General features: G+C 55.6%; 49 protein-coding genes and 1 rRNA gene (1 of these 50 cut by a window edge). 16 read left to right on the top strand and 34 right to left on the bottom strand.

What is annotated here, in order from left to right:
- Positions 1-80: ribosomal RNA gene (locus tag C3406_RS17105) — 16S ribosomal RNA — on the bottom strand; the annotation flags it as partial.
- 365 nt (positions 81-445) lie between these two features.
- The gene (gene gmhB / locus C3406_RS17095; protein WP_103823311.1) at positions 446-1,012 is read right to left on the bottom strand and encodes a D-glycero-beta-D-manno-heptose 1,7-bisphosphate 7-phosphatase; all 567 of its coding nucleotides are present in this window, start codon (positions 1,010-1,012) and stop codon (positions 446-448) included.
- Positions 1,013-1,199: 187 nt separating this feature from the next.
- Between gmhB and metN the strand changes: the two genes are divergently transcribed.
- The 6 genes from metN to proS all read left to right on the top strand — a co-directional run bounded on the left by metN (position 1,200) and on the right by proS (position 6,778).
- Positions 1,200-2,231 carry a methionine ABC transporter ATP-binding protein MetN gene (metN, locus tag C3406_RS17090; protein ID WP_103178359.1) on the top strand — a complete coding sequence of 344 codons (1,032 nt, stop codon included), beginning with the start codon at positions 1,200-1,202 and terminating at the stop codon, positions 2,229-2,231.
- Positions 2,224-2,877 (top strand): methionine ABC transporter permease MetI, encoded by a 654-nt coding sequence (locus tag C3406_RS17085; RefSeq protein ID WP_039030285.1) that lies wholly within the window; start codon positions 2,224-2,226, stop codon positions 2,875-2,877. Before metN ends, C3406_RS17085 begins: the two co-directional genes overlap by 8 nt.
- A 39-nt stretch (positions 2,878-2,916) precedes the next feature.
- Positions 2,917-3,732 carry a methionine ABC transporter substrate-binding lipoprotein MetQ gene (metQ, locus tag C3406_RS17080; RefSeq protein ID WP_039030286.1) on the top strand — a complete coding sequence of 272 codons (816 nt, stop codon included), beginning with the start codon at positions 2,917-2,919 and terminating at the stop codon, positions 3,730-3,732.
- Between the two features lie 107 nt (positions 3,733-3,839).
- Complete coding sequence (gene rcsF / locus C3406_RS17075; RefSeq protein ID WP_103178358.1) at positions 3,840-4,244, top strand: Rcs stress response system protein RcsF; 405 nt, start codon at positions 3,840-3,842, stop codon at positions 4,242-4,244.
- Positions 4,241-4,948: a tRNA (N6-threonylcarbamoyladenosine(37)-N6)-methyltransferase TrmO gene (gene tsaA / locus C3406_RS17070; RefSeq protein WP_103823310.1), complete on the top strand. Its 708-nt coding sequence runs from the start codon at positions 4,241-4,243 to the stop codon at positions 4,946-4,948. The genes rcsF and tsaA overlap by 4 nt, the downstream gene beginning before the upstream one ends.
- A gap of 111 nt (positions 4,949-5,059) precedes the next feature.
- Positions 5,060-6,778, top strand: a complete 1,719-nt coding sequence (proS, locus tag C3406_RS17065) for a proline--tRNA ligase (protein WP_103823309.1) — start codon at positions 5,060-5,062, stop codon at positions 6,776-6,778.
- A 41-nt stretch (positions 6,779-6,819) separates the two neighbouring features.
- Here proS and nlpE read toward each other — a convergent pair whose 3' ends face one another.
- Genes nlpE through C3406_RS17050 form a run of 3 tightly spaced genes read right to left on the bottom strand, consistent with a single transcriptional unit; the run spans position 6,820 to position 8,517 of the window.
- Positions 6,820-7,518, bottom strand: coding sequence for an envelope stress response activation lipoprotein NlpE (nlpE, locus tag C3406_RS17060; RefSeq protein ID WP_103823308.1), 699 nt, complete (start codon positions 7,516-7,518; stop codon positions 6,820-6,822).
- Between the two features lie 34 nt (positions 7,519-7,552).
- Positions 7,553-7,975 (bottom strand): alternative ribosome rescue aminoacyl-tRNA hydrolase ArfB, encoded by a 423-nt coding sequence (gene arfB / locus C3406_RS17055; RefSeq protein ID WP_103178353.1) that lies wholly within the window; start codon positions 7,973-7,975, stop codon positions 7,553-7,555.
- Positions 7,972-8,517 (bottom strand): YaeQ family protein, encoded by a 546-nt coding sequence (locus C3406_RS17050; protein WP_103178352.1) that lies wholly within the window; start codon positions 8,515-8,517, stop codon positions 7,972-7,974. The genes arfB and C3406_RS17050 overlap by 4 nt, the downstream gene beginning before the upstream one ends.
- A 198-nt stretch (positions 8,518-8,715) precedes the next feature.
- Here C3406_RS17050 and C3406_RS17045 point away from each other — a divergent pair, with 198 nt between their 5' ends.
- On the top strand, positions 8,716-8,916 hold the full coding sequence (locus C3406_RS17045) for a YaeP family protein (RefSeq protein ID WP_103823307.1): 201 nt from the start codon (positions 8,716-8,718) through the stop codon (positions 8,914-8,916).
- Positions 8,903-9,163: a Rho-binding antiterminator gene (gene rof / locus C3406_RS17040; RefSeq protein ID WP_039030294.1), complete on the top strand. Its 261-nt coding sequence runs from the start codon at positions 8,903-8,905 to the stop codon at positions 9,161-9,163. Before C3406_RS17045 ends, rof begins: the two co-directional genes overlap by 14 nt.
- 28 nt (positions 9,164-9,191) lie before the next feature.
- On the opposite strand, the gene tilS is transcribed toward rof, so the two are convergent.
- From tilS to rpsB, 20 genes are all read right to left on the bottom strand, one after another.
- A complete protein-coding gene (gene tilS / locus C3406_RS17035) occupies positions 9,192-10,484 on the bottom strand; it encodes a tRNA lysidine(34) synthetase TilS (RefSeq protein WP_103823306.1) in 1,293 nt (430 codons plus the stop codon).
- A 62-nt stretch (positions 10,485-10,546) separates the two neighbouring features.
- A complete protein-coding gene (locus C3406_RS17030) occupies positions 10,547-10,936 on the bottom strand; it encodes a VOC family protein (protein ID WP_103178348.1) in 390 nt (129 codons plus the stop codon).
- Positions 10,937-10,995: 59 nt separating this feature from the next.
- The gene (locus tag C3406_RS17025; RefSeq protein ID WP_103823305.1) at positions 10,996-13,134 is read right to left on the bottom strand and encodes a lysine decarboxylase LdcC; all 2,139 of its coding nucleotides are present in this window, start codon (positions 13,132-13,134) and stop codon (positions 10,996-10,998) included.
- Positions 13,135-13,234: 100 nt separating this feature from the next.
- Positions 13,235-14,194, bottom strand: coding sequence for an acetyl-CoA carboxylase carboxyl transferase subunit alpha (accA, locus tag C3406_RS17020; protein WP_103178346.1), 960 nt, complete (start codon positions 14,192-14,194; stop codon positions 13,235-13,237).
- Between the two features lie 12 nt (positions 14,195-14,206).
- Complete coding sequence (dnaE, locus tag C3406_RS17015; protein WP_103178345.1) at positions 14,207-17,689, bottom strand: DNA polymerase III subunit alpha; 3,483 nt, start codon at positions 17,687-17,689, stop codon at positions 14,207-14,209.
- Between the two features lie 34 nt (positions 17,690-17,723).
- Entirely contained in the window at positions 17,724-18,320 is a 597-nt protein-coding gene (rnhB, locus tag C3406_RS17010; protein ID WP_103823304.1) for a ribonuclease HII, read from the bottom strand.
- Positions 18,317-19,465, bottom strand: a complete 1,149-nt coding sequence (gene lpxB / locus C3406_RS17005; RefSeq protein ID WP_103823303.1) for a lipid-A-disaccharide synthase — start codon at positions 19,463-19,465, stop codon at positions 18,317-18,319. Before lpxB ends, rnhB begins: the two co-directional genes overlap by 4 nt.
- On the bottom strand, positions 19,465-20,253 hold the full coding sequence (gene lpxA, locus C3406_RS17000) for an acyl-ACP--UDP-N-acetylglucosamine O-acyltransferase (RefSeq protein ID WP_103823302.1): 789 nt from the start codon (positions 20,251-20,253) through the stop codon (positions 19,465-19,467). Before lpxA ends, lpxB begins: the two co-directional genes overlap by 1 nt.
- Positions 20,254-20,256: 3 nt before the next feature.
- Positions 20,257-20,712 carry a 3-hydroxyacyl-ACP dehydratase FabZ gene (fabZ, locus tag C3406_RS16995; protein ID WP_007373234.1) on the bottom strand — a complete coding sequence of 152 codons (456 nt, stop codon included), beginning with the start codon at positions 20,710-20,712 and terminating at the stop codon, positions 20,257-20,259.
- Positions 20,713-20,814: 102 nt separating this feature from the next.
- Positions 20,815-21,840 carry a UDP-3-O-(3-hydroxymyristoyl)glucosamine N-acyltransferase gene (lpxD, locus tag C3406_RS16990; protein ID WP_103823301.1) on the bottom strand — a complete coding sequence of 342 codons (1,026 nt, stop codon included), beginning with the start codon at positions 21,838-21,840 and terminating at the stop codon, positions 20,815-20,817.
- 3 nt (positions 21,841-21,843) lie between these two features.
- Positions 21,844-22,338, bottom strand: coding sequence for a molecular chaperone Skp (gene skp, locus C3406_RS16985; RefSeq protein WP_103178340.1), 495 nt, complete (start codon positions 22,336-22,338; stop codon positions 21,844-21,846).
- A gap of 118 nt (positions 22,339-22,456) precedes the next feature.
- Positions 22,457-24,874, bottom strand: a complete 2,418-nt coding sequence (gene bamA / locus C3406_RS16980; protein ID WP_103823300.1) for an outer membrane protein assembly factor BamA — start codon at positions 24,872-24,874, stop codon at positions 22,457-22,459.
- A gap of 29 nt (positions 24,875-24,903) precedes the next feature.
- On the bottom strand, positions 24,904-26,256 hold the full coding sequence (gene rseP / locus C3406_RS16975; protein WP_103178338.1) for a sigma E protease regulator RseP: 1,353 nt from the start codon (positions 26,254-26,256) through the stop codon (positions 24,904-24,906).
- Between the two features lie 11 nt (positions 26,257-26,267).
- On the bottom strand, positions 26,268-27,125 hold the full coding sequence (gene cdsA / locus C3406_RS16970; protein ID WP_103823299.1) for a phosphatidate cytidylyltransferase: 858 nt from the start codon (positions 27,123-27,125) through the stop codon (positions 26,268-26,270).
- A 12-nt stretch (positions 27,126-27,137) separates the two neighbouring features.
- Positions 27,138-27,896 carry a (2E,6E)-farnesyl-diphosphate-specific ditrans,polycis-undecaprenyl-diphosphate synthase gene (gene ispU, locus C3406_RS16965; RefSeq protein WP_103178336.1) on the bottom strand — a complete coding sequence of 253 codons (759 nt, stop codon included), beginning with the start codon at positions 27,894-27,896 and terminating at the stop codon, positions 27,138-27,140.
- 185 nt (positions 27,897-28,081) lie between these two features.
- Positions 28,082-29,281 (bottom strand): 1-deoxy-D-xylulose-5-phosphate reductoisomerase, encoded by a 1,200-nt coding sequence (gene ispC, locus C3406_RS16960; protein ID WP_103178335.1) that lies wholly within the window; start codon positions 29,279-29,281, stop codon positions 28,082-28,084.
- A 92-nt stretch (positions 29,282-29,373) separates the two neighbouring features.
- Entirely contained in the window at positions 29,374-29,931 is a 558-nt protein-coding gene (frr, locus tag C3406_RS16955) for a ribosome recycling factor (RefSeq protein WP_103178334.1), read from the bottom strand.
- A gap of 168 nt (positions 29,932-30,099) precedes the next feature.
- The gene (pyrH, locus tag C3406_RS16950; RefSeq protein WP_032616613.1) at positions 30,100-30,825 is read right to left on the bottom strand and encodes a UMP kinase; all 726 of its coding nucleotides are present in this window, start codon (positions 30,823-30,825) and stop codon (positions 30,100-30,102) included.
- A gap of 149 nt (positions 30,826-30,974) precedes the next feature.
- The gene (tsf, locus tag C3406_RS16945; RefSeq protein ID WP_103823298.1) at positions 30,975-31,826 is read right to left on the bottom strand and encodes a translation elongation factor Ts; all 852 of its coding nucleotides are present in this window, start codon (positions 31,824-31,826) and stop codon (positions 30,975-30,977) included.
- Between the two features lie 117 nt (positions 31,827-31,943).
- Positions 31,944-32,669 carry a 30S ribosomal protein S2 gene (gene rpsB, locus C3406_RS16940; RefSeq protein WP_103178332.1) on the bottom strand — a complete coding sequence of 242 codons (726 nt, stop codon included), beginning with the start codon at positions 32,667-32,669 and terminating at the stop codon, positions 31,944-31,946.
- 321 nt (positions 32,670-32,990) lie between these two features.
- On the opposite strand from rpsB, the gene map reads away from it, so the two are divergent.
- The 4 genes from map (at position 32,991) to C3406_RS16920 (ending at position 37,879) form a co-directional block, all read left to right on the top strand.
- Positions 32,991-33,785 carry a type I methionyl aminopeptidase gene (gene map / locus C3406_RS16935; RefSeq protein ID WP_103178331.1) on the top strand — a complete coding sequence of 265 codons (795 nt, stop codon included), beginning with the start codon at positions 32,991-32,993 and terminating at the stop codon, positions 33,783-33,785.
- A 62-nt stretch (positions 33,786-33,847) separates the two neighbouring features.
- Positions 33,848-36,523, top strand: a complete 2,676-nt coding sequence (gene glnD, locus C3406_RS16930; RefSeq protein ID WP_103823325.1) for a bifunctional uridylyltransferase/uridylyl-removing protein GlnD — start codon at positions 33,848-33,850, stop codon at positions 36,521-36,523.
- A 30-nt stretch (positions 36,524-36,553) separates the two neighbouring features.
- Positions 36,554-37,378 (top strand): 2,3,4,5-tetrahydropyridine-2,6-dicarboxylate N-succinyltransferase, encoded by an 825-nt coding sequence (gene dapD / locus C3406_RS16925; RefSeq protein WP_103823297.1) that lies wholly within the window; start codon positions 36,554-36,556, stop codon positions 37,376-37,378.
- A gap of 111 nt (positions 37,379-37,489) precedes the next feature.
- The gene (locus tag C3406_RS16920) at positions 37,490-37,879 is read left to right on the top strand and encodes a DUF3461 family protein (RefSeq protein WP_032616607.1); all 390 of its coding nucleotides are present in this window, start codon (positions 37,490-37,492) and stop codon (positions 37,877-37,879) included.
- Between the two features lie 91 nt (positions 37,880-37,970).
- Here C3406_RS16920 and cdaR read toward each other — a convergent pair whose 3' ends face one another.
- The 3 genes from cdaR to dgt all read right to left on the bottom strand — a co-directional run bounded on the left by cdaR (position 37,971) and on the right by dgt (position 42,360).
- A complete protein-coding gene (gene cdaR, locus C3406_RS16915) occupies positions 37,971-39,128 on the bottom strand; it encodes a DNA-binding transcriptional regulator CdaR (RefSeq protein ID WP_103178330.1) in 1,158 nt (385 codons plus the stop codon).
- A 159-nt stretch (positions 39,129-39,287) separates the two neighbouring features.
- Positions 39,288-40,715 carry a serine endoprotease DegP gene (degP, locus tag C3406_RS16910; protein WP_103178329.1) on the bottom strand — a complete coding sequence of 476 codons (1,428 nt, stop codon included), beginning with the start codon at positions 40,713-40,715 and terminating at the stop codon, positions 39,288-39,290.
- Positions 40,716-40,845: 130 nt separating this feature from the next.
- Positions 40,846-42,360, bottom strand: coding sequence for a dGTPase (gene dgt, locus C3406_RS16905; RefSeq protein ID WP_103823296.1), 1,515 nt, complete (start codon positions 42,358-42,360; stop codon positions 40,846-40,848).
- 82 nt (positions 42,361-42,442) lie between these two features.
- Between dgt and mtnN the strand changes: the two genes are divergently transcribed.
- The 3 genes from mtnN to C3406_RS16890 are packed head-to-tail and all read left to right on the top strand — an operon-like array spanning position 42,443 to position 44,574.
- Entirely contained in the window at positions 42,443-43,141 is a 699-nt protein-coding gene (gene mtnN, locus C3406_RS16900) for a 5'-methylthioadenosine/S-adenosylhomocysteine nucleosidase (protein WP_103823295.1), read from the top strand.
- Positions 43,134-43,934 (top strand): vitamin B12 ABC transporter substrate-binding protein BtuF, encoded by an 801-nt coding sequence (gene btuF / locus C3406_RS16895; RefSeq protein WP_103823294.1) that lies wholly within the window; start codon positions 43,134-43,136, stop codon positions 43,932-43,934. Before mtnN ends, btuF begins: the two co-directional genes overlap by 8 nt.
- A gap of 16 nt (positions 43,935-43,950) precedes the next feature.
- Positions 43,951-44,574 carry a TRIC cation channel family protein gene (locus C3406_RS16890; RefSeq protein WP_103823293.1) on the top strand — a complete coding sequence of 208 codons (624 nt, stop codon included), beginning with the start codon at positions 43,951-43,953 and terminating at the stop codon, positions 44,572-44,574.
- Between the two features lie 40 nt (positions 44,575-44,614).
- Here the strand turns inward: C3406_RS16890 and erpA are convergent, their stop codons facing one another.
- Positions 44,615-44,959, bottom strand: a complete 345-nt coding sequence (gene erpA / locus C3406_RS16885; protein ID WP_039030319.1) for an iron-sulfur cluster insertion protein ErpA — start codon at positions 44,957-44,959, stop codon at positions 44,615-44,617.
- Between the two features lie 79 nt (positions 44,960-45,038).
- A complete protein-coding gene (gene clcA, locus C3406_RS16880; RefSeq protein ID WP_103823292.1) occupies positions 45,039-46,415 on the bottom strand; it encodes a H(+)/Cl(-) exchange transporter ClcA in 1,377 nt (458 codons plus the stop codon).
- 177 nt (positions 46,416-46,592) lie between these two features.
- Between clcA and hemL the strand changes: the two genes are divergently transcribed.
- Entirely contained in the window at positions 46,593-47,873 is a 1,281-nt protein-coding gene (gene hemL / locus C3406_RS16875; RefSeq protein WP_103823291.1) for a glutamate-1-semialdehyde 2,1-aminomutase, read from the top strand.
- A gap of 94 nt (positions 47,874-47,967) precedes the next feature.
- On the opposite strand, the gene fhuB is transcribed toward hemL, so the two are convergent.
- The 4 genes in view from fhuB to fhuA are tightly spaced (at most 54 nt apart) and all read right to left on the bottom strand, a layout consistent with a single transcriptional unit that may run on beyond the window.
- Entirely contained in the window at positions 47,968-49,950 is a 1,983-nt protein-coding gene (gene fhuB / locus C3406_RS16870) for a Fe(3+)-hydroxamate ABC transporter permease FhuB (protein ID WP_103823290.1), read from the bottom strand.
- Positions 49,947-50,822 (bottom strand): Fe(3+)-hydroxamate ABC transporter substrate-binding protein FhuD, encoded by an 876-nt coding sequence (gene fhuD / locus C3406_RS16865; RefSeq protein ID WP_476629940.1) that lies wholly within the window; start codon positions 50,820-50,822, stop codon positions 49,947-49,949. The genes fhuB and fhuD overlap by 4 nt, the downstream gene beginning before the upstream one ends.
- Before the next feature lie 11 nt (positions 50,823-50,833).
- Positions 50,834-51,631: a Fe3+-hydroxamate ABC transporter ATP-binding protein FhuC gene (gene fhuC, locus C3406_RS16860; RefSeq protein ID WP_103823288.1), complete on the bottom strand. Its 798-nt coding sequence runs from the start codon at positions 51,629-51,631 to the stop codon at positions 50,834-50,836.
- A 54-nt stretch (positions 51,632-51,685) separates the two neighbouring features.
- Positions 51,686-53,606 carry the 3' portion of a ferrichrome porin FhuA gene (gene fhuA, locus C3406_RS16855; protein WP_103823287.1) on the bottom strand. The gene runs 329 nt beyond the window's last position, so 1,921 of the gene's 2,250 nt are visible here — the last part of the coding sequence; its start codon lies beyond the right edge, outside the window — the gene reads right to left on this strand; its stop codon occupies positions 51,686-51,688.

Here is a 53,606-nt window from a genome sequence, read left to right as displayed (position 1 = left end):
TGCATGTGCTACCGTTCGACTTGCATGTGTTAGGCCTGCCGCCAGCGTTCAATCTGAGCCATGATCAAACTCTTCAATTTAAGTTTGATGCTCGTGAATTAAACTTCGTAATGAATTACGTGTTCACTCAGAGACTTGGTATTCATTTATTGTCCGAGGACGTTAAGAATCCATGTCACTTTGAGTGCCCACACAGATTGTCTGATAAATTGTTAAAGAGCAGTGCAACGCGGCTTTCGCTCACCGTTGCGAGGTGGCGTATATTACGCTTTCCTCTTTCAGAGTCAAGCGATTATTTTCGCTTTTCTCCTCAACCGGCCCGGCTGTTAGTGTGAAGTGATTCACATCCGCCGTGTCGATGGAGGCGCATTATAGGGAGTTCTCCGGCGCTGACAAGCGGAAAACGACAATTTTATTTCAACCGCTCACCTTTTCGCCACAATGCCTATTTTTGCTGCTTTTTGATGGTTTCCGGCAGCGCTGCCAGACTATCAATCACCCAATCCGCTGCATTTTCCGCTTCAGGCGTGACAGGCTTGCCAGTACGCACCAGAATTTTATGCCCCACGCCTGCCGCGGCAGCTGCCTGCATATCTTCCAGTTTATCGCCCACCATATATGAAGCGCTCATATCTATATGAAGGAACTCTTGTGCGGAAGTGAGCATACCCGGGTGTGGTTTTCGGCAATCACAGGTCTGGCGATACTCATCTACGGTTCCCTGTGGGTGATGCGGACAATAATAGATACCGTCCAGATCAACGCCGCGATCCGCCAGTGACCAGTCCATCCATTCCGTTAAGGTCTCAAACTGTGCTTCGGTGAATTTACCGCGCGCGATACCTGACTGGTTGGTGACCACCACCAGCGCAAATCCCATCTCTTTTAATTCACGCATGGCTTCAATAACGCCATCGATGAATTCAAATTCGTCTATCTCATGCACATAACCATGATCGACATTAATTGTGCCGTCACGATCGAGAAAAATTGCGGGTACTGATTTTGCCACCGGTTTGCTCCTGAATAGGGATGTCTGCGTAGTATCTCATGTTTCACTGCGCAAGAAAGTGCTCATCGTGCAGAGTTGGATTGATTTAGACGTCTGGATGCCTTAACATCCGTTTTGTTGACGGTCATCGCCCGTATCAGGCAGCAGAAAATGCCACGGCTAACTTACATACGATAAAAATAATCTAATGATTAAACTTTCGAATATCACCAAAGTGTTCCAGCAAGGGAACCGTACCATTCAGGCGTTGAACAACGTTAGCCTGCATGTTCCGGCTGGACAGATTTATGGCGTCATTGGCGCCTCAGGTGCAGGTAAAAGTACGCTCATTCGTTGCGTTAACTTGCTTGAACGCCCGACCGAAGGTCACGTTCAGGTTGATGGTACGGAACTGACCACGCTTTCAGAAGCAGAACTGACTAAAGCCCGCCGCCAGATTGGCATGATCTTCCAGCACTTTAACCTGCTCTCTTCGCGCACCGTGTTTGGCAACGTTGCCCTGCCGCTGGAGCTGGATAACACGCCCAAAGACGAAATTAAACGTCGCGTTACCGAACTGCTGGATCTGGTCGGTCTGAGCGAGAAGCACGACACCTTCCCGGCCAACTTGTCCGGCGGACAAAAACAGCGCGTGGCGATTGCGCGTGCGCTGGCCAGCAACCCAAAAGTATTGCTCTGTGACGAAGCCACCAGCGCCCTGGATCCGGCAACAACCCGCTCGATTCTGGAGCTGTTAAAGGACATTAACCGTCGACTGGGGCTGACCATTCTCCTTATTACGCACGAGATGGATGTGGTTAAGCGCATCTGCGACTGTGTGGCGGTGATAAGCCAGGGTGAACTGATTGAACAAGACACCGTCAGCGAAGTGTTCTCGCATCCGAAAACCCCACTGGCGCAGCAGTTTATTCAGGCCACGCTGCATCTGGATATTCCGGAAGACTATCTGGCACGTTTAAAGGCGCAACCAGAAGCAAACAGCGTTCCGATGCTGCGGATGGAGTTTACCGGCAAGTCAGTTGATGCCCCGCTGCTGTCTGAAACCGCCCGCCGCTTCAATGTGAATAACAACATTATTAGCGCGCAGATGGATTACGCCGGTGGCGTGAAGTTCGGCATCATGCTGACTGAAATGCACGGTACGCAAGAAGATACGCAGGCGGCGATCGCCTGGCTGCAAGAGCATCATGTAAAAGTTGAGGTACTGGGTTATGTCTGAGGCAATGATGTGGTTGCTGGCACGTGGCGTTTGGGAAACGCTGGCGATGACCTTCGTATCCGGCTTCTTCGGTTTTGTTATTGGCCTGCCGGTGGGCGTGCTGCTGTACGTCACCCGTCCGGGTCAGATTATTGAGAACGCAAAACTTTACCGCACGCTCTCCGCGCTGGTGAACATCTTCCGTTCCATTCCCTTCATCATTCTGTTGGTATGGATGATCCCCTTCACCCGCGTTATTGTGGGCACATCCATCGGCCTGCAGGCTGCCATCGTCCCCCTGACCGTGGGTGCTGCGCCGTTTATCGCCCGCATGGTTGAGAACGCGCTGTTAGAGATCCCGTCGGGGCTGATTGAAGCGTCCCGCGCGATGGGTGCGACGCCGATGCAGATTGTACGCAAAGTCTTACTGCCAGAAGCCCTGCCAGGTCTGGTCAACGCGGCCACCATCACGCTGATTACTCTGGTGGGTTACTCAGCGATGGGTGGTGCGGTAGGCGCCGGTGGTCTGGGACAGATCGGCTATCAGTATGGTTACATTGGCTACAATGCTACCGTTATGAATACCGTGCTGGTTCTGCTGGTTGTACTGGTTTATCTCATTCAATTCTCTGGCGATCGCATCGTCCGGGCTGTTACGCACAAATAACGTTACACAACACAAACTCGACGAGTTAAGGATAAAAACATGGCGTTTAAATTTAAGACCTTTGCTGCGGTAGGCGCGCTGATCGGCTCTCTGGCACTGGTAGGTTGTGGCCAGGACGAAAAAGATCCAAACCACATCAAAGTGGGCGTTATCGTGGGTGCGGAGCAGCAGGTTGCAGAGACGGCAGCGAAAGTGGCGAAAGAGAAGTATGGCCTGGACGTGGAGCTGGTGACTTTCAACGATTATGTTCTGCCTAACGAAGCGCTGAGCAAAGGCGATATCGATGCTAACGCCTTCCAGCACAAACCGTACCTGGATCAGCAGATCAAAGATCGTGGCTACAAGCTGGTTGCGGTAGGCAATACTTTCGTTTACCCAATCGCGGGCTACTCCAAAAAAATCAAATCATTAGAAGAACTGCAGGACGGTTCTCAGGTAGCAGTACCTAACGATCCAACCAACCTTGGTCGTTCCCTGCTGCTGCTGCAGAAAGTGGGTCTGATTAAACTGAAAGATGGTGTTGGCCTGCTGCCGACCGTTCTGGACGTGACCGAGAACCCAAAAAACCTGAAAATTGTTGAACTGGAAGCGCCACAGCTGCCACGTTCTCTGGATGATGCGCAGATCGCCCTGGCGGTTATCAACACCACTTACGCCAGCCAGATTAATCTGACGCCAGCGAAAGACGGTATCTTCGTGGAAGACAAAGACTCTCCGTACGTTAACCTGATCGTTACCCGCGAAGATAACAAAGATGCGGAAAACGTGAAGAAGTTCGTGCAGGCTTACCAGTCTGATGAAGTTTACCAGGAAGCAAACAAAGTCTTTAACGGTGGTGCAGTTAAAGGCTGGTAATCTTACCTTTGTGTAATATCATTCAGGACGGGCGTAAGCCCGTCTTGTCATTTATGCAGGCAACTGATTCAATATCTGACGATTTGATTATTCATTGAGGAAATAATATGCGTGCTTTACCGATCTGTCTTTTAGCACTGATGCTGAGCGGTTGTTCTATGCTAAGCAGATCTCCTGTTGAACCTGTTAAAAGCACAGCAACCCCGCCGAAAGTGGAGCCTGAAAAGCCAAAAGCACCACGTCCTGCGCCGGTCAGAATCTATACCAAGGCTGAAGATTTAGTGGGTAAACCGTTCCGCGATCTGGGTGAAGTCTCCGGCGAATCTTGCCAGGCTACCAACCAGGATTCTCCTCCAAATATTCCTACTGCGCGTAAACGCATGCAGATCAATGCCTCTAAAATGAAGGCCAATGCGGTTCTGCTGCACAGCTGCGAGGTCACCAGCGGCACACCTGGCTGCTATCGTCAGGCCGTTTGCGTAGGTTCAGCCCTTAACGTCTCGGCGAAATGAGTGCATTCCAGTTCGAGCAGATAGGCGTTATTCGCTCACCCTATAAAGAGAAGTTTGCCGTGCCACGCCAGCCCGGTCTGGTGAAAAGCTGTAGCGGCGAACTTCACTTGCTCGCGCCGTATAATCAGGCCGATGCCGTGCGCGGACTGGAAGCGTTCAGCCACCTGTGGGTGCTGTTTATCTTTCATCAGACCATGGCTGGCGGCTGGCGCCCCACCGTGCGCCCACCTCGTCTCGGCGGTAACGCCCGGATGGGAGTGTTTGCCACGCGCTCGACCTTTCGTCCAAACCCTGTCGGTATGTCGCTCATCGAACTGAAAGGCATTCGCTGCCAGAAGGATCAGGTGATTCTGGAGCTTGGCAGCCTGGATCTGGTGGACGGTACACCCGTAGTGGATATCAAACCTTATCTGCCCTTTGCCGAAGCCTTACCGGATGCGCGTGCCAGCTACGCCCAGCAGGCCCCCCAGGCAGATACGCCGGTCTGGTTTACCGATGCGCTCACCCCCCAGTTGATTCAGCTGGAGAAGCGCTATCCTCGCCTGCGGGAATTTATCATCGAGGTGCTGGCCCAGGATCCCCGTCCGGCCTATCGCAAAGAGGAAGAGGCCGGGAAAACCTACGCCGTCCTGCTGCTGGATTTTAACGTTCGCTGGCGCGTTACCGCGGCCGGCTTTGAAGTGTTTGCCCTCGAGCCTCAGTAATTTTATCCTCTTCTCTTTTGGCATCTTTGCCACACTGGTAAACTAAACCACTTTTTTTGTGTCAGGCTGCCGGTCAGCCTGTTCCACTCTTCGAAATGGAACCGTAACAACATGCGTACTAGCCAATATCTGCTCTCCACTCTGAAGGAGACACCTGCCGACGCCGAGGTGATCAGCCACCAGCTGATGCTGCGCGCCGGGATGATCCGCAAGCTGGCCTCCGGGTTATACACCTGGTTGCCGACCGGCGTGCGCGTCCTGAAAAAAGTCGAAAACATCGTGCGTGAAGAGATGAATAACGCCGGTGCTATCGAGGTGTTAATGCCGGTAGTTCAGCCCTCTGAACTGTGGCAGGAGAGTGGTCGCTGGGAGCAGTATGGTCCGGAACTGCTGCGTATTGCCGATCGTGGCGATCGTCCATTCGTTCTCGGTCCAACGCATGAAGAGGTCATTACCGATCTGATCCGCAACGAGCTGAGCTCATACAAGCAGCTGCCGCTGAACTTCTTCCAGATCCAGACCAAATTCCGTGATGAAGTGCGTCCACGTTTTGGCGTCATGCGCTCTCGCGAATTCCTGATGAAAGATGCTTACTCTTTCCACACTTCTCAGGAATCGCTGCAGGAGACCTATGACAAGATGTACGAAGCGTACAGCAAAATCTTCTCCCGCATGGGGCTGGATTTCCGCGCCGTTCAGGCTGATACCGGTTCTATCGGCGGTAGCGCATCCCATGAGTTCCAGGTGCTGGCACAGAGCGGTGAAGATGATGTGATCTTCTCTGACTCCTCTGATTACGCCGCGAACATTGAGTTTGCAGAAGCGCTGGCGCCAAAAGCACCGCGTGCTGCGGCAACCGAAGAGATGAAGCTGGTTGATACACCAAACGCGAAAACCATCGCCGAGTTGGTTGAGCAGTTCAATCTGCCGATCGAAAAAACGGTTAAAACCCTGCTGGTGAAATCCACCGAAGGCAGCGCCTACCCGCTGGTTGCTCTGCTGGTCCGTGGCGATCACGAGTTGAACGAAGTGAAAGCCGAGAAGCTGCCACAGGTTGCAAGCCCGTTAACCTTCGCAACGGAAGCGGAAATCCGCGCCGTCGTCAACGCAGGCCCGGGTTCCCTGGGTCCGGTGAATATGCCTGTTCCTGTTGTGGTTGACCGCACGGTTGCCGTGATGAGCGACTTCTCTGCTGGCGCGAACATCGACGGCAAACACTATTTCGGCATTAACTGGGATCGCGACGTCGCGACGCCAGAAGTGGCGGATATTCGTAACGTGGTGGCAGGCGATCCAAGCCCGGACGGCAACGGCACCCTGATGATCAAACGCGGTATCGAAGTCGGGCATATCTTCCAGCTGGGTGATAAATACTCCCGTGCACTGAACGCCGCCGTTCAGGGTGAAGATGGCCGTAACCAGATCCTGACCATGGGCTGCTACGGTATTGGGGTGACCCGTGTGGTTGCTGCCGCTATTGAGCAGAACTATGACGAGCGTGGCATCGTCTGGCCGGACAACATCGCTCCGTTCCAGGTGGCGATCCTGCCGATGAACATGCATAAGTCCTACCGTGTGCAGGAGCTGGCGGAAAAACTCTACAGCGAGCTGCGTGCGCAGGGTATCGAAGTGCTGATGGACGATCGTAAAGAGCGCCCAGGCGTGATGTTTGCGGATATGGAACTGATCGGCATTCCGCACACCATCGTGATCGGCGATCGTAACCTCGATAATGACGAGATCGAGTATAAGTATCGTCGTAACGGTGAGAAGCAGATGATCAAAACCGGTGACGTGCTTGATTATCTGGTGAAAGCCATCAAGGCGTAAGCCATAAAAAAACCCCGCTGATGCGGGGTTTTTTATTGTCGCTATTTGCTGCCGCAGTTTTTGTCCGCTTCAAAGCGGGCGTCTCTGTCCGGTACCAGCATTTTGACTTTTTCACCACTGTCCGGGTTGGCCTCAAGAGTAAAATGCCCGTTCACGGTGAGCAGCACCGGTTTAGTATCGTTTCCGCGCGCCACCGCGTAATCCCGCTCCAGCTGCGCGTTATTCGCCACGCTCACCTTTTTGCCTGTGGCACAGTCGGTGAAGCTCGCCGCATCAGCCATATAGAAATACATGCCGCGCATCGCCATTGGCGTTGATGGCAGGGCTGCATTAACGGGCGCCAGCGTGTAGTTAAACTGCGACTCAATCGGATTTCCTTCCCGATCGAGCATCTCCAGCCCTTCGCCTTTCGCCCGGAAATAGTGCTTTTCGCCCTGCGTATCCGTCAGCACCAGCTTATCCGCTGTTCGCGCCCAGCTACCGTAGCTGGCGAAAGAGGAAGGCGCTTTTGCCCCCTGATAATGTTGATTCATTACCCAAGTGCCATCTTTTTCCAGAAACAGTGAGGTTTCGATACCTTCGCAATCGGCGCAGGGTAAAATCCCCCGCCAGCTCTGCTGCATCGGTTTTAGCGCCTCTTCATGGGCTGGCTCCAGCGCCTGCACCTCTGCCCGATTATGACATCCCATCAGGATGACCAGCGCACCTGCAGCCACCACTGAAAATATTGCTGTTTTCACATCAGATTCCTTTTCTCAACCCGCCTGCTCCCCGTTAATCCTGGGGGCCTCGAACTTTGCCACGCAGTGCTTTGACGGTCGATTTTTGTGATTTAGAAGCCAGACGGCGCTCTTTCGATGCGCGTGTCGGGCGGGTTGCCCGCCGGCTTTTTTGCACTGCCGTTAACTCTTGTATTACCGCCACCAGCCGGGCAAGCGCGGCTTCCCGGTTCATCTCCTGGCTGCGGTACTCCTGCGCCTTGATAATAATGATGCCGTCAGAGGTGATCAGATGATGGCTGGCGGCGAGCAGGCGCTCTTTATAATACTCTGGCAGGCTGGATGCCCGAATGTCAAAGCGCAGATGAATAGCCGTTGAGGTTTTGTTCACATGCTGGCCCCCTGCTCCCTGGGCGCGGATCGCGGTGATCTCCACTTCATGATCGGGCAGGGCGACGGTTCGGGACACTACGATCATGAACGGGACTGCCAGGCTTCCGGATGAATTTCCAGATTATTCTCAGCATCCGACAGCCAGATGGCGCCATCCTGAATGGTTGCCTGCAGAATCATGGTTCGACCGGCAAATGCGCTCAGCTTAGCCAGTTGATCATCATCCAGATACCAGACAGACAGGTTGGCAAACTGGGCGCACTTATTCTTGTTCTGCTGCCACCAGATCTCCGCTGCGCGGCTGTTGTAGGTAAAGAGCGCCACTTCAGCAGATTGCGTGCAGGCTTTCTTAATGCGACGCTCATCCGGCAGGCCCAGCTCAATCCAGAGATCGATACCCAGATGATCGTTGAGCAGCCAGGCTTCCGGCTCGTCTTCCGCACTTAACCCGCGGGTAAATTGCAGGCGCTCATTGGCGTACTTAATCCATGCCAGCAGGCGCAGCATCATGCGCTCTTGCGTTTCGGAGGGATGACGCGCCAGCGTCAAGGTCGCATCCAGAAACTGATTGCGGTCTAAATCCGCCACATTGACCGCGGCTTTGTAAATTGTCGCTTTAAGCGCCATGAGAGAACTCCTTTCGAATCAGGTGCGCATTGTAGCGAAATCTCCGCCAAAAGGCTGTTACAGGCTTGAGAATGTCTGCGACATCAACCTGCTGATATTGCTTAAATGAGTATGGTATAGTCACCTTGCTAAACCGAGTTTATCTTCGTAGGCTTAATGGTATCTCACAGTAAAGTCAGTGCGCTGGCAGGAGGGGATGTGGAAAATTATTGTGAGCTAATTCGCAAACGGTATGCGGAGATTGCCAGCGGCGATCTGGGGTATATCCCCGATGCGTTGGGCTGTGTATTGAAAGTTCTGAATGAAATGGCGTCGGATGATACGCTTTCAGAATCGGTCAGAGAAAAAGCAGCATATGCTGCTGCGAATTTACTGGTGAGCGATTATGTCAATGAATGATACCTATCAACCTATTAACTGCGATGACTACGACAATCTCGAACTCGCCTGCCAGCATCACCTGCTTCTTACGCTGGCGTTAAAAGATGGCGAAGTGCTGAAGGCCAAGGCGAACGATCTGGTTTCCCGTAAGAACGTGGAGTATCTGGTTGTGGAAGACGGCGGCGCAACGCGCGAACTGCGTCTCGATAAAATAGCTAGCTTCAGTCATCCCGAAATCGGCACCGTTGTGGTGAGCGAGTCCTGATCCCGTGTAACGGGCAGCCTGCTGCCCGTTACGTTTTCCACTCCAGCTCTACGCCCCGCTCCGCTTCAGCTGCCCCTTCATGCGTTACAAACGCCCCCGCCGCCGCCACCAACGTTTCTCCGTAGAATAGAAGCGGCGTGCTGTCCCGACGCCAGGGGGCAACGTTGAGTTCCTGCCAGATTTTTTTGATCTTGCGTCCGCCGTTTCGCCCGACAATGTGCAGCGTACCGCTGGCGCGAAAGCGCACCGTTACGGGCTCATCTGCCCGCGGCAGTCGAAGAGCGCCCCCCGTCTTGAGATGAAGCGTACCCAGCCCTTCTGGCAGTGAGAGGGGCCGCTCCAGCAACGGCCAGTCGATAACCCGATCGGCCAGCGAGGCGTGAACTTTCACCCACCACAGCTGACCGCGAAAGCGACGAATTTCACCTTCGCCGGAACGCAGCCGCGGTGCCGCGTCTTCCCGGGCCAGCACCACCTCATCCCAGATGCGATTAAGCATGGCGCGTGACGGCATTAACGCCCCGTGCAGCGCCAGCCATCGGCGCAGCAACGCGGCCCGGCGTACCACACTCATCGCCTGCAGCGGCGCGATAGCCAGCGCCCCGTCCGTAGACACTAAGGTTGAAAGCTCGTCTGCCAGCAGTTCATCCAGCAGGTGCTCCTGCTCCGCGCACAGCGTGGCGCTGCGGGAGGTGGCCTGTGCAAAATGCGGCCAGCGCTCTGCCAGCAACGGCAGGACGCGCAGACGCAAAAAATTGCGGTCATAGCTGTCGTCCTGGTTACTTTCATCCTCAATCCAACGCAGATCCCAACGCTGGGCCCAGGCCATTAGTGAGTCTCGCGTTTCACCAAGAAGGGGACGAATTTGTTCAGTACCGGCAAAACGCGCCCGTGCGGGCATGGCCGACAACCCTGCCGGGCCGCTGCCGCGCTTTAGCGCCAGCAGAAAGGTTTCACACTGATCGTCCAGATGTTGCGCCGTGACCAACGCTTCATCCGGCAACAGGGCCTCACAAAAGGCGGCATAACGCGCTTTACGCGCCTGCGCCTCCAGCCCCAGCCCCTCCTCCGCCAGCGTTACCCGCGCCACAATCAACGGGATATTCCACTGCTGGCACAGGTGCTGGCAATGGGCGACCCAGCTTTCGGCGTGGGGGCTCAGGCCGTGGTGAATATGGATAGCGCGCAGTTCGAGGCCAGGCTCCTGTTCCCGCCACAGCATAAGCTGATGCAGCAATACGGTGGAATCCAGGCCACCGCTAAAGCCCACCAGCAGTCGGCGGTACGGGTGAAGAGCTTGCTGAAGGTCGGCTGTGGTCATCGTCGTCATTTATCCAGAAAGGTGCCCGGCACGTTACCGGGCATTCCCTGGCGAGGCAAGCGTTACTGCTGGTAGAGCTCCAGCGGCAGGCCATCAGGATCGTTGAAAAAGGTGAAGCGCTTTCCGGTGAAGGGATCGATACGGATGGCTTCGCACTTAACACCGTGGGATTCAAGATGCTCTACCGCCTGGTCAATGTCATCCACACTGAACGCCAGATGACGTAAACCGCAGGCTTCGGGCCGGGACGGACGCGCCGGCGGGAAAGGGAACGAAAAGAGCTCAATGACATACTGACCATTCAGCGCCAGGTCGCCTTTCCAGGAATCACGCTCTTCGCGATAAAACTCACTTTGCAGGGTAAAACCCAGCGTATCGCAGTAAAACGCCTTACTGGCGGCATAGTCGGTGGCAATGATTGCAATGTGATGAACCTGCTTTAAACCCAGCATAGCCTCTCCTTATTGGTGTGCCTGAACGTTATATCCGAACCCCCTTGCCGAGCAAGGGGTCATGACGCTTTTAAGACCCGTACCCGGTAGATACCGTTTTCATCCCGTTTGGCACCGTGGATGTCGGTTTCAAAACCGGGATAGTGACGGCCAATCGAGCAGAGCATTAACAGGAAATCGAGAACCGCCCTGCTCTTCTCGGTGATCATCTCGCCGGGCATAAGCAGCGGCACACCGGGTGGATAAGGGAGGATCATATTGGCTGACACCCGGCCAACCAGATCCTCCAGATCAACCGTCTCTACCTCTCCCTTCACCTGACGCTGCCAGGCGTGATGCGGGGTGAGCTTCATTTCTGGCAGGACATCAAACGCCTGCAGCATCAGTCGCGGCAAGTCGTGTTGACGAATGAGCTTGTGAATGCCTTTAGCCAGATCCTGAATACGCATGTTGCGGTAGAAATCGGGATCTTCGGCATAGAGATCCGGCAGCATGTTCTTGACCCGCAAATTCAGATCGTAGGCGCGCTTAAACTCCATCAACCCGCGCAGCAAACCCATCGCCCGGGTTTTGTCGATACCGATACTGAACAGGAAAAGCAGGTTGTACGGCCCGGTTTTTTCGACCACCACGCCGCGCTCGTCGAGGAATTTCGCCACCAGCGCCGCGGGGATCCCCTCTTCACTCATCACTCCCTGCTCGTCCATACCTGGCGGGAGAATGGTGACTTTGACCGGATCGAGGAACATATGATCCTCATCGGCATCGCGGAAACCATGCCAGCTCTCGCCCGGCGCCACCGGCCAGCATTCAGCTTCGTCGATATCGTCCGGCTGCCAGATATCGAAGAACCAGCCGTCGGCTTCATCTTTAAGGCGCTGAACCTCTTTGCGAAAATGCAGGGCGCGCTCAACGGAGCGGTTTATCAGGCGCTTACCGGGATTACCGCGCAGCATCGCCGCCGCAGTTTCAATCGAGGCCACCAGCGGATAGCTGGGCGAGGTGGTGGTGTGCATCATAAAGGCTTCGTTGAAGGTATCTTCATCGTACTCGCCCTTAATGTGGATCAGCGAGGCCTGAGAAAACGCAGCCAACATTTTGTGCGTGGACTGGGTTTCGAAGAACACTTTACCCGGCAGGCGTTCACCGCTCATCCCGCTCTTTCCGGCATAGATCGGATGGAAATTGGTATAGGGGACCCAGGCAGAATCAAAATGGATGGAAGGCACATCGAGAGTCTGTTTCACCCAGTTGGTGTTGTACAGCAGGCCGTCGTAGGTGGAATTGGTGATCACCGCGTGAACCGGCCAGCTTGCGCCCGGCACGGCTGCCACTTTGCGCTCTATTGCTGCATGAGAAAATTCCCGGCGCGGGATCCCGCCCAGAATGCCCAGCGCGTTGCGGGTCGGTGACAGCCAGAGCGGCACCACGTCACTCATCATCAGCAGGTGCGCCAGAGATTTATGACAGTTGCGGTCGATCAGTAAAGTGCTGCCGCCCGGCGCGGCGTACATGCCGACAATCTTGTTGGAGGTCGAGGTGCCGTTGGTGACCATATAGCTCTGCTCGGCACCAAAAGTGCGAGCGATATACTCTTCGGCTTCGAGATGTGGGCCGGTATGATCCAGCAGCGATCCCAGTTCCGTCACCGAGATCGACACATCTGCCTTCAGCGTGTTCCCGCCAAAGAAGTCATAGAACAGACAGCCCACCGGGCTTTTCTGATACGCGGTTCCCGCCATATGACCGGGGGTACAGAAGGTGTACTTCCCCTCTTTTACGTAGGTGAAAAGGGCGCGGGTAAACGGCGGAGTAATGGTATCGAGGTACTCGCCGGTATATTGCTGAATGCGGGTCGCAATATCCTCGGCCACGCCCAGTGAGTACTCGAAGAACCACAGTGCCATGCGCATATCCTGGGCGCTGATATCCATCGTGGAGTGAGTATTGATAAAGGCGTAAAGCGGCAGGTATTCATTGAGTTGGTTGATGTCGCTGCACAACTCCATATCGTACTCGTCCCAGTCGAAGATGACGCCGCAGATACGGGGGTTATGTTCAATAAACTTCAGTAGATCGGCGCTGTTTTGCGGCCAGATAAGTTGAAACCCGCGCGATGCCAGCGCCTGCTCCAGCTCCTTGATGGGTTCGTCTTTATAAAAGACGCCGTGCGGCCCCATAATGGCAATGATGTTCACGGTTTACCTCCTTAAAAAACATTAGCTAAGCATAGTTGAGGTAAACCATGGACATAAAAAAAGCCGCAACAGGGTGCGGCTTTTAAGATTATTGCGTAGCTTACGCGTAGCCGTAGCTCATCAGACGCTGGTAACGACGGTTCAGCAGATCTTCTTTGCTCAGCACGTCGAGATCAGCAAGGTCAGCCAGCAGCTGCGCCTTCAGGGACGCGGCCATCACTTCTGGCTTACGATGCGCGCCACCCAGCGGTTCCGGAATAACGGTATCGATCAGCTTCAGCTCTTTCAGGCGAGGAGCGATAATGCCCATCGCTTCCGCAGCCATCGGGGCTTTATCGGCGCTTTTCCACAGAATGGAGGCACACCCTTCCGGGGAGATAACGGAATAGGTGCTGTACTGCAGCATATTCACTTTATCGCCCACACCAATGGCCAGCGCGCCACCGGAACCACCTTCACCGATAACGGTGCAGATAACCGGCACGCTTAAACGCGACATTTCACGCAGGTTACGGGCAATCGCTTCAGACTGACCACGCTCTTCCGCGCCCACACCAGGATAGGCTCCCGGGGTGTCGATGAAGGTGATGATCGGCATGTTAAAACGCTCGGCCATCTCCATCAGACGCAGGGCTTTACGATAACCTTCTGGTGCTGGCATCCCGAAATTGCGGCGAATTTTTTCTTTGGTTTCGCGCCCTTTCTGGTGGCCAATAATCATCACCGGACGGCCGTCAAGACGCGCAATCCCGCCAACGATAGCTTTATCGTCAGCGTATGCACGATCACCAGCCAGTTCGTCGAATTCATCAAACGCCAGGCGGACATAATCCAGGGTGTACGGACGCTGAGGATGGCGAGCCAGTTGAGCAACCTGCCATGCGCCGAGATCGGCAAAGATTTTACGCGTCAGTTCTACGCTTTTTTCACGCAGACGATGCACTTCTTCGTCGATGTTAATATCCAGTTTTTCATCCTGACGGCCCACGGCAGTCAGAGAATCGATTTTCGCTTCCAGCTCTGCAATCGGCTGTTCGAAATCAAGGAAATTCAGACTCATAGTATTCCTGTATTAGTCAAACTCCAGTTCCACCTGCTCCGAACCAATGAGGCCACGTAGATCGTTCAGTAAACGATCGCTCGGAGAGACACGCCACGACGCACCAAAGCGCAACCGTGCACGCGCATCCGCCCTCTGATAGTAGAGATGTACTGGAATGGTCCCCGAGCGGTGGGGTTCCAGAGACTGACGGAGTCGGTTTAAAAGCTGGTCATCAATTTGCCTGTCCGTCAGCGAGATAGCAAGCCCGCGAGCATATTTTTCCCGGGCTTCGTCAATGTCCATCACTTCGCGGGCGGTCATTTTAAGTCCCCCGCTGAAGTCATCAAAGCTGACCTGTCCGCTGACGATAAGTATGCGGTCTTTTTCCAGCAGCTGCTGGTATTTATCCAGCGCGTCGGTGAATAACATCACCTCCAGCCGCCCGGAACGGTCATCCAGCGTACAGATGCCGATACGATTGCCGCGTTTGGTGACCATAACCCTCGCAGCAATGACGAGCCCCGCAGCCGTAGTAATCTTACCACGTTCTGTCGGATGCATGTCTTTCAGCCGGTAGCCTCCGACATAGCGCTCAATTTCTTTAATATACTGATTGATTGGATGCCCGGTCAGGTACAGCCCTAACGTCTCGCGCTCACCATCCAGCACGGTCTGTTCCGGCCACGGCTGACAGCTGGCATAGGATTGTTCAATCTGCTCCGGCTCTTCTGCCAGCACGCCGAACATATCCGCCTGGCCAATGGCCTCGGCTTTTGAGTGCTGATCGGCGGCCTTAAGGGCGTCACCCAGCGAGTTCATCAGCGCCGCGCGATGCGGCCCGAGACGGTCGAACGCCCCGGACATAATTAGCTTTTCCAGCACCCGGCGGTTGAGCTTTTTAATATCGGTTCGTGCGCAGAGGTCAAACAGCTCGCGGAAGTAGCCGCCCTGGTTACGGGCTTCGATGATCGCTTCAATCGGGCCTTCACCCACGCCTTTAATCGCGCCGATACCGTAGACAATCTCCCCGTCGTCATTGACGTGGAAATGGTACTGACCGGAGTTGATGTCCGGCGGCAGGATTTTCAGCCCCATGCGCCAGCACTCATCCACCAGCCCGACCACCTTCTCGGTGTTGTCCATATCGGCGGTCATTACCGCGGCCATAAACTCGGCCGGGTAGTGCGCCTTCAGCCACAGCGTCTGATAGGAGACCAGCGCGTAGGCCGCAGAGTGCGATTTGTTAAATCCGTATCCGGCAAATTTCTCTACCAGATCGAAGATCTTCATCGCCAGTTCGCCGTCGATGCCGTTTTTTTTCGCCCCATCTTCAAAGATCGAGCGCTGCTTGGCCATCTCTTCCGGCTTTTTCTTACCCATCGCACGACGCAGCATATCCGCGCCGCCGAGGGTGTAGCCGGAGAGCACCTGGGCAATCTGCATGACCTGTTCCTGATACAGGATAATGCCGTAGGTTGGCTCCAGCACCGGCTTCAGGCTTTCATGCTGCCACTGTACATCCGGATAGGAGAGCTCCTCGCGACCGTGCTTACGGTCGATAAAGTTATCTACCATCCCCGACTGCAGCGGCCCTGGACGGAACAGCGCCACCAGCGCGATCATATCTTCGAAGCAGTCAGGCTGCAGACGCTTGATCAAATCTTTCATGCCGCGGGATTCAAGCTGGAAGACCGCCGTGGTCTCCGAGCGTTGCAGCATGTCGAAACTTTTCTTGTCATCGAGCGGGATTGCGGCGATATCAATCGGCTCCAGGCCCTGCTTGGCCCGGCGCGGGTTGATCATCTTCAACGCCCAGTCGATGATGGTGAGCGTACGCAAGCCGAGGAAGTCAAACTTCACCAGCCCGGCATATTCCACGTCATTCTTGTCAAACTGGGTGACCGGATGCAGGCCCGATTCATCGCAGTAGAGCGGCGCAAAGTCGGTAATTTTGGTCGGGGCAATGACCACCCCACCGGCGTGTTTACCGGCGTTTCGGGTGACCCCTTCCAGCTTACGCGCCATGTCGATCAGCGCTTTAACCTCTTCATCCGCCTCGTAGATTTCCGGCAGCTGCGGCTCCGCTTCGAAGGCTTTCGCCAGGGTCATGCCCGGGTCAGGCGGCACCAGCTTCGAGATGCGGTCAACAAAGCCGTACGGATGCCCCAGCACGCGGCCCACGTCGCGGATAACTGCTTTTGCCGCCATGGTACCGAAGGTAATGATCTGCGATACCGCATCACGACCGTACATGTCTGCCACGTGTTCAATGACCTGGTCGCGTTTCTCCATGCAGAAATCGACGTCAAAGTCGGGCATCGAGACACGTTCCGGGTTGAGGAAGCGTTCGAACAGTAGGTCAAATTCCAGCGGATCGAGATCGGTAATTTTCAGCGCATAGGCCACCAGCGATCCGGCACCCGAACCACGGCCCGGCCCTACCGGTACGCCGTTGTCTTTCGACCACTGGATAAACTCCATAACGATCAGGAAGTAGCCGGGGAACCCCATCTGGTTAATAACCTGGAGCTCTACGTCCAGACGCTCGTCATACTCCGGACGCTTCTCGGCGCGAACGGCCGGATCCGGGAAGAGAAACTCAAGGCGCTCTTCCAGACCTTCTTTCGATTTCATGACCAGGAAGTCTTCGGTGGTCATGTCGCCGGTCGGGAACTGCGGCAGGAAGTATTCACCCAGACGGACGGTGACGTTACAGCGCTTGGCGATCTCTACGCTGTTCTCCAGCGCTTCCGGGATATCGGAAAACAGCTCGCACATCTCCTCTTCGCTGCGCATGTACTGCTGCGGCGAATAGTTACGCGGCCGTTTCGGATCGTCGAGGGTAAAACCATCGTGAATAGCGACGCGAATTTCATGGGCGTCAAAATCATCGGCGTTGATGAAGCGCACATCGTTGGTGGCAACCACCGGCAGGCCCTGCTCTTCCGCCAGGGCGACTGCGGCGTGCAGATAGCTCTCTTCATCAGGACGACCGGTGCGGATCAGCTCCAGGTAGAAGCGATCCGGGAAATACTCTTTATAAAAATCGACGCACTGCTCCACCAGGGCGGTGTTGCCGCGCAGCAGGCATCGGCCTACGTCGCCCATACGCCCGCCGGAGATCAGCAGCAGCCCCTCATTCAGCTCCGCCAGCCACGCGCGATCGATCCACGGACCCTGCGGGCCGTAGCCGCGCTGATAGGCACGGGAGATGAGCAGCGTCAGGTTCTGATAGCCGGTATTGTTCAGCGCCAGGACGGTAATTTGCGTCATTTCATCGGCGAGAAGCTCGCTCTGTACGTGAAAATCAGCACCAATTACCGGCTTCATCCCGGCACCGTGCGCCGTTCCGTAGAACTTCACCAGACCGCACAGGTTAGTGAAGTCGGTGATCGCCAGCGCAGGCATGCCAAGCGAGGCCGCCTTTTTCACCAGCGGCCCGGTCTTCGCCAGCCCATCAATCATGGAATAGTCGCTGTGCACCCGCAGGTGTACGAAACGTGGTTCAGCCATCTTCAGATTCCGCGTTACTTATTGGCGTCTTGATTCAGGACATCAGTCCCAGTGCGCGTTTCACCGGTCCAAAACTGCGGCGATGATGTTCAGTTGCGCCGTGTTCAGCCAGTCTTTCCAGATGGAAAGCGGTAGGATACCCCTTATGCTGGGCAAAACCATACTGGGGAAATGTGAGATCCAGCGCGGCCATTTCAGCATCGCGCGTGACTTTAGCAATGATCGAAGCGGCGCTAATTTCCGCCACCCGGCTGTCGCCTTTTACCACCGCCAGCGACGGCATGGGCAGCGCCGGACAACGATTACCGTCGATCAGCACATACTCTGGCACCACGCTCAGCCCGGCGACGGCACGCTGCATCGCCAGCATGGTGGCATGCAGAATATTCAGCTCGTCGATCTCATGCGGTTCCGCCCGCCCGACACTCCAGGCCAGCGCTTTCTCTTTAATTTCGTCGTACAGCGCCAGGCGGCGCTTCTCGGATAATTTCTTCGAGTCATTCAGACCGATAATTGGACGAGCAGGATCGAGGATCACCGCGGCAGTGACAACAGCGCCCACCAGCGGCCCACGCCCTACTTCATCCACTCCCGCCACCAGATGGGCGTGAGGGTAAACAAATTCCATCATTTAGCTAGCTCCAGCACCGCGTCAGCCGCCTGCTCATCGGCATTACAGCGGATTTGCTGATGCAGTTCCCGGAAGGTGTCATGCATTTCATGGCTGGTTTTGCCGTTAGCCAGCAGCGGCAGCAGCGCAGCGGCTAATGCCTGCGGCTGGCACTCATCCTGCAGCAACTCTTTCACCAGCTCACGTCGGGCAAGCAGGTTCGGCAAGGAGACGTAATCCGTTTTCACCAGCCGTTTCGCCAGCCAGAAGGTGAACGGCTTCATACGATAACCCACCACCATCGGGCATTTCGCCAGCATGCACTCCAGCGCAGCGGTACCTGATGCCAGCAACGCGGCATCGCTGGCGACCATCGCCTCACGGCCTTTGCCATCCAACAGATGGACATGCAGATCGGGGGCGACCTCCGCCTTAATACGCTCGAACTGCTCCCGGCGTTTGGCATTCACCAGCGGCACGACCACTTCCAGATCAGGGTAAGTCTGACGCAGAATTTGCGCAGTTTTCAGAAAATCAGCGCTGAGCATTTCGACTTCTGCGCCGCGGCTCCCCGGCAACAGCGCCAGGCAGTGGGCATCATGTGAAATACCCAGCAGGTCACGTGCACCATTTTTATCGGGATCCAGCGGCATGGCGTCGGCCATGGTATGGCCGATAAAGCGGCACGGAACGTTGAATTTATCGTAAAACGCTTTTTCGAAAGGCAGGAAGGCTAATACCAGATTCGTCGATCTGCCTATTTTGAAAACGCGTTTCTGTCGCCACGCCCAGACGGACGGACTGACGTAATGGATAGTTTTGATCCCCTGTCTTTTCAGATTACCTTCAAGGGTAATGTTGAAGTCAGGCGCATCAATGCCCACAAACACATCGGGCTTAAGTTCGGTAAAACGACGCGTCAGATCGGCGCGAATATGCAGCAACCGGCGCAGGCGACCCAGTACCTCGACGATGCCCATCACCGCCAGCTCTTCCATTTCGTACCAGGCTTCGCAGCCTTCAGCCTGCATCAATGGGCCAGCAACGCCGACAAAGCGCGCGTTGGGAACGCGCGCTTTGAGCGCTCGAATCAGACCTGCACCAAGAATATCGCCGGAGGTTTCTCCGGCGACGAGGGCGATCGTAAGCGGGCGACTATCGACCATTAACGAATCAGACCACGGGTTGAGCGTGCGAAGAACTCCACAAACGCGTTCACCTCAGGATGCTGCTTCGCCAGTTCGGCAATTTCCGGCTTAGCCTCTTCCAGTGTTTTACCGTTACGGTACAACTGCTTGTAAGCGTTGCGGATAGCCATAATCGCTTCACGGCTAAAACCGCGACGCTTAAGGCCTTCGATGTTGACGCCAAACGGCGTCGCATGGTTACCCTGTGCAATCACATACGGCGGAACGTCCTGCGCCACGCCGGAGCAGCCGCCAACCATCACGTGCGCACCAATGATGCAGAACTGATGGACAGCGGTCATGCCGCCAATGATTGCAAAATCATCAACTGATACGTGTCCCGCCAGCGTTGCGTTGTTGGCGAGAATGCAGCGGTCACCCACGGTACAGTCATGCGCGATATGCGCGTTGACCATAAACAGGTTATCGCTGCCCACCTTCGTCAACTCACCGCCCTGTACTGTGCCACGATGAATGGTGACGCTTTCGCGAATGCGGTTACGATCGCCAATTTCCACACGGGTTGGTTCGCCAGCATATTTCAGATCCTGGTTAACTTCACCGATGGAGGCGAACTGATAGATCACGTTATCGCGGCCAATAGTCGTATGACCATTCACAACGACGTGAGATTTCAGTACGGTACCCTCACCAATTTCGACATGGGGTCCAACAATACAGAATGGACCAATGTGGACGTTAGCACCGATAACGGCACCCTCTTCCACAATGGCGGTTGGATGAATAAAGGCGGTTTTATCAATCACGTATCAGGCCTCCCGGCTACGCGCACACATCATGGTAGCTTCGCAAACAACCTTGCCGTCAACCAGAGCTACGCCTTTGAAGCGAGTCAGGCCGCGACGCGTTTTTTCAAAAGTCACTTCCATGATCATCTGATCACCAGGCACAACCGGGCGCTTGAAGCGCGCTTCGTCGATACCTGCGAAGTAATAGAGCTCACCCGGCTCCAGTTTCCCAACGCTTTTAAACGCCAGAATACCGGTAGCCTGAGCCATCGCTTCCAGGATCAATACGCCCGGGAAGATAGGCTTCCCAGGGAAATGCCCCTGGAAGAATGGCTCGTTTACAGAAACATTTTTCACTGCGCGCAGAAAACGACCTTCTTCAAAATCCAGCACACGGTCTACCAACAAAAACGGGTAGCGGTGCGGCAGAAGTTCTAAAATCTCTTCAATATGCAGAGTATGAGTGTCAGTAGTCAAAATACTCTTCCTGTCAAAATATCTGAATGGCAATAATAACACGGCCTGCCGGTTTATAAGAAAGCCGACAGGCCGGGAAGTGTGCGTTAAACGGATGAACGCTTAGTCTTGTTGATCGATTTTGCGCTCAATGGCCTTGAGGCGCTTGCTCATATCATCAATATTCATCACCAGGGCTGCAGTCTTACGCCACACCTTGTTAGGCTGCAACGGAATGCCTGAAGAGTAGACGCCCGGTTCGGTGATTGGACGCATAACCATGCCCATACCGGTAACCGTAACCTTATCGCATATTTCCATATGCCCGTTAATGACGCTGGCGCCGCCAATCATGCAGTAACGGCCAATCTTCAGGCTGCCCGCCATAATAACGCCACCGGCAACGGCAGTATTGTCGCCAATCACAACGTTATGCGCAATCTGGCACTGGTTATCGATGATAACACCATTACCGATAATCGTGTCATCAAGCGCACCACGGTCAATAGTCGTGCATGCACCGATTTCGACGCGATCGCCGATGATCACCCGGCCAAGCTGCGGGATCTTAACCCAGTTACCACGATCGTTGGCATAACCGAAACCATCCGAACCGATAACGGTACTGGACTGGATCAGGCAGTTTTCGCCAATTTCGATCTCATGATAAACAGAGACATTGGCCCACAGGCGAGAGCCTGCACCAATTTTTGTTTTTTTACCGACGAAGCAACCGGCACCGATGACCACGTTATCGCCCAGCACGACGTCTGATTCGATAACCGCATTTGCACCAATTGATACGTTGTTACCCAGCTGCGCCGTCGGGTCAATCACCGCACTGGGTGCGATGTTTTGTGCCGGCTGCGGCGTGGTATCCAGAATTTGTGCCATACGGGCATACGTCAGGTAGGGGTTCTTTACTACCAGCGCAGCACCTGCGGCAAACGGCAAATCGTCCTGCGTCATAACGACAGCAGACGCCTGGCAAAGCGCCAGATGTTCACGGTACTTAGGGCTTACCATGAAGGTGATATTGCCTGCTTTAGCAGATTGCATGGACGCAACAGCGGTGATGACGATATCGCCATCACCGTGTAATTCTGCATCCAACTGCTGAGCTAAATCAGCGAGTCGAATTGAAGGCATTACTTATTTAACCTGTTTCAGGACATCAGCGGTGATGTCTTTAACATCGCTGCTGTTGAATGCAACGGCGTTGGCATCAACAACCAGATCGATGCTCTGATCGGCAGCTACAGCTTTCACAGCGGACTGGATACGGGTAACCAGCTTGCCGCGCTCTTCGTTAGAACGACGTTGACGATCCTGCTCAAAAGCTTGCGCTTTCTGAGAGAAAGTCTGACGCTGAGCCATTACGTCTTTTTCCAGTTTGCTACGTTCGCTCGCTTTCATGGTAGAACCATCGCGCTGCAGACGCTGCATTTTGGATTGCAGATCGTTTTCCATACCCTGCAGTTCGCTTGCACGGCCTTTGAACTCGCTCTCCAGCTTGGCAGAAACACCTGTTTTCTGCGCAACCTGCTGGAACAAGTTACCCATATTGACGATTGCAATTTTGTCCGCTGCCTGAGCAGAAGTTGCCATCGCTAAACCGAGACCTGCAGCTAATAACCACTTTTTCACAATTAACTCCTTACCATCCCATTGGCACCCGAAGGTACCGTTCTTTGCGTGGCAAGGCGATCCTGCGATCGCCAGTTGTCAGCGCTACACTGCCAACGCATTCCTTTGCGACGGACAATTACCATGTTTTACCAATGTTAAACTGGAACTGCTCCGCCTTGTCTCCATCATATTTCTTAAACGGCTGGGCGTAAGAGAAGACCAACGGCCCCAGCGGTGACATCCATTGTAGTGCGAGACCCGCAGACATACGAATATTGCTCGGATCGCTGTAGTCCGGAATACCTGCAGCCCTGGTCGCACTGGTATTTTCCCAGTTAGTATCCCATACGGTACCCGCATCCAGGAAGAAGGAGGTACGAACGGAGTTAGCATACTTATCGCTGATAAACGGCGTAGGGGTAATAAACTCCAGGCTGGCAACACCCATGGCGTTACCACCGACTGCATCGTCAGAGCTACATACTTCGCTTGATGAAGACTTATCGCAGTTATCTTCGTCGTTACCGCCGTAGTAGGCTGCTTTCGGACCAATGTTGTTGGACTGGAAGCCACGTACGGTACTTGAGCCACCGGCGTAGAAGTTTTCATAGAATGGCAGCTCTTTGCCACCTAAACCATCGCCGTAACCCCAGCGCGTACGACCCAGAACCACCCATTTATGGTCTTCATCGATCGGGAAGTAGGACGCGGTATCCAGCGTAACCTTGTAGAACTCGTTATCCGAGCCCGGAATGGTCACTTTACCGTTCAGGTTGACGCGAGAACCTTCGGTCGGGAAGAAACCACGGTCGAGGCGGTTGTACGTCCAGCCATAGTTGAAGGTGAAGTCATCTGCGGCAAAACCGTTATCATCATTCGAGGTGCTGGCAGACTGTCCGATAGAGTCCAGATAACGCCACATTGCCACCTGCGGTTGCATGTTGGACAGGTCGTTATGGACGTAACCTAAGCCCGCACGCAGGGTGTTATATTCGTTAACCGGGAAACCGAGCGTACCATCAACGCCGTAGCTTTTGTTAGTATACGAAGACAGGTCCGCATCATCCGCTTTAAAGTCGTTATAGAAGATACGACCGCCCAGACTCACACCATCAACGGTGAAGTAAGGGTTAGTCACGGAGAGCTCAGAGTAAGTCTGGTAGTCGTTCTTGGTACCGTTGATACCCACGGAGTAGCCCGTACCTAACCAGTTATCCTGCTGTACACCCACCTGGAAGCTAACGCCACTCTCTGTGCCGTAACCGACACCAAAGTTAAAGCTACCGGTGTTACGCTCTTTAACCTTGTAAACGACATCAACCTGATCCGGTTTACCTGGCACACGCTGGGTGTCGGTATCCACCGTTTCGAAGTAACCCAGACGGTTCAGACGCTCTTTACCCTGATCAACCAGGTCGCTGCCCAGCCACGCCCCTTCCATCTGGCGCATTTCGCGGCGCAGGACAGAATCTTTGGAGGTATCGTTACCCTCAAAGCGGATCTTACGCACGTAGAAACGGTTACCCGCATCGACGTTTACGTGTAGCTTAACGGTTTTATCCGTATCGTTAATTTCAGGCTGGGTCTGAACGCGCGGGTAAGCGTAACCATAACGGCCGAGCAGCTTCTTAATGCCGTCTTCCATTTTGGTGACTTTGGAACCGCTATAGAGTTCACCCGGCTGCAGTTTGGTCAGGCTCTCAATCTCCGCAGAATGGCCCGCGAGGTTACCGCTTACTTCAACGCCCGAAAGCGTATATTTATCGCCTTCAGTGATGTTAACGGTAATGTAGATGCCTTTCTTGTCCGGAGTCAGACTGACCTGAGTCGAGTCAATGTTGAAACGGGCGTAACCGCGATCCAGATAGTAGCTGCGCAGGGTTTCGAGGTCACCCGCCAGTTTCTGTTTCTGGTATTTGCGATCGCCGACAACGTTCCACCACGGCACTTCATCACGCAGCTGGAACGTTGAGATCAGTTCATCGGTGCTGAATGCATGGTTACCAACGATGTTGATCTGCTGAATCTTCGCGGAAACACCTTCCTGGAAGACCAGTTTCAGATCGACACGGTTACGCGGCAGCGGCGTGACAACCGCTTTCACGCTGGCGCTGTATTTACCGACGCTGTAGTAGAAATCTTCCAGCCCTTTCTCGATATCAGAAAGGGTGGTGCGATCCAGGGATTCGCCAACGCGAACGCCAGAGGCCTCAAGGTTCTGCTTGAGCATATCGTCTTTCACCGACTTGTTGCCGGAGAAGGTGATGCTCGCAATTGTCGGGCGCTCTTTCACCTGAACCAGTAGCGTATCACCATCGCGCAGAACGCGAACGTCCTCAAAGTTGCCAGTGGCAAACAGGGCGCGAATGGTATTACTAATGTCTTCATCATTAACCGTGTCGCCTGGGCGCACTGGCATACTGAGGAGGGCCGCACCAACGGCGACTCGCTGAAGGCCTTCGAAATGAATATCTCTCACTACGAACCCGTCAGCACCGTATACGGTCGCGCTGCTAAACAGCAGCGACGCTATGAGCAACTTTTTCATCGCCATCGTTATTATGCGTTCTTCCTAACACTCTCTTACAACCGAGAGAAATCATTGAAAAGTGCAAGCCCCATTAACAGCACCAGTAAAATCGAACCAATGCGATAACTAAAGTCTTGAACTCGCTCGGATACCGGCCCGCCTTTTAGCTTCTCTATCGCTAAAAACAGCAGATGGCCCCCGTCTAAAACGGGAAGTGGGAACAGGTTGATTATCCCGAGGTTCACGCTGATGAGCGCAAGAAACATCAGATAGTAAATCACCCCGAACTCTGCTGACATCCCAGCCCCCTGAGCGATCGAGATCGGCCCACTGAGGTTGTTCAGTTTTACATCACCGGTAATCAATTTCCCCAGCATCTGCACGGTCAGCTTCATCAGTTGCCATGTTTTATCCGTGGCTTCAAGGATGGCGCTGAACGGCCCATACTGGCGTATTGTCTTGTACTCATCAGGCAGCGGGATCACTTTAGGCACCACGCCTGCGAACCCTTCAGCCTTTCCGCCGCCCGGCTTGGTATCCGGAATCAACGTTAAGGAGAGCGGACTCCCCTGCCTTTCTATCTCCAGCGCCAGCGGCGTTCCTGGATTATCACGCACCAGAGTAACAAAGGTCATCCATTGCGTTAAAGGCTGACCATCGACTTTAACGATCCTGTCGCCAGCTTGCAAACCTGCTTTACGCGCTGCTGAATCAGCCTGGACTTCAGCCAGTACCGGTTCAATCTGCGCGCTGCGCGGCCGGATACCTAATGCCGCAACAGGATCTTCTTTATCCGGCTCAAAGGTCCAGTGGCGCAAATCCAAAATTTTATTCTGACGTTGCTCTGAACCGAAAGATGACACGCTAACGGTGGTTCTCTCATCGCCAATTTTGGCGACCAGTTGCAACCGAACGGCATCCCAGTCAGGGGTTTCGATGCCATCAATTGCTTTAAGTTCCATCCCCGGATTAATTTGCGCGCTTGCCGCGATGGAATTGGGTGTAATTTCACCAACAACCGGACGAACGCCAGGGACACCGATGATAAACACCAGCCAGTAAGCAAAGACAGCAAAGATGAAATTTGCAACCGGACCGGCAGCAATGATAGCGGCGCGCTGACCAACAGTTTTGTTGTTGAACGCGTAGTGGCGCATTTCAGGAGCAACCGACTCTACGCGTTCATCCAGCATCTTGACGTAGCCGCCTAAAGGGATGAGGGCAATAACAAATTCTGTGCCGTGGCGATCGGTACGACGCCAGAGCGCTTTACCAAAGCCAATGGAAAAGCGCTCAACACGCACCCCACAGCGCCGAGCAACCCAGAAATGGCCAAATTCATGCACCGTGATAAGTACACCCAGTGCAACAATGAATGCCGCCAGATTCCAGAGAATGCTAAGCATAAAACCTTCCGTTAAATCGTCCCAAACACCAGCAAAAACAGGCAGGCAAACACGGGTACTGCCGCCGTCAGGCTGTCTATGCGATCCAGGATACCACCGTGCCCTGGAATGAGATTGCCACTGTCTTTGATCCCTGCTTCACGCTTAAACATACTCTCGGTCAAATCACCCAGCACGGAAGCCAGCGCTGCGACAATTGAACAGACCAATAATGTTGCCGGTGCGACCTCGAGGTTGGCCCATATGCCGTAACCCCAGGAGATAATCGCCGCCGTAAACAGACCGCCAATAAAGCCCTGCCAGGTTTTACCCGGAGAGACTTTCGGGGCCAGCTTATGTTTGCCAAACAGTTTACCAAACATATAGGCGCCAGAGTCAGCCCCCCAGACGAGAATCATGACATAAAGCAGCCATAACGCGCCGCTGTATGGGTTATCGTCGTAGTGCCAGGTGCGAAGGGCAAGCATTCCCCAGAAGAAAGGAACGATGGTAAATAGCCCAAAGCAGAGGCGCAGCACTTTCGAGTTACGCCACAGCGAGGCAGAGCCCGGATAGAAGAGCACCAGCAGCAACGCTGCCAGCCACCATCCCAGCGAAAGCCAGAGCGAACCTGCAATGATCGGTTGATGGATATTGTGATGATACTCTGGCAGCATGAAGAGCATCAGCGCCAGCATCAAGCCGCACAGCACCGCCAGCCATACCCGCTGGGAACGCGAGGTAAAGCCGCTAAGCTGTCCCCATTCCCACGCCGCCAGCATGCAAACGACCAGTGTGACAATCGCAAATCCCACCGGAGGCAGTAAAAACAGCGCCGCGATGACAACAGGTATTAAAACAAACGCAGAAATCAGGCGATACTTCAGCAAAAGCTACCCCCATCAGGCGTTTTCGCCACCAGGCTCGGTACCACCGAAACGACGCTCTCGATTGGCAAAGGCATGCAGCGCACCTTCAAAGTCTTGTTCATCAAAATCGGGCCAAAGAACATCTGTAAAGTAAAGTTCGGCATAGGCAATTTGCCACAGCAAAAAGTTACTGATGCGATGTTCTCCCCCTGTCCTAATTACTAAATCCACGGGTGTCAGTTCACTCATGCAGATTTGCTTGCTCAGCGCCTCTTCATCAATCTGGTCCGGCCTTAAGAGCCCTTCCTGAACCTGTTCAGCCAAATGCCGCACACCCTGGACAATATCCCAACGTCCGCCATAATTCGCAGCGATATTGAGCGTTAAGCCGGTATTTTGCCCGGTCAACGCCTCCGCTTTACGAATGCGTTCCTGCAGACGTGAGTTAAAACGACTGGTATCGCCGATAATACGCAGGCGAACGTTGTGGCGGTGCAGGCTTTTTACTTCGCTGTCTAATGCCCACACGAACAATTCCATCAACGCGCTGACTTCCTGCGCAGGTCGATTCCAGTTTTCACTGCTGAAAGCATAGAGCGTTAACGCGTCAATGCCGTTATTGGCGGCAAAAGAAACCGCGCGGCGCACAGATTTCGCCCCAGCTTTATGCCCAAAGGCTCGGATCTTCCCTTGTCTTTTCGCCCAGCGGCCATTGCCATCCATGATGATTGCTACATGACGACAGCCATGAGCCGGCAAGTTTTCGCTTATTGGTTGGTTCGCAGACAACATAACGCGTTTTTGGTCCCTGAAAGGATTTAACGGTACTCAGGAATACTGAAGCCTTTACGTAAAAAAGCCGTGTCATACCACGGCTTACCTGACCACAGAACGTCAACTACCCGCAATCAGGTGGCGCAGACTATATCACTGAAGCCCAACGCTAACAAATAGCATGACCACCTGCGGGTGGATTATCACCAGCTTGCGAGGTGCGTCACCGCTTTTTGCGCCGTGAGCCTCGCTTTTGCGTCGACGGTCAATACGTCATCCACACTTTGCGGTTCGCGTAGATCCATCGCCTCAAGCACAGACAGGTTCAGCGCAGCGATATCCGTAAAGCGGATCTGCTTTTCGAGGAAGGCGGCGACAGCGATTTCATTCGCCGCGTTAAGTGCGGTCGTCGCCGCTTGCCCCTGCTCGAAGGCCTCCATCGCCAGCTTCAGACACGGATAACGCTGATAATCAGGCGCGCTAAACGTCAGCGCACTCAGCTTGCAAAAATCGAGTGGCTTAACGCCTGAGCTTACGCGGTTTGGCCAGGCCATCGTATGGGCGATAGGCGTGCGCATATCAGGTTCACCTAATTGCGCCATCACGCTGCCATCACGATAACGCACCATGGAGTGGATCACCGACTGGGGATGAATCAACACTTCCATCTGCGCTGCCGAGGCGTTGAATAACCAGCGGGCTTCAATATATTCCAGACCTTTATTCATCATGGTGGCCGAATCAACGGAGATTTTACGCCCCATCGACCAGTTCGGGTGACGGCATGCCTGATCCGGGGTCATTGAGACCAGTTCAGACAGCGGCGTGTCACGGAACGGGCCACCAGACCCGGTAAGCAGGATAGAAGAGACGCCATTCTGCTCGAGATCAGCGTACCCCAGGTTCTCCTGAAAGGGTTGCGGTAAACTCTGAAAAATCGCGTTATGTTCGCTATCTACCGGCAAAAGGCGCGCGCCATTGCGCTTCACGGCGTCCATAAACAGGCGACCACAGGTCACCAGCGACTCTTTATTGGCCAGTAAAACGGATTTTCCGGCATCGATCGCGGCAAGCGTAGGCAGTAACCCCGCCGCGCCAACGATAGCGGCCATGACCTGGTCGACGTCATCCAGCGCGGCCATTTCACAGGCAGCCTCTGGCCCGCTCAGCACCTCGGTACGGCTGCCCTTCTCCGCCAGCAGCGCCTTAACCTGCCGGGCGCTCGCTTCATCATCCATCACCGCGTAGCGCGGGGTGAACTCCAGGCACTGTTCCACCATACGATGAACGTTTTTGCCTGCGACAAGGGCGGCCACCGCGTAGTGGTCTGGATTATGGCGAACAACATCGAGAGTGCTGCAACCGATTGAGCCGGTCGAGCCAAGGAGAGTTAATTGCTTCATGAGATGCCCGGAAAAGTGAACCAGAAAAGCAAAACGCCGCCAGCAAAGCCCAAAGACCTTCTGTACGGCGTTTTATCAGATTACGACAGAAATCAGAACTGCATCAGCTCTGCTTCTTTTTCTGCCAGCGCCGCGTCAATTTTCTTGATAGCGGCGTCGGTCAGTTTCTGAACGTCGTCCTGGGAACGGCGATCGTCGTCTTCGCTGATCTCTTTCTCTTTCAGCAGCGCCTTCACTTTATCGTTCGCGTCACGGCGAACGTTACGTACGGAGACACGGCCCTGCTCGGCTTCGCCACGCACCACTTTGATCAGGTCTTTACGACGCTCTTCGGTCAGCGGTGGCAGTGGAACGCGAATGTCGGTACCGGCTGAGCTTGGGTTCAGACCCAGATCGGAAGCCATGATCGCTTTCTCAACGGCCGGGCCCATAGAGCGGTCAAACACGTTGATTTTCAGCGTACGGGTATCTTCGACCGTCACGTTAGCCAGCTGACGCAGTGGCGTTGGCGTACCGTAGTACTCCACCACGATGCCGTCCAGCAGGCTTGGGGAAGCACGGCCTGTACGAATTTTGCTGATTTGGTTTTTGAACGCTTCGACGCATTTATCCATGCGTACTTCAGCATCTTTTCTGATGTCGTTAATCACGTTACGAATCCTTGAAAACTTGTCTCAGGCAGACTATCCGCCAGCACCACCGTTAATGATGTGCTAAGTATAGTCCCGTTTAATTCATGACAACGCCCGGGGCGTGTCCAGGTAAGAAACCCATAGAAAGTAGAGCGGAATCTTACCTGTATTTATCGTCGACGGAAATTATTCCGTGATCAAAGTGCCTTCTTTTTCGCCCATTACAACGCGACGCAGCGCGCCAGGCTTATTCATGTTGAAGACACGAATCGGCAATTTGTGGTCGCGAGCCAGCGTGAAGGCGGCAAGATCCATCACTTTCAGCTCTTTATCCAGTACTTCGCTATAGGTCAGCTGATCGTACATGGTGGCTGCAGGATCTTTTGCCGGATCGGCAGTAAACACGCCATCCACTTTAGTGGCTTTCAGCACCACATCGGCTTCGATTTCGATACCGCGCAGACAGGCTGCGGAATCGGTCGTAAAGAACGGGTTACCCGTACCGGCGGAGAGGATCACCACGCGGTTATTGCGCAGCAGGCTGATCGCTTCGGCCCAGCTGTAGTTATCACAGACGCCATTCAACGGAATAGCGGACATCAGGCGCGCATTCACATAGGCACGATGCAGGGCATCACGCATTGCCAGGCCATTCATGACCGTTGCCAACATACCCATGTGATCGCCCACAACGCGGTTCATGCCAGCTTTTGCCAGCCCTGCGCCACGGAAAAGGTTACCTCCGCCAATGACTACGCCAACCTGGATGCCCAGTTCAACCAGTTCTTTGATCTCCTGCGCCATGCGGTCAAGGATGCTTGCGTCAATACCGAAGCCTTCCGACCCCTGCAGCGCTTCGCCACTCAGCTTAAGCAGAATACGTTTGTAAACAGGTTTTGCATTGGTAGCCATATTTCTTTCCTGGGACTGTCAACGATTAAGATGAGGTTAATTCTGGCGACATGATATATCGCATCTCAACACAGACTCTATAGGCGTCTGGCTGAATTACACTGCCGTACACAAAAAGAAGCCGCCCTCAGGCGGCTTCTTTTCGCTGATTAAGACTGCTTGGACATTGCAGCAACTTCTGCTGCGAAGTCAGTCTCAACTTTCTCGATGCCTTCGCCCACTTCGAAGCGGATGAAGCCAGTTACGTCAGCGTTGTGCTCTTTCAGCAGCTGCGCAACAGATTTGCTTGGATCCATAACGAATGGCTGACCAGTCAGAGAAACTTCGCCGGTGAATTTCTTCATGCGGCCTTCAACCATTTTCTCTGCGATCTCTTTTGGCTTGCCAGACTGCATGGCGATGTCCAGCTGAACCTGGTACTCTTTTTCTACCACTTCAGCAGAGACGTCTTCTGGCTTAACGAATTCTGGCTTGCTTGCAGCAACGTGCATTGCCAGCTGTTTAACCAGCTCTTCGTCAGCGCCTTTAGCCGCAACCAGAACACCGATACGTGCACCGTGCTGGTAGCTGTTCAGTACGTCACCTTCGAGGATAGCAACACGGCGGATGTTGATGTTCTCACCGATTTTCGCTACCAGCGCAATGCGCTCTTCTTCGAACTGTGCTTTCAGGACTTCAACATCGGTCACTTTACCTGCAACAGCTGCGTCCAGTACTTTGTCAGCGAATGCCTGGAAACCACCATCTTTAGCAACGAAGTCAGTCTGGCAGTTAACTTCCAGAATCACGCCGAAGTTGCCTTCGATTTTGGTTTTGATCACGCCGTCAGCAGCAACGTTGCCTGCTTTCTTAGCCGCTTTGATCGCACCGGATTTACGCATGTTTTCGATAGCCAGCTCGATGTCGCCGTTAGCTTCAACCAGCGCTTTCTTACACTCCATCATGCCTGCGCTAGTACGTTCACGCAGCTCTTTTACCAGGGATGCGGTAATTTCAGCCATTCTAAAATCCTCGGGAGATGTGAACTGCCCGGCCTGCGGCCAAACAGTATAAATTGAAAAAAGGGGCCGGTAATGGGCCCCTATTCATACACGGTACTAATAAGGGGTAGAACCTTATTATTCAGCTTCTACGAAGCTTTCTTCCGCCTGAGAAGCCAGATCCTGGGAACGGCCTTCACGAACGGTAGTAGCTACAGCGCTCAGGTACAGGCTAACAGCACGGATTGCATCGTCGTTACCCGGGATAACGAAGTCAACACCGTCCGGATCGGAGTTGGTATCAACGATTGCGAATACTGGGATACCCAAGTTGTTAGCTTCTTTGATTGCGATGTGCTCGTGGTCAGCATCGATAACGAACAGTGCGTCCGGCAGGCCGCCCATGTCTTTGATACCGCCCAGGCTGTTTTCCAGCTTGTCCAGCTCACGAGTGCGCATCAGCGCTTCTTTTTTGGTCAGCTTTTCGAAAGTACCGTCCTGAGACTGGGTTTCCAGATCTTTCAGGCGCTTGATGGACTGACGAACGGTTTTCCAGTTAGTCAGCATACCGCCCAGCCAGCGATGGTTCACGAAGAACTGGTCGCAGCTGTTAGCAGCTTCTTTCACAGCTTCGCTTGCAGCGCGCTTAGTACCAACGAACAGAATCTTACCTTTACGGGAAGAGATCTTGTTCAGCTCAGCCAGGGCTTCGTTGAACATTGGTACAGTTTTCTCAAGGTTGATGATGTGAACTTTGTTACGTGCGCCGAAGATGAAAGGCTTCATTTTCGGGTTCCAGTAACGGGTCTGGTGACCGAAGTGAACACCAGCCTTGAGCATGTCGCGCATGGAAACAGTTGCCATGTTTTAAAACCTCTATTTAAAAGTTGGGGTTATGCCTCCACGTATCCCATATTACCGACCCCAAAGGGCACCCCGGAATATGTGCCGATACGTGTGTGTTGTTACACAAAGTGAGATTTGTCGCTCCCGTCCATCCTGTGTATCTGAAATGGATCGGAAGTCCGGCGCGCTTTATATCACAAATCGCTACCCGAAACCAACAATTGTTAGCGGTGTGTGCGGTAAAGGAATCTCAGTTTGGCAGCATGTGCGCCTGACTGTTACCATTGACAACACTTAGACTAGTATTGTCGAAAAAAACGACACTGATGGACAGATTACATGGCTATCTCTATTAAGACACCTGAAGAAATTGAAAAGATGCGCGTCGCCGGTCGTCTGGCCGCTGAAGTGCTGGAAATGATTGAGCCGTTCGTTAAGCCGGGCGTTAGCACGGGCGAACTGGATCGCATCTGTAACGACTATATCGTGAACGAACAGCACGCGGTCTCCGCCTGCCTCGGCTATCACGGCTTCCCGAAATCCGTCTGCATCTCTATTAATGAAGTGGTGTGCCACGGCATTCCGGATGACGAAAAACTGCTGAAAGATGGCGACATCGTTAACATCGACGTGACCGTCATTAAAGATGACTACCACGGTGACACCTCTAAGATGTTCATCGTCGGCAAACCCACCATTCTGGGTGAGCGCCTGTGCAAGGTGACCCAGGAGAGCCTTTATCTGGCGCTGAAGATGGTTAAGCCAGGCATTCGCCTGCGTACTCTCGGTGCGGCGATTCAGAAATTCGTTGAAGCCCAGGGTTTCTCTGTGGTGCGCGAATACTGCGGTCACGGTATTGGCCGTGTGTTCCACGAAGAGCCGCAGGTTCTGCACTATGATGCTGATGACGGCGGCGTGGTGCTGCAGGCGGGCATGACCTTCACCATCGAGCCGATGGTCAACTCCGGCGATTACCGCATCCGTACCATGAAGGATGGCTGGACGGTGAAAACCAAAGACCGGAGCTTGTCTGCCCAGTACGAGCATACTATTGTGGTGACAGACAACGGCTGCGAAATTCTGACGTTACGCAAGGATGACACCATCCCGGCGATACTCTCGCAAGACGCATGATAAGAAGCCGGCAAATGCCGGCTTTTTTAATGGCTATCGTTTTTTCTTATGGGTGGCGCGCAATGAGTAACCTTTTACCCGAACAGTATGCCAATACGGCACTCCCCACCCTTCCTGGTCAGCCGGATAACCCCGGCGTCTGGCCCACGGCCGAGCTGACCTGCGCCGGAATCAAAGCGCACATTGATACCTTCCAGCGCTGGCTGGGCGAAGCCTTTGACAGCGGGGTCTCCGCCGAAGCGCTGATTGAGGCGCGCACGGAGTTTATCGATCAGCTTCTGCAGCGTTTGTGGATTGATTACGGTTTTGGCCAGCTGGCCGACGTCGCGCTGGTGGCCGTCGGCGGCTATGGCCGTGGCGAGCTGCACCCGCTGTCGGATATCGATCTGCTGATCCTGAGCCGCAAAAAGCTGCCTGACGAGCAGGCGCAAAAAGTGGGCGAACTGTTGACCCTGCTGTGGGACGTCAAGCTGGAAGTCGGCCACAGTGTTCGTACCCTGGAAGAGTGTCTGCTGGAAGGATTATCCGATCTCACCGTCGCCACCAACCTGATTGAAACGCGGCTGCTGATTGGCGACGTGGCGCTGTTCCTGGAGCTGCAAAAGCACATATTCAGCGACGGCTTCTGGCCGTCAGAGAAGTTCTTTGCCGCTAAGGTCGATGAGCAGCAGGTGCGCCACCAGCGCTACCACGGCACCAGCTACAACCTGGAGCCGGACATCAAAAGCAGCCCGGGCGGCCTGCGCGATATCCACACCCTGCAGTGGGTGGCCCGTCGCCATTTCGGCGCCACTTCGCTCGATGAGATGGTCGGTTTTGGTTTTCTTACCGAAGCGGAACGTAACGAGCTGAATGAGTGCCTGCACCTGCTGTGGCGCATCCGTTTTGCCCTGCATCTCGAAGTGACCCGCTACGACAACCGCCTGCTGTTCGATCGTCAGTTAAGCGTCGCCCAACGCCTGCACTACAGCGGCGAAGGTAACGAGCCGGTCGAGCAGATGATGAAGGACTTCTTCCGCGTCACCCGCCGGGTCGGCGAGCTCAACCAGATGCTGCTGCAGCTGTTTGACGAGGCGATCCTCGCCCTGACCGCCGATGAAAAACCGCGTCCGATCGACGATGAGTTTCAGCTGCGGGGCACGCTGATCGATCTCCGTGACGAGACGCTGTTTATCCGCAAGCCGGAAGCGATCCTGCGGATGTTTTACGCCATGGTGCGTAACAGCACCATCACCGGGATCTACTCCACCACCCTGCGCCACCTGCGCCATGCCCGCCGCCATCTCACTCAGCCTTTGTGCTATATCCCCGAAGCGCGGTCGCTGTTTCTGAGCATGTTGCGTCATCCGGGCGCGGTAAGCCGCGGGCTGCTGCCGATGCACCGTCACAGTGTGCTCTGGGCCTATATGCCGCAGTGGTCGCATATCGTCGGCCAGATGCAGTTTGACCTGTTCCATGCCTACACCGTTGATGAACACACTATCCGCGTGATGCTGAAGCTGGAGAGCTTCGCCCAGGAGGAGGTGCGCAGCCGTCACCCACTCTGCGTTGAACTCTGGCCGCGCCTCACCAACCCGGAGCTGATCCTGATTGCCGCCCTGTTCCACGATATCGCCAAAGGGCGCGGCGGCGACCACTCGATCCTCGGTGCAGAAGATGTGCTGAAATTCGCCGAACTACACGGGCTCAATTCGCGCGAAACCCAGCTGGTGGCCTGGCTGGTTCGCCATCATCTGCTGATGTCGGTCACCGCCCAGCGGCGCGATATTCAGGATCCCGAGGTGATCAAACAGTTTGCCGAAGAGGTACAGACGGAAAACCGCCTGCGTTTCCTGGTCTGTCTAACGGTGGCCGATATCTGCGCCACCAACGAGACGCTGTGGAACAGCTGGAAGCAGAGTCTGCTGCGCGAGCTCTATTTCGCCACCGAGAAACAGCTGCGCCGCGGCATGCAGAGTACCCCGGACATGCGCGAACGCGTGCGCCATCACCAGATGCAGGCCCTGGCGCTGCTGCGGATGGAGAATATCAATGAAGAGGCGCTGCATCAGATTTGGGCCCGCTGTCGCGCCAACTACTTTGTGCGCCACAGCCCAAACCAGCTGGCCTGGCACGCTCGTCATCTGTTGCAGCACGATCTGACGAAACCGCTGATCCTGCTGAGCCCGCAGGCGACCCGCGGGGGAACAGAGATCTTCATCTGGAGCCCCGACCGCCCTTACCTGTTCGCCGCCGTCTGCGCCGAGCTCGACAGGCGTAATCTCAGCGTGCACGACGCGCAGATTTTCACCACCCGCGACGGCATGGCGATGGATACCTTTATTGTGCTGGAGCCGGACGGCAGTCCGCTGTCGGCGGATCGTCACGAGCCGATCCGCTTCGGGCTGGAGCAGGCGATCACCCAGCACAGCTGGCAGCCACCGCAGCCGCGTCGACAGCCGGCCAAACTGCGCCACTTTACCGTCGATACGGAGGTCAATTTCCTGCCGACGCATACCGACCGGAAATCGTTCCTCGAGCTGATCGCCCTCGACCAGCCGGGGCTGCTGGCCCGGGTCGGGCAGGTTTTTGCGGATCTGGGAATTTCGCTGCATGGCGCCAGAATTACAACCATTGGCGAGCGAGTAGAAGATTTATTTATAATCGCCACCGCCGACCGTCGTGGGCTTAATAATGCCCTGCAACAGGAAGTGCAACAACGGTTGACAGCAGCCCTCAATCCAAACGATAAAGGGTGATGTTTTTTTTTACCTGGAAAGAGTTGAACTATGCAGCAGTTACAGAACGTTATTGAGTCCGCTTTTGAGCGTCGCGCCGAAATTACTCCGGCAAATGTGGATACCGTGATCCGCGAGGCGGTTAATCAGGTTATTTCTCTGCTTGATTCCGGCGCGCTGCGTGTAGCCGAAAAGATCGACGGTCAGTGGGTCACTCACCAGTGGCTGAAGAAAGCGGTACTGCTCTCTTTCCGTATTAACGATAACCAGGTTATCGACGGTGCGGAAAGCCGCTACTTCGATAAAGTCCCGATGAAATTCGCCGATTACGACGAAGCGCGTTTCCAGAAAGAAGGCTTCCGCGTGGTGCCACCGGCAGCCGTTCGTCAGGGTGCATTCATTGCCCGCAACACCGTGTTGATGCCATCCTACGTGAACATCGGTGCTTACGTTGACGAAGGTACCATGGTAGATACCTGGGCGACCGTTGGCTCCTGTGCGCAGATCGGTAAAAACGTCCACCTCTCTGGCGGCGTGGGTATCGGTGGGGTTCTTGAGCCGCTGCAGGCTAACCCAACCATCATCGAAGACAACTGCTTCATCGGCGCACGCTCCGAAGTGGTTGAAGGCGTGATCGTAGAAGAAGGCTCCGTGATCTCCATGGGCGTCTACATCGGCCAGAGCACCCGTATTTACGATCGTGAAACCGGTGAAGTGCATTACGGTCGCGTTCCGGCGGGCTCCGTGGTGGTATCCGGCAACCTGCCTTCTAAAGATGGCAAATACAGCCTGTACTGTGCGGTGATCGTTAAAAAAGTCGATGCGAAAACCCGCGGCAAAGTTGGTATCAACGAACTACTGCGCACCATCGATTAATCGGGTATAACAAAAAGCGGGGGCGACCCCGCTTTTTTTATATCTGAGGGTGGCGAAAATAGATTTTTTCGTGAATTATTCATGGGTTATGTTGAGATCAAGGGTACCGCTATGTACGATAATCTGAAAAGTCTGGGCATTACTAATCCTGATGAAATTGACCGTTACAGCCTCCGTCAGGAAGCCAATAACGATATCCTGAAAATCTATTTTCACAAGGATAAGGGTGAGTTCTTCGCCAAAAGTGTAAAGTTCAAGTACCCGCGTCAGCGTAAAACTGTCGTTGCCGATGGCATCGGCCAGGGTTACAAAGAGGTGCAGGAGATCAGCCCAAATCTGCGCTATGTGATCGATGAACTGGATCAGATTTGCCAGCGCGATCGCACTGAAGTGGATCTGAAGCGTAAGATCCTGGATGACCTGCGTCATCTGGAAAGCGTGGTTGCCCACAAGATCACGGAAATCGAAGCGGATCTTGAGAAGCTGACCCGTAACAAATAAGCCGTTCCTGTGTGCCGGGTGGCGGCTTCGCCTTACCCGGCCTACTCCCGGGTTTTGCAGGCCCGGTAAGCGCAGCGCCACCGGGCAAAAATCACCGCTGCTCGTCCAACTGCAAGGCCACATACAGCAACAGACGGTCGTCAAAATTCCCCAGATCCAGCCCCGTTAACTCCGATATCCGGTTCAGGCGATACTCCAGCGTATTACGATGAATAAAGAGCGCCTTTGAGGTCGCCAGTGGCTGCACGTTATGACGGAACCACGCCTGTAAGGTGCGCCGCAGCAAGCCGTTGTTATCCATCGCTTTCAGACGCACCAGCGGACGCGCCAGTTCGTTGGCCTGCCAGCCGCCGCGCAGGCTGTCGAGCAGCACCGGCAACATCAAATCCTGGTAAAAATAGCTGCGGCTTTCCGGCATACGCTGCTTGCCGACCATCATCGTGGTTCGGGCCGTGCGCCAGGAGCGGGCGATGCTTCCCGGACCGGTAAAATAGTTACCTAATGCCACCCGGAAACGCAGCTGCCCGTTCTCTTTCATCCGCGCAATCAGCTGCTCCACGCGGCGACGATGATCTTCTGCATCCCAGCGGCCAAACTGGTTTAACGCCGGTTTGAGTACCACCATTTCGGTCAGGGAGACGATCGCCACCAGGTTATTGCGCTCCGGCGTCGCCAGTGCGTTCTGTAGCTGTTGCAGCTCCACCATCGCGCTATCGACGCCCAACTGCCCGCTGTCCACCTCAATTACCGCCACCACGCGGGGCTGGTTGAGGTCAATGCCCAGACGCTGCGCCCACTCGGTCAGCGCCGGGGTGTGCTCTTCCGCCTGAATCAGGTTCATGACCAGCTCTTCACGCAGGCGACTGTCCTGCGCCAGCAGGTGCATCAGGCGGGATTGCTCCAGCATCATCTCTGCCGTCATGCAGACCAGCTCGCCATATTTACGCAAGGATTCCGGCTCACCGGTAAGCCCGATAACCCCGACAATTTCGCCCTCAAGGCGCAGCGGCAGGTTGATCCCCTGCCGCACACCGTGCAGATGTCGCGCCACCGCGTCATCAATGTCCACCACGCGCCCCTGGGAGAGCACCAGCAGTGCGCCTTCGTGCAATTCCCCAATACGCTCGCGGTCGCCACTGCCGATGATCCGGCCACGTGCGTCCATCACGTTGATATTGGTGTCGATGATGCGCATTGTTCGCGCCACAATATCCTGCGCCATTTTGGTATCAAGATGCCAGCCAGCCATGTCGCCCTCCTCTGAGCAGAGCTCAAGCATAAGGAAGATTAATCAGTGCTGCATTGTGCAGATGCACAAACTCACAGGGAGAAGTATGGACTTGTGGAAGGGTTCACAGAACGGCAGTAAAAAGCCCCTGTTTCCGGGCGGAAACAGGGGCTGAACGGATTACTGCATCAGCAGATAGAGAGAGGTGTCGCCACGCTGGATATTCAGCGCCAGTACCGACGGTTTGCTGTCGAGGATTTTGCGCAGTTCAGCGATGTTCTTAACCGGCTGCTGGTTGGCACCGATAATCACATCCCCTTTCTTCAGGCCGATACGGGCCGCCGGGCTGTTGGCTTTAACGTTGTCCACCGACACGCCTTTATCCTGGCCTTTGTTGCTCATGTCCGCACCTTCGATGCCGCTGAAGATGGTGCCGGCATCCACCTGATTCTGGCTGCTCTGCTGCAGTTCCAGATTCACGTTAACCGGTTTACCTTCACGCAGCAGGCCCAGGGTCACTTTGCTGCCTACCGGCATGGAGCCCACTTCCGCACGCAGTGCCGCGAAGCTGCTTACCGGTTTACCGTTCAGGGTGGTGATCACGTCACCGGCCTTGATCCCCGCTTTCGCTGCGGAGGAGTTCGGCATGACCTGGCTGACAAACGCACCGCGCTGGGCATCAACCTTCATCGCTTTCGCCAGCTCGGAGTTCAGCTCGGTACCCAGAATACCCAGCTCACCGCGTTTAACCTGACCAAACTCAACCATTTGCGCCGTCAGGTTTTTCACCATGTTACTTGGGATAGCGAAGCCAATGCCGATGTTGCCGCCGTCCGGGGCGAGGATCGCGGTGTTAATCCCGATCAGCTCACCGTTCAGGTTGACCAGCGCGCCACCGGAGTTACCGCGGTTAATCGCCGCATCCGTCTGGATAAAGTTTTCATAGTTTTCTGCGTTCAGACCGCTACGGCCAAGGGCAGAAACGATACCGGAGGTGACCGTCTCACCCAGACCGAACGGGTTACCGATAGCCACGGTGTAATCCCCTACGCGCAGCGCGTCAGAGTCGGCGAGCTTAATCGCGGTCAGGTTTTTCGGATCCTGAATCTGAATCAGGGCGATATCAGAGCGAGGATCTTTCCCGACGATTTTGGCGTCGAGCTTACGCCCATCGCTCAGTTGAACCTTAATGCTGGTGGCGTTATCCACCACGTGGTTGTTGGTGACGACGTAGCCTTTGGCGGCATCGATGATGACACCAGAGCCCAGCGCCATAAACTTCTGCTGCTGGCCGCCGCCGTTACCGCCGCCATCGCCCTGGCAGAATGGAGAGCTCTGGAACGGGGAACCGTCCTGGCAGAACGGCGAGTTATCGCCGAAGAACTGCTGGAAGTTACGTGGCATGCGTGGCGTGTTGACGGTGGTGCTGCCCTCGACATTGATACTGACCACCGATGGCATCACTTTTTCCAGCATCGGCGCCAGGCTTGGCATCTGCTGTGCAGTGGCGGCCGACGATACGGTCTCCGCTGCGCTTGCAGACAGTGGAGACAACGCTAATCCTAAACTCAGAGCCAGTGCACTCATTGCTAAAGTGGTTTTTTTCATGTTTCTTAATCTCGATTTACAGGTCACGCACAATTGCTGTGTACATCAGATTCGTTTTGCTGGGCTTAGTTCCGGTATTAAGTTTCTGGAAAAAGTAAAAATTTATTGTTCGTCTTTACAAAACTCCTCGTTATTCCACCGCCATCAACTTGCGGTATTCATCCCATGCATATAAGTCCGTCATTCCGCTAATATAGTCCTGGATCAGCCGGCAGCGATAATAAAACTCCAGCACCGGCCAGTCCGCCTGCTGGCGATTTAATTTACCAATAGATTCCACATATGCCAGCCGATGGCGCGTCGAAAGTTTATGAAATAGCCGGGTCTCAATCGGAAAACGGCGTACCCGTTCCTTTTCAACCAGCTCACTAAAGTCGTCCACGGATAATTGCAGCAGCGGGCGATAGATCTCCAGCAGGCCGGTTATCACGCGATAGCCCTGTAATTCCAGCTGCTCGACATCCGGATGGCTGAACACGTGCCGCATCGCCACATTCTTATAGAGCTCAAGGAGTTGACTGAATCCACTGTCATCCTCAAGCAGCGCATGGTTAAATTCCCCGCGGTAGATCTGCTCAATATTGTCTATAAAACGCTCAGCCGCATAGGGCACCAGTTTATTAAGGGTATTGACGCGTAAATACATAAAGAACTGATCTTCGGTGCTGCGGCTGAGGGTGTTCGAACGTGACTTCTCCCAGGCGTTTTCGACAACCTGCGAAAACAATGAACCTTTTTCATGATTACCCCAGGCATCATAAAGATGCTGATAAAGCCCCTCGACGCTGAATATTCTTTTTTCGACAGCATCTTCCAGATCGGCAACGCAATAGGAGATATCGTCTGCCGCTTCCATAATCCAGGTTAATGGAAAACGGCCATACTGCGGAAGGGAGAGCTCCTGACGCAGCCGCTCTATATACGCCTCTTCAGAGAAATAATAGCCCGGCTTTTTCATCAAATAATTGTGCGTCTCAGGGGGATCGCCCTGCCACCAGGCGGGACGGGTATATTTCAGAATGCATCCCACCTGTGCCCAGGTAAGGTTCATGCGCATCAGGGAGTGCACCATCCGGATGCCCTGCGCATTTCCCTCAAAGTGACACAAATCCTGGCGCACCTTACGACGAAGCGCGTTCAGCGCCTCCTCGCCTTCACGCAGCCGCAGATCCTGCACCACACAGCGATCGTCGCTCAGCGGCTGGCTTGCGGCATCAGCAGGGTACAGACGCTGGCGGAACCAGTCATTGATCGCCGCTTCGCCAAAATGACCAAAGGGGGGATTACCGATATCGTGCATCAGGCACGCCATCTCAACGATGCTTTCGAACGGCCCCGTCAGCTCGTCCAGGCCGTAGGTTGCCAGCAGGCGCTGCTCTTTAAGGCGGCTCAGGATCTCTTTGGCGATGTAGCGCCCCACCTGCTGGACCTCCAGCGAGTGAGTGAGCCGGGTACGCACGGCGGCGTTGCGTTCGAGCGGGAAGACCTGCGTTTTTTGCTGTAACCGACGGATCGCCGGAGAGTTAATGATGCGCCCGCGGTCGCTTTCAAAGATGCGCAGGATCTCGTGTTCGCTCTTGTTCCCCTGCGGAGAGCGGTAGCGACGCTGCCAGTTAATCTTGGTGCGAAAATCGATTGGTGCCATGTGCTCCCCCGCGTGAGAATGCGTTTCCCCTTAACCGCATGATAGACTATGCATCTTAACAAGGCACATCGCGAGTAAATCTATGAAAATCGGTATTATTGGAGCAATGGAAGAAGAAGTTACGCTGCTGCGTGACAAAATTGAGAACCGTCAGACCCTCTCTCTGGGCGGTTGCGAAATTTACACTGGCACGCTGAACGGAACTGAAGTTGCTCTGCTGAAATCGGGTATCGGTAAAGTTTCCGCCGCGCTGGGCGCCACCCTGCTGCTGGAGCGCTGCAAGCCAGACGTGATCATCAACACCGGCTCTGCGGGCGGTCTTGCACCAACCCTGAAAGTGGGCGACATCGTGGTCTCTGACGAAGCGCGCTACCACGACGCCGATGTGACCGCCTTTGGTTACGAGTATGGCCAGCTTCCGGGCTGCCCGGCAGGCTTCAAGGCCGATGAAAAACTGGTTGCTGCTGCGGAAAATTGCATCGCAGAGCTGAACCTGAACGCCGTGCGCGGCCTGATTGTCAGCGGCGACGCCTTTATCAACGGCTCCGTTAACCTGGCAAAAATCCGCCACAACTTCCCGCAGGCGATCGCTGTGGAAATGGAAGCGACCGCCATCGCGCACGTTTGCCATAACTTCAGCGTGCCGTTCGTCGTGGTTCGCGCCATCTCCGACGTTGCCGATCAGCAGTCTCACCTGAGCTTCGACGAGTTCCTCGTGGTTGCTGCCAAACAGTCCAGCCTGATGGTTGAGACGCTGGTGCAGAAACTGGCGCGTGGCTAAGCCGCTCAAAAGGGCGCTGCTTGCGCTGCTTCTGCTGACACCGGCGTGGCTTCTGGCCGCGCCGCGTGTAATTACCCTCTCCCCTGCCAATACCGAACTGGCGTTTGCCGCCGGGATCACCCCCGTCGGGGTCAGCAGTTATTCCGACTATCCTCCCGAAGCCGCTAACATTGAACAGGTCGCCACCTGGCAAGGCATTAATGTCGAACGCATCGTCGCGCTGAAGCCCGATCTAGTGCTGGCCTGGCGCGGCGGCAATGCCGAGCGTCAGGTCAACCAGCTCACCTCGCTTGGCATAAAAGTGCAATGGATCGATGCCACCCGCATAGAGCAGATTGCCCAGGCCCTGCGCGATCTCGCCCGCTGGAGCCCCACTCCGGCGCAGGCGCAGCAAGCTGCGCAGCAGATGATGGCTGATTTTGCCGCCCTCAAGGCCACCTACGGCGCACTGCCGAAAAAGCGGGTATTCATTCAGTTCGGTCAACAGCCGCTCTTCACCACCAGCCAGGGCTCCCTGCAACATCAGGTTGTTGAGCTGTGTGGCGGGGAAAATATCTTCGCGGCCAGCCGGGTTCCCTGGCCCCAGGTGAGCCGTGAGCAGGTACTGGCGCGCCAGCCTCAGGCGATCGTGGTAGGTGGTTCGGCGGGCGATATTCCTAAAATAGAACAGTACTGGCAAGGTCAGCTAAAAATACCCGTGATTCCGCTGAACAGTGACTGGTTTGAGCGTGCGAGCCCGCGTATTATCCTCGCCGCAAAACAACTCTGCTCTGCGCTGTCGCAGAGTCACTAATTTCTCGAGGATTACGATGCTCGTTTACTGGCTGGATATTCTTGGCACAGCCGTTTTTGCGATTTCCGGCGTTCTGCTGGCCGGTAAGTTACGTATGGATCCGTTTGGCGTGCTGGTATTAGGTGTGGTCACGGCCGTCGGCGGCGGAACGATCCGCGACATGGCGCTGGATCATGGCCCGGTATTCTGGGTCAAGGATCCCACCGACCTGGTGGTGGCCATGGTCACCTGCCTGTTAACCATCATTCTCGTCCGCCAGCCGCGTCGCCTGCCGAAATGGCTGCTGCCGGTGCTGGATGCAGTTGGCCTCGCGGTGTTTGTCGGCATTGGCGTAAACAAAGCCTTTATGGCTGGCACCGGCCCGATGGTGGCTATCTGTATGGGGGTGGTGACCGGCGTGGGCGGTGGGATTATCCGCGATATTCTGGCGCGCGAAGTGCCGATGATCCTGCGAACGGAAATCTACGCTACGGCCTGTATTCTGGGCGGGATCGTTCACGCCACGGCCTGGTATACCTTTCATGTTCCGCTGGAACAGGCGGCGATGCTGGGGATGGTGGTGACGCTGGCAATCAGACTGGCGGCAATCCGCTGGCATCTGAAGCTGCCAACCTTTGCGCTGGATGATAATGGAAGATAGCGAGTAGGCCCGGTAAGCGAAGCGCCACCGGGCATTACCGTCAGATGCTGAACGAAGAACCACACCCGCAGGTGCTGGTCGCGTTCGGGTTGGTTACCACAAAGCGTGAACCTTCCAGACCTTCGGTGTAGTCAACAGAGCCACCGACCAGATACTGCAGGCTCATCGGGTCAACAACCAGCGCGACGCCCTGCTTCTCAATGGTCATGTCGCCATCGTTAACCTGATCGTCAAAGGTGAATCCATACTGGAAGCCGCTGCAGCCGCCGCCGGTAATGTACACACGCAATTTCAGCTCCGGGTTGTCTTCATCGGAAATCAGGTCTTTTACTTTTTTGGCTGCTGCTTCGGTAAACTGCAACGGCAGCGCTACGTCATCACTCATCTTATGCTCCCATGAATACTGCTAGTGGGTAAAAATCACCCAATTCTTGTTGTCATTATCTAATACCCTGGTAATTCATTCAAGTATTCTGCTTCGCCAGGGTACGGGCAAGAATGGTGGAGTATAGCGGTTGTCCGCCGAGGAACTGGGCTAATAGTGTGGCCCCCAGGCAGGTAATGATCATTGGCAAAATGAGCTGGTAATTGTCGGTCATCTCCAGCACCAGCACAATGCCGGTCAGCGGCGCGCGCAACGAAGCCGCCAGCAGCGCCCCCATTCCGGCGATGGCAAAGGTACCGGCCTCAAGATGATACGCCGGGAAGCCTGCGGCGGCGGCCATGCCAAAGGCCGTACCCAGCAACGTCCCCAACGCCAGCATCGGGGCAAAAATGCCGCCAGGGGCGCCGGAAGAGAAGCAGAGTACGGTGGTGATGACCCGCGAGATAAACATAAACAGCAGCAGGCCAATGCTGAAGTTACCCGCAGCCGCAATGGGGATCAGCCCAAAGCCACCCCCAGCCGCGTTGGGTTCGATAAAGCCCAGCACGCCGCACACGCCCCCCAGCAGGCCACCCACCAGCACCCATCGGGTTGTATTGCCGCCGTGGATCCGCTGGAACATATCCTGAGCACGAATAATAAGGGCATTAAACAGCGGGCCAACAATGCCAAAAATCATGCCGAGGATCAGATAGAGCCAGAGCGTATTGACCGGGGTGTTGGTCAACTTACCGACCTCAATGGCCGCCCCTTCGCCATTGAAAAGCCGAAAAACAATGCTCGACATAATCACGCCGGTAAAGACCGCTTTAATCGAGATCAGGTTATAGCGAAACTGAGCGCGCATCTCTTCGATGATAAAGAGTATTCCCGCCAGCGGGGCATTAAACGCAGCGGAAAGCCCCGCGGCGGCACCGGTTGCCAGCAACGTATGGCGTGCTTCAGCACTGCGCATCCTGAACAGATCGCTGACCATACGGCCAACATTACCGCCCAGCTGTACGGTCGGCCCTTCCCGCCCGAGCACCATCCCCGCTCCAAGCGTCCCCATTCCGCCGATAAACTTAACAGGCACTACACGCCACCAGCGGACCGGACGCAGCTCTTCGAGCGCCCCTTCTATCTCAGGGATCCCCGAGCCGCCCGCTTCCGGGGCGAATTTACGCACCAGAAAATAACCGACCATCGCAAGCAGGGCAGATAAGCCGAACGCCAGGATCCAGACTACCCCTTCACGATCGGCATAACCCGCAACGGTGCCAATGCGCCAGTTCAGTACGCCATTGACGGCCCTTTCGAACGCGACGCCCACCAGCCCTGCCAGCGTGCCGACAACGGCTGCGCCCAGCAAAATTGCCAGCGGCGTCTTGTCACGGTTGAGCAGCCGACGAATGCTGATACGGTATTGCGCGCGCGCAAATTGTTGTTCTTCAAATGAGGGGGAGTCTGATTTCATTGCCTGTTAATTTTCGTCATACAAATCGCCGCAGGGATTTTACCAGAGACCGTCCAGCCGTCTTCTGAAAATTGCTTAACAATTGTTAATGCATTACCAGGGTAAAAATTTCATAACCTTCCACGAATCACTTAGAATAGTGCGCTTAACCATTTTATACGAGCCAGGAATCACGCCATGAGTAAGTCTGAAACGCTTTACAGCGCTGCCCGCGAGCTAATCCCTGGCGGTGTTAACTCCCCGGTCCGTGCCTTTACCGGCGTGGGCGGTACACCGCTGTTTATTGAACGTGCCGATGGCGCCTATCTGTATGATGTGGATGGCAAAGCCTATATCGACTATGTCGGCTCATGGGGCCCGATGGTACTGGGGCATAACCACCCGGCTATCCGTAACGCGGTCATCGAAGCGGCGGAGCGCGGTTTAAGTTTTGGCGCACCGACCGAGATGGAAGTCAAAATGGCGGAGCTGGTGACTGAACTGGTCCCGACCATGGATATGGTGCGCATGGTGAACTCCGGTACCGAAGCGACCATGAGCGCCATCCGTCTGGCCCGTGGCTTTACCGGCCGTGACAAAATCATCAAATTTGAAGGTTGCTACCACGGTCATGCCGACTGCCTGCTGGTGAAAGCCGGTTCCGGCGCGCTGACTCTCGGCCAGCCGAACTCGCCGGGCGTGCCGGCGGATTTCGCGAAGCATACCCTGACCTGCACCTATAACGACCTCGATTCGGTGCGTGCCGCCTTTGAGCAGTATCCGCAGGAGATCGCCTGCATCATCGTTGAGCCGGTGGCGGGCAACATGAACTGCATTCCACCGCAGCCGGGCTTCCTGCAGGGCCTGCGTGCGCTGTGCGATGAGTTCGGCGCGCTGCTGATTATCGACGAAGTGATGACCGGCTTCCGCGTGGCGCTGGCGGGCGCCCAGTCTTATTACGACGTGGTGCCGGATCTCACCTGTCTGGGCAAAATCATCGGCGGCGGCATGCCGGTGGGCGCCTTTGGTGGCCGCAAAGAGGTGATGGATGCGCTGGCTCCAACCGGTCCGGTCTACCAGGCGGGCACCCTCTCCGGGAACCCAATTGCCATGGCCGCTGGTTTCGCCTGCCTGACCGAAGTGGCCCAGCCGGGGATCCACACCACCCTGACCGATCGCACCACCCAACTGGCAAACGGTCTGCTGGAAGCGGCGGAGGATGCGGGTATTCCGCTGGTGGTAAACCACGTCGGCGGCATGTTCGGGATCTTCTTCACCACGGCTAAAACCGTCACCTGTTATCAGGATGTGGTGCAGTGCGATGTTGAGCGCTTCAAGCGCTTCTTCCATCTGATGCTGGACGAGGGCGTTTACCTGGCGCCGTCGGCGTTTGAGGCGGGCTTTATGTCAGTTGCGCACAGCGAAGAGGATATCAACAAAACCATCGAGGCGGCGCGCCGGGTGTTTGCGAAGCTTTGATGATGTTGTTTGCCGGGTGGCGCTAACGCTTACCCGGCCTGCAAAACCCTCGAACCGTAGGCCGGGTAAGGCGAAGCCGCCACCCGGCATTTTTTTACCGGCTCTGCTTGCGCAGCAGATAGATAAAGTACGGCGCACCGATAAAGGTGGAGAGCAGCCCCGCCGGGATCTGATACGGGAACAGCACCATCCGGCCGCACCAGTCGGCGAACACCAACACTATCCCTCCGATTAACGCCGACATCACAATGTGCGGCATCGTCCGGCGGAAGCCCATCATCCGCGCGATGTGCGGCGCCATCAGCCCGATAAAACTCAGCGGGCCAATCGTCAGGGTCGCCGTCGCCGTCAGCGCCGCCGCCAGCAGCAGCAGGCCGATTCGCGAGCGGTTCAACGCCATGCCCACCGAACGGGCCGTGTCGCCCCCCAGCGGCAGCACCGTCAGCCAGCGACGGCAGAGCGGCACCAGCGCCAGCAGGAGGATCATTGCTATCCCGGTGCTCATGACCTGTTCGGTCGTCGCATTATAGGTTGAGCCGGAAATCCAGGTCAGGATCTGCGCCATACGCGGATCGCCGCTGGCCTGCAGCATCATCAGCAGCATGGTGAAGGCGGTACTCAGCGCCATCCCCGCCAGCAGCATCCGGTGCGGCGAGAAGCCGCCGCGTCCGGCGGAGACCAGGATAATCAGCAGCGTCGCTGCGGCACCAAGGCTACCCGCAGGCATCAGCCAGCCGAAGGCATTACCCGGCACAAAGAAGAGCATCAGCACCACGCCGAACGCCGCACCGGAGCTGATCCCCAACACTTCCGGGCTCGCCATCGGGTTACCGGTGAGACGCTGAATAATGCAGCCCGCCACCGCCAGCATCACCCCCGCCATCAGGGCGGCAAAAATACGCGGCGCGCGCCACGGCAACAGTTCGTCAAGCATCGCTCCGCTCGCCCAGTGCCATCCCTGCGCATCCCGGCCAAACGCCATCGCCGCTATCACCGCCAGCAGCAGTACCGCGCCGCCTGCCAGGGCAAACCACACCACGTGGTGGCGCTCGGCCTGCACTTTATCGCCCGCGTTCATTGCCGGGGCACTCATGCTGCGCAGACGCGGCAGCAGCCACAGCAGCAGCGGCGCGCCGATCAGGGCGGTTACAGAACCGGTGGAGACCTCCATCCACACCCGGGTCAGCCAGAGGATCACCTGGTCAGAGAGCCAGAGGATCAGCGCCCCAATCAGCGGGGCCAGTATCAGTCGGGAGAGCAAGCGCCGCGCCCCCAGCATTTTGGCCAGCAGCGGCGCGAACAGGCCGATAAAGCCGATGATGCCCACGGCATTCACCAGCAGAGCACTGATAACAATCGCCAGCGTCAGCGCTGCCAGACGCGCCAGCGAGAGCGCCAGCCCGAGGTTACGCGCCACGCCATCATCCAGCCCCATCAGGGTGAGCGGGCGCAGCAGCAGCAGAGTCAGCACCACGCCGCCGAGCAGCTGTGGCCAGAGGCGCTGGACGATGCTCCAGTCGGTTTGCGTCAGCGTCCCGGTACTCCACAGGAACATGCTTTGCAGCTGGTCATGATGGAAAATCACCAGCAGCTGGTTGATCGCGCCACAGTAGAGGCTCACCACCAGGCCTGCCAGGATCAGGGTGACCGGCGAGAGGCGTTTGCCCCAGGCCACGCCAAAGACAATCGCCCCGACGACGCAAGCGCCCACCAGCGCGGCGAACTGCGCCGCCAGTACGCCCGGTAGCGCCCACAGGGTGATAATAGTCATCCCCAACTGTGCGCCAGTCGCCACCCCCAGAGTGGTTGGCTCGGCGAGCGGGTTACGCAGCACCTGCTGGAACAGTACGCCCACCAGCCCGAGCCCTGCCCCCACCAGCAGCGAGATCGCCAGCCGCGGCAGCAGGCTGTAGTGGAACAGCATCTGTTGAATATTGTCGATATCCGGGGCGGCCAGCGCGCTGCCCCACTGGCTGCGCGGCAGCGCAATGCTCAGGTTCCACCAGGTTAAGCCCAGCGCAACGGCCAGCAGCAGCGCCATAAAGAGCGCCGGGAAAAGGGCAATCCGTGACCTCATGCCTGGCCTCCCAGGGCGCTATCCAGCACGCGGGCAAAGTGCATCGCCGACAGCGTTGCGCCGTAGAACCACACCGCGGGAACGCGCTTCACGCGCTGCTGGCGGACAAACGGCATCGCCTGCCATAGCGGCGTCGCCATTAAGGCCTGCATTTCCCGTTCATTGCCGTGATCGAAGCAGAGCACATCCACATCCTTAAACGCCGCCAGACGGTCGATCCCGACGGCGGTACTGCCCCAGAAGGTCATCTCCCCTTCCCAGGCGTTTTTAATCCCATAGCGATCCAGCACTTCCTGGAACAGGCAGTTATTGCCAAACACCAGCATATGGCGGGCATCGAGCAGCGTCACCATCAGCAGCGGGCGATCGCCGCGACCGGCGAAGCGCGGTTTGAAACTGTCAATCACGCTGTCGAAATGGTCGAGATGCTGGCGGGCCGCACTCTCCAGATTCAGGAGCTGCGCCATCTCGGTTAACGATTTCCGGGCATTGGTCAGCGGCTTTTTCCCGTCGCTGAAGGCAAAACCCCGCCCCGGCGCAATGCGCGCCAGCTTCTCTTCTGACGGGCCATACCCGGCCGACCAGACCAGGTACGAGGGTTTCATCTGGGTGAGTAATTCGAGGTTGGGCTCGGTACGCAGGCCGATGTCGATAACCGACGCCGGCAGCCGCGGCTCGTTCACCCACAGGGTGTAGTTGGGAATATCGGCCACGCCGTAAGGGGTCACGCCAAGCGCCAGCAGCAGCTCAACGGGGAGCCACTCCAGGGCCACAATGCGCTGCGGATCGATAGCGGCAGCCTGCGCCATGTTCATTTTCCACAGCAGCGGCGAGAGGGCCATGGCCGTCAGCAGGCGGCGACGGCTAATCATAAAATCAGGCATCAGTAGACAAAGCTCACCGGTGCCGCTCCCGCAGGATGCGGCAGAATACCCATAGGAATGCCGTAAATGTTTTCCAGCGTCTCGCTGCGCATCAGCTCGGCAGGCGTGCCCTGGGCGATCATCTCCCCGCCGCGCAGCGCCACCAGGTAATCGCAGTAACGCGCCGCCATGTTGATGTCGTGCAGCACCGCAATCACCGTCAGCCCGCGCTGCTGGCTTAAGCGATGCACCAGCGCCAGCACATCCACCTGATGGGCGATATCGAGGGCCGATGTCGGCTCATCCAGCAGTAAACAACGGCTATCCTGGGCCACCAGCATGGCGATCCAGGCGCGCTGGCGCTCGCCGCCGGAGAGGCTATCCACCAGACGATGGGCCAACGGTTTTAACCCCACCAGCGCAATCGCCTCTTCCACTTTCTCGCGGTCGGCCACGCCAAAACGCCCCAGCGCGCCATGCCACGGATAACGCCCGATCGCCACCAGTTCGCGGACGGTCATACCCTCCGCCTGCGGCAGTTGCTGCGGCAGATAGGCCACCTTGCGGGCAAAGGCTTTGCTGTTCCAGCTCTCCAGTGGCTGTCCATCCAGCAGGATATCGCCCTCAGACGGCGGCTGATGGCGGCCAAGCATTTTCAGTAAGGTGGATTTGCCGGAGCCGTTATGGCCGATAAGGCCGGTCACCTGGCCTGCGGGGAAGGTCAGCGAAAGGGGATGCAGCAGCGTACGTCCGGGAACGCGAAAGGAGACGCCATCGAGCGCAAAAGTGGTATCGGATTGCGGGTTGTTTTCCTGCATGTCAGCCAACTTAAGTAAAGAAAAGGGCACGAAAAACGTGCCCAAATTTAAAGGTTAGAAGCGGAAGGTCGCAGTCGCAACAACCTGGCGTTCTGCTCCCCAGAAGCAGCCATAGGTGTTGAAGCAGCTGGCGACGTATTCACGATCCAGCAGGTTGTTCACGTGCAGCGCCACGTTCGAGCCCGCCATGCCAAAGCGCGCCAGATCGTAGCGCACCAGCGCATCCATCACCGCGTAGCTTCCCACCTTGAAGGAGTTTGCCGGATCGCCATAGCTGGAGCTGGAGAAGCGACCGCCGGTGCCCAGGGTCAGGCCAGAGAGTGCGCCATCATAGAAGGTGTAATCCCCCCACAGGGAAGCCATATGCTCAGGCACCTGCGCCGGGGTGTTGCCTTTGTAGTTGGTGTCGGTGGTGTACTCCACGTCGGTATAGGTGTAAGACCCCACCACGTTCACGCTGGCAGACAGCGCCGCTTTGGCTTCGATCTCCACGCCGCGGGCGCGGATCTCGCCGCCTTCAACTGAGAAGAACGAACCCGCAGGATCGGCCATCAGGTTGTTGGTTTTGGTCAGCTGATACAGGGCACCGGTCAGAACGATCGGACGATCGCTCGGCACGTACTTCACGCCCACTTCGTACTGCTTGCCTTTAGAAGGCGCAAACGGCTTACCTTGTGCGTCGGACTGGGAAGACGGCTCGAAGGATTCGCTGTAGCTGAAGTACGGGGTGACGCCATTATCAAACAGGTAGTTCACGCCGCCACGCCAGGTGAACTGATTGTCATCACGTGATGCCGTCGTGCCTGTGACGCGGTTAAACGAATCCTGCTCTGCCCAGTCGTAACGGCCACCCAGGGTGACCAGCACCTTATTCCACTGCGCCTGATCCTGCACGTAGAGACCGGTCTGCTGCTGTTTGTTCAGGAGCTGATACGGGCCGGAGTTGTCCGGGTTTTTCGAGCCGAAATCGAAATCGCTGTACACCGGGTTGTAGAGATCCAGCAGCGGGACGGAACCGTCATAGCCGAACCAGGCGTTGATGTCGTTACGCATGCGCATATAGTCAACACCGGTCAGCAGGATATGGTCAACGTCGCCGGTGGCGAATTTGCTCTGCAGCTGGGTATCAACAGTGAAGTTTTGCAGCTTCTCATCGTCAACCACATATTTACGCGCCAGGTAATGGCCTTTGTCCGCAGGGGATAAGGCGTTACAAAGGGCGTTGCCACTGTTCGCCGCATCGGAGCAGACGCCATAACCATAGACGCTGTTCTGCGAGGTTTTATTCTCGGCAAAACGCAGGTTCTGACGCACGGTGAAGGTGTCGTTGAATTCGTGATCGAAGCTATACCCGACCATCTTCTGGTTACGGGAGTAGGTATTGTTTTTCGCCCCTTCGTTGAAGTCGGTCGGCAGGCGATCGCCGTTTGGCAGCGGATCAACCGTGCCCTCTTTCGGCAACCAACCGTAGTAACCGGTCTCCGGTTCGTTCTGGAAATAGGAGAGGAAGGTGAAGTTAGTTTTATCAGACGGACGCCAGGAGAAGGATGGCGCAATGGTATAACGCTGCTCTTCCGCGCGCTCCTGCTGGGCGTTGTTAGAACGCGCCAGACCGGTCAGGCGATAAGAGTAAACCCCGTCGTCGTCCAGCGCATCGCTGAAGTCGAACCCGGTCTGGAACAGGCTGTCCGTCCCGACCTTAAACTTAACCTCTTTCAGCGGCTCGGTCAGTGGACGTTTACTGACCATGTTCAGCAAACCACCCGGGCTGCTTTTGCCGTAGAGAACGGAGGTCGGGCCGCGCATCACTTCCGCGCGCTCGATCATATAAGGGTCAATTACCGCGTCGTTATAGAAGTTGCCCTGCATCTTCATGCCGTCGAGGTAGTTGTTCTGGCTTTGGCCATCGGCAGCAAAGCCACGAATAATCAGGTAGTCGTATGTATTTGACGCGCCACGCGTACCGACTGCCACC

Origin of the sequence: Leclercia sp. LSNIH8, from assembly GCF_002920195.1 — a bacterium.
Taxonomy (GTDB): Bacteria; Pseudomonadota; Gammaproteobacteria; order Enterobacterales; family Enterobacteriaceae; genus Enterobacter.
Note: the sequence above shows the minus strand (reverse complement) of the source record. Positions and strands in the feature narration are given on the sequence as shown.

Excerpts from the sequence above, each read along its gene's own strand:
- metN (WP_103178359.1), top strand. The coding sequence starts at position 1,200 with ATGATTAAACTTTCGAATATCACCAAAGTGTTCCAGCAAGGGAACCGT.
- C3406_RS17085 (WP_039030285.1), top strand. The coding sequence starts at position 2,224 with ATGTCTGAGGCAATGATGTGGTTGCTGGCACGTGGCGTTTGGGAAACG.
- metQ (WP_039030286.1), top strand. The coding sequence starts at position 2,917 with ATGGCGTTTAAATTTAAGACCTTTGCTGCGGTAGGCGCGCTGATCGGC.
- rcsF (WP_103178358.1), top strand. The coding sequence starts at position 3,840 with ATGCGTGCTTTACCGATCTGTCTTTTAGCACTGATGCTGAGCGGTTGT.
- tsaA (WP_103823310.1), top strand. The coding sequence starts at position 4,241 with ATGAGTGCATTCCAGTTCGAGCAGATAGGCGTTATTCGCTCACCCTAT.
- proS (WP_103823309.1), top strand. The coding sequence starts at position 5,060 with ATGCGTACTAGCCAATATCTGCTCTCCACTCTGAAGGAGACACCTGCC.
- arfB (WP_103178353.1), bottom strand. The coding sequence starts at position 7,975 with ATGATCGTAGTGTCCCGAACCGTCGCCCTGCCCGATCATGAAGTGGAG.
- C3406_RS17050 (WP_103178352.1), bottom strand. The coding sequence starts at position 8,517 with ATGGCGCTTAAAGCGACAATTTACAAAGCCGCGGTCAATGTGGCGGAT.
- rof (WP_039030294.1), top strand. The coding sequence starts at position 8,903 with ATGTCAATGAATGATACCTATCAACCTATTAACTGCGATGACTACGAC.
- tilS (WP_103823306.1), bottom strand. The coding sequence starts at position 10,484 with ATGACCACAGCCGACCTTCAGCAAGCTCTTCACCCGTACCGCCGACTG.
- C3406_RS17030 (WP_103178348.1), bottom strand. The coding sequence starts at position 10,936 with ATGCTGGGTTTAAAGCAGGTTCATCACATTGCAATCATTGCCACCGAC.
- accA (WP_103178346.1), bottom strand. The coding sequence starts at position 14,194 with ATGAGTCTGAATTTCCTTGATTTCGAACAGCCGATTGCAGAGCTGGAA.
- dnaE (WP_103178345.1), bottom strand. The coding sequence starts at position 17,689 with ATGGCTGAACCACGTTTCGTACACCTGCGGGTGCACAGCGACTATTCC.
- rnhB (WP_103823304.1), bottom strand. The coding sequence starts at position 18,320 with ATGATGGAATTTGTTTACCCTCACGCCCATCTGGTGGCGGGAGTGGAT.
- lpxB (WP_103823303.1), bottom strand. The coding sequence starts at position 19,465 with ATGGTCGATAGTCGCCCGCTTACGATCGCCCTCGTCGCCGGAGAAACC.
- lpxD (WP_103823301.1), bottom strand. The coding sequence starts at position 21,840 with ATGCCTTCAATTCGACTCGCTGATTTAGCTCAGCAGTTGGATGCAGAA.
- bamA (WP_103823300.1), bottom strand. The coding sequence starts at position 24,874 with ATGGCGATGAAAAAGTTGCTCATAGCGTCGCTGCTGTTTAGCAGCGCG.
- rseP (WP_103178338.1), bottom strand. The coding sequence starts at position 26,256 with ATGCTTAGCATTCTCTGGAATCTGGCGGCATTCATTGTTGCACTGGGT.
- ispU (WP_103178336.1), bottom strand. The coding sequence starts at position 27,896 with ATGTTGTCTGCGAACCAACCAATAAGCGAAAACTTGCCGGCTCATGGC.
- ispC (WP_103178335.1), bottom strand. The coding sequence starts at position 29,281 with ATGAAGCAATTAACTCTCCTTGGCTCGACCGGCTCAATCGGTTGCAGC.
- pyrH (WP_032616613.1), bottom strand. The coding sequence starts at position 30,825 with ATGGCTACCAATGCAAAACCTGTTTACAAACGTATTCTGCTTAAGCTG.
- tsf (WP_103823298.1), bottom strand. The coding sequence starts at position 31,826 with ATGGCTGAAATTACCGCATCCCTGGTAAAAGAGCTGCGTGAACGTACT.
- rpsB (WP_103178332.1), bottom strand. The coding sequence starts at position 32,669 with ATGGCAACTGTTTCCATGCGCGACATGCTCAAGGCTGGTGTTCACTTC.
- map (WP_103178331.1), top strand. The coding sequence starts at position 32,991 with ATGGCTATCTCTATTAAGACACCTGAAGAAATTGAAAAGATGCGCGTC.
- glnD (WP_103823325.1), top strand. The coding sequence starts at position 33,848 with ATGAGTAACCTTTTACCCGAACAGTATGCCAATACGGCACTCCCCACC.
- dapD (WP_103823297.1), top strand. The coding sequence starts at position 36,554 with ATGCAGCAGTTACAGAACGTTATTGAGTCCGCTTTTGAGCGTCGCGCC.
- C3406_RS16920 (WP_032616607.1), top strand. The coding sequence starts at position 37,490 with ATGTACGATAATCTGAAAAGTCTGGGCATTACTAATCCTGATGAAATT.
- cdaR (WP_103178330.1), bottom strand. The coding sequence starts at position 39,128 with ATGGCTGGCTGGCATCTTGATACCAAAATGGCGCAGGATATTGTGGCG.
- degP (WP_103178329.1), bottom strand. The coding sequence starts at position 40,715 with ATGAAAAAAACCACTTTAGCAATGAGTGCACTGGCTCTGAGTTTAGGA.
- dgt (WP_103823296.1), bottom strand. The coding sequence starts at position 42,360 with ATGGCACCAATCGATTTTCGCACCAAGATTAACTGGCAGCGTCGCTAC.
- mtnN (WP_103823295.1), top strand. The coding sequence starts at position 42,443 with ATGAAAATCGGTATTATTGGAGCAATGGAAGAAGAAGTTACGCTGCTG.
- C3406_RS16890 (WP_103823293.1), top strand. The coding sequence starts at position 43,951 with ATGCTCGTTTACTGGCTGGATATTCTTGGCACAGCCGTTTTTGCGATT.
- erpA (WP_039030319.1), bottom strand. The coding sequence starts at position 44,959 with ATGAGTGATGACGTAGCGCTGCCGTTGCAGTTTACCGAAGCAGCAGCC.
- clcA (WP_103823292.1), bottom strand. The coding sequence starts at position 46,415 with ATGAAATCAGACTCCCCCTCATTTGAAGAACAACAATTTGCGCGCGCG.
- hemL (WP_103823291.1), top strand. The coding sequence starts at position 46,593 with ATGAGTAAGTCTGAAACGCTTTACAGCGCTGCCCGCGAGCTAATCCCT.
- fhuB (WP_103823290.1), bottom strand. The coding sequence starts at position 49,950 with ATGAGGTCACGGATTGCCCTTTTCCCGGCGCTCTTTATGGCGCTGCTG.
- fhuD (WP_476629940.1), bottom strand. The coding sequence starts at position 50,822 with ATGATTAGCCGTCGCCGCCTGCTGACGGCCATGGCCCTCTCGCCGCTG.
- fhuC (WP_103823288.1), bottom strand. The coding sequence starts at position 51,631 with ATGCAGGAAAACAACCCGCAATCCGATACCACTTTTGCGCTCGATGGC.